Source organism: Bradyrhizobium sp. BR 1433 (assembly GCF_051547665.1).
Classification (GTDB): domain Bacteria; phylum Pseudomonadota; class Alphaproteobacteria; order Rhizobiales; family Xanthobacteraceae; genus Bradyrhizobium; species Bradyrhizobium australafricanum.
This window is the reverse complement of record NZ_JBPUGG010000001.1, coordinates 7,985,634-8,040,687: the sequence shown is the minus strand read 5'-3', so window position 1 is coordinate 8,040,687 and position 55,054 is coordinate 7,985,634. Positions and strand designations below refer to the sequence as shown.

General features: G+C 64.8%; 55 protein-coding genes and 4 pseudogenes (2 of these 59 only partly in view). 30 read left to right on the top strand and 29 right to left on the bottom strand.

Annotation, left to right across the window (positions count from 1 at the left end; translation table 11 throughout):
- The 5 genes from ACSKB9_RS38615 to ACSKB9_RS38595 form a co-directional block, all read left to right on the top strand.
- Positions 1 to 82 carry the final stretch of a hypothetical protein gene (locus tag ACSKB9_RS38615; protein ID WP_438079584.1) on the top strand. It extends 224 nt beyond the left edge of the window, so 82 of the gene's 306 nt are visible here — the last part of the coding sequence; its start codon lies beyond the left edge, outside the window; its stop codon occupies positions 80 to 82.
- 127 nt (positions 83 to 209) lie between these two features.
- Positions 210 to 380: a hypothetical protein gene (locus tag ACSKB9_RS38610; RefSeq protein ID WP_438079583.1), complete on the top strand. Its 171-nt coding sequence runs from the start codon at positions 210 to 212 to the stop codon at positions 378 to 380.
- A gap of 201 nt (positions 381 to 581) precedes the next feature.
- Entirely contained in the window at positions 582 to 1,871 is a 1,290-nt protein-coding gene (locus ACSKB9_RS38605) for a hypothetical protein (RefSeq protein WP_438079582.1), read from the top strand.
- 7 nt (positions 1,872 to 1,878) lie between these two features.
- The gene (locus ACSKB9_RS38600; protein WP_438079581.1) at positions 1,879 to 2,655 is read left to right on the top strand and encodes a metallophosphoesterase family protein; all 777 of its coding nucleotides are present in this window, start codon (positions 1,879 to 1,881) and stop codon (positions 2,653 to 2,655) included.
- 16 nt (positions 2,656 to 2,671) lie between these two features.
- Positions 2,672 to 3,256 (top strand): hypothetical protein, encoded by a 585-nt coding sequence (locus ACSKB9_RS38595; RefSeq protein ID WP_253587372.1) that lies wholly within the window; start codon positions 2,672 to 2,674, stop codon positions 3,254 to 3,256.
- A gap of 29 nt (positions 3,257 to 3,285) precedes the next feature.
- On the opposite strand, the gene ACSKB9_RS38590 is transcribed toward ACSKB9_RS38595, so the two are convergent.
- A complete protein-coding gene (locus tag ACSKB9_RS38590; RefSeq protein ID WP_438079580.1) occupies positions 3,286 to 4,728 on the bottom strand; it encodes an undecaprenyl-phosphate glucose phosphotransferase in 1,443 nt (480 codons plus the stop codon).
- 95 nt (positions 4,729 to 4,823) lie between these two features.
- On the opposite strand from ACSKB9_RS38590, the gene ACSKB9_RS38585 reads away from it, so the two are divergent.
- Positions 4,824 to 5,129 carry a hypothetical protein gene (locus tag ACSKB9_RS38585; RefSeq protein ID WP_438079579.1) on the top strand — a complete coding sequence of 102 codons (306 nt, stop codon included), beginning with the start codon at positions 4,824 to 4,826 and terminating at the stop codon, positions 5,127 to 5,129.
- A 13-nt stretch (positions 5,130 to 5,142) separates the two neighbouring features.
- Here the strand turns inward: ACSKB9_RS38585 and ACSKB9_RS38580 are convergent, their stop codons facing one another.
- On the bottom strand, positions 5,143 to 5,517 hold the full coding sequence (locus tag ACSKB9_RS38580; RefSeq protein WP_018270679.1) for a helix-turn-helix domain-containing protein: 375 nt from the start codon (positions 5,515 to 5,517) through the stop codon (positions 5,143 to 5,145).
- 667 nt (positions 5,518 to 6,184) lie between these two features.
- Between ACSKB9_RS38580 and ACSKB9_RS38575 the strand changes: the two genes are divergently transcribed.
- Positions 6,185 to 6,373, top strand: a complete 189-nt coding sequence (locus ACSKB9_RS38575) for a hypothetical protein (RefSeq protein ID WP_438079578.1) — start codon at positions 6,185 to 6,187, stop codon at positions 6,371 to 6,373.
- A 186-nt stretch (positions 6,374 to 6,559) separates the two neighbouring features.
- On the opposite strand, the gene ACSKB9_RS38570 is transcribed toward ACSKB9_RS38575, so the two are convergent.
- From ACSKB9_RS38570 to ACSKB9_RS38535, 8 genes are all read right to left on the bottom strand, one after another.
- Positions 6,560 to 6,769: a hypothetical protein gene (locus tag ACSKB9_RS38570; RefSeq protein ID WP_016841790.1), complete on the bottom strand. Its 210-nt coding sequence runs from the start codon at positions 6,767 to 6,769 to the stop codon at positions 6,560 to 6,562.
- A gap of 766 nt (positions 6,770 to 7,535) precedes the next feature.
- A complete protein-coding gene (locus tag ACSKB9_RS38565; protein ID WP_225641843.1) occupies positions 7,536 to 7,793 on the bottom strand; it encodes a hypothetical protein in 258 nt (85 codons plus the stop codon).
- Between the two features lie 181 nt (positions 7,794 to 7,974).
- A complete protein-coding gene (locus tag ACSKB9_RS38560; RefSeq protein ID WP_141342556.1) occupies positions 7,975 to 9,003 on the bottom strand; it encodes an NAD-dependent epimerase in 1,029 nt (342 codons plus the stop codon).
- A 94-nt stretch (positions 9,004 to 9,097) separates the two neighbouring features.
- Entirely contained in the window at positions 9,098 to 9,514 is a 417-nt protein-coding gene (locus ACSKB9_RS38555; protein ID WP_438079577.1) for a hypothetical protein, read from the bottom strand.
- 55 nt (positions 9,515 to 9,569) lie between these two features.
- Positions 9,570 to 9,848, bottom strand: a complete 279-nt coding sequence (locus tag ACSKB9_RS38550; RefSeq protein WP_057020207.1) for a hypothetical protein — start codon at positions 9,846 to 9,848, stop codon at positions 9,570 to 9,572.
- 169 nt (positions 9,849 to 10,017) lie between these two features.
- Complete coding sequence (locus tag ACSKB9_RS38545; RefSeq protein WP_141342555.1) at positions 10,018 to 10,332, bottom strand: hypothetical protein; 315 nt, start codon at positions 10,330 to 10,332, stop codon at positions 10,018 to 10,020.
- Positions 10,333 to 10,376: 44 nt separating this feature from the next.
- Positions 10,377 to 10,535: a hypothetical protein gene (locus ACSKB9_RS38540; protein WP_168856472.1), complete on the bottom strand. Its 159-nt coding sequence runs from the start codon at positions 10,533 to 10,535 to the stop codon at positions 10,377 to 10,379.
- A 414-nt stretch (positions 10,536 to 10,949) separates the two neighbouring features.
- Complete coding sequence (locus tag ACSKB9_RS38535) at positions 10,950 to 11,102, bottom strand: hypothetical protein (RefSeq protein ID WP_016841798.1); 153 nt, start codon at positions 11,100 to 11,102, stop codon at positions 10,950 to 10,952.
- Positions 11,103 to 11,366: 264 nt separating this feature from the next.
- On the opposite strand from ACSKB9_RS38535, the gene ACSKB9_RS38530 reads away from it, so the two are divergent.
- Positions 11,367 to 12,344 carry a Ku protein gene (locus tag ACSKB9_RS38530; RefSeq protein WP_310880753.1) on the top strand — a complete coding sequence of 326 codons (978 nt, stop codon included), beginning with the start codon at positions 11,367 to 11,369 and terminating at the stop codon, positions 12,342 to 12,344.
- A gap of 54 nt (positions 12,345 to 12,398) precedes the next feature.
- Positions 12,399 to 12,626, top strand: coding sequence for a hypothetical protein (locus tag ACSKB9_RS38525; protein ID WP_016841800.1), 228 nt, complete (start codon positions 12,399 to 12,401; stop codon positions 12,624 to 12,626).
- 30 nt (positions 12,627 to 12,656) lie between these two features.
- Here ACSKB9_RS38525 and ACSKB9_RS38520 read toward each other — a convergent pair whose 3' ends face one another.
- Positions 12,657 to 12,821, bottom strand: coding sequence for a Flp family type IVb pilin (locus tag ACSKB9_RS38520; RefSeq protein WP_016841801.1), 165 nt, complete (start codon positions 12,819 to 12,821; stop codon positions 12,657 to 12,659).
- 424 nt (positions 12,822 to 13,245) lie between these two features.
- On the opposite strand from ACSKB9_RS38520, the pseudogene ACSKB9_RS38515 reads away from it, so the two are divergent.
- Positions 13,246 to 14,881 (top strand): annotated as a pseudogene (locus tag ACSKB9_RS38515) (thiamine pyrophosphate-requiring protein).
- Between the two features lie 83 nt (positions 14,882 to 14,964).
- Positions 14,965 to 16,179: an NAD(P)/FAD-dependent oxidoreductase gene (locus tag ACSKB9_RS38510; RefSeq protein ID WP_438079576.1), complete on the top strand. Its 1,215-nt coding sequence runs from the start codon at positions 14,965 to 14,967 to the stop codon at positions 16,177 to 16,179.
- Between the two features lie 150 nt (positions 16,180 to 16,329).
- On the opposite strand, the gene ACSKB9_RS38505 is transcribed toward ACSKB9_RS38510, so the two are convergent.
- From ACSKB9_RS38505 to ACSKB9_RS38475, 7 genes and pseudogenes are all read right to left on the bottom strand, one after another.
- Positions 16,330 to 17,574, bottom strand: coding sequence for an ABC transporter substrate-binding protein (locus tag ACSKB9_RS38505; RefSeq protein WP_438079575.1), 1,245 nt, complete (start codon positions 17,572 to 17,574; stop codon positions 16,330 to 16,332).
- 41 nt (positions 17,575 to 17,615) lie between these two features.
- Positions 17,616 to 19,094, bottom strand: a complete 1,479-nt coding sequence (locus ACSKB9_RS38500; protein WP_092079536.1) for an ATP-binding cassette domain-containing protein — start codon at positions 19,092 to 19,094, stop codon at positions 17,616 to 17,618.
- Positions 19,095 to 20,021: a branched-chain amino acid ABC transporter permease gene (locus ACSKB9_RS38495; protein ID WP_076833577.1), complete on the bottom strand. Its 927-nt coding sequence runs from the start codon at positions 20,019 to 20,021 to the stop codon at positions 19,095 to 19,097.
- A 1-nt stretch (position 20,022) separates the two neighbouring features.
- On the bottom strand, positions 20,023 to 20,898 hold the full coding sequence (locus ACSKB9_RS38490) for a branched-chain amino acid ABC transporter permease (RefSeq protein WP_438079574.1): 876 nt from the start codon (positions 20,896 to 20,898) through the stop codon (positions 20,023 to 20,025).
- 94 nt (positions 20,899 to 20,992) lie between these two features.
- Positions 20,993 to 22,216, bottom strand: coding sequence for an ABC transporter substrate-binding protein (locus tag ACSKB9_RS38485; RefSeq protein WP_076833190.1), 1,224 nt, complete (start codon positions 22,214 to 22,216; stop codon positions 20,993 to 20,995).
- Between the two features lie 478 nt (positions 22,217 to 22,694).
- Positions 22,695 to 24,289 (bottom strand): annotated as a pseudogene (locus tag ACSKB9_RS38480) (MDR family MFS transporter).
- 159 nt (positions 24,290 to 24,448) lie between these two features.
- Positions 24,449 to 24,985, bottom strand: a complete 537-nt coding sequence (locus ACSKB9_RS38475) for a YcgN family cysteine cluster protein (protein ID WP_438079573.1) — start codon at positions 24,983 to 24,985, stop codon at positions 24,449 to 24,451.
- Positions 24,986 to 25,273: 288 nt separating this feature from the next.
- Between ACSKB9_RS38475 and ACSKB9_RS38470 the strand changes: the two are divergent.
- From ACSKB9_RS38470 to ACSKB9_RS38460, 3 genes and pseudogenes are all read left to right on the top strand, one after another.
- Positions 25,274 to 27,560, top strand: a pseudogene (locus tag ACSKB9_RS38470) (transglycosylase domain-containing protein).
- Between the two features lies 1 nt (position 27,561).
- The gene (locus tag ACSKB9_RS38465) at positions 27,562 to 28,140 is read left to right on the top strand and encodes a DUF1214 domain-containing protein (protein WP_016841830.1); all 579 of its coding nucleotides are present in this window, start codon (positions 27,562 to 27,564) and stop codon (positions 28,138 to 28,140) included.
- Entirely contained in the window at positions 28,137 to 28,757 is a 621-nt protein-coding gene (locus tag ACSKB9_RS38460; RefSeq protein ID WP_438079572.1) for a DUF1254 domain-containing protein, read from the top strand. The genes ACSKB9_RS38465 and ACSKB9_RS38460 overlap by 4 nt, the downstream gene beginning before the upstream one ends.
- Here ACSKB9_RS38460 and ACSKB9_RS38455 read toward each other — a convergent pair.
- Positions 28,754 to 29,596, bottom strand: a complete 843-nt coding sequence (locus ACSKB9_RS38455; protein ID WP_438079571.1) for an MBL fold metallo-hydrolase — start codon at positions 29,594 to 29,596, stop codon at positions 28,754 to 28,756. The two genes, ACSKB9_RS38460 and ACSKB9_RS38455, sit on opposite strands and share 4 nt — an antisense overlap.
- Before the next feature lie 91 nt (positions 29,597 to 29,687).
- Here ACSKB9_RS38455 and ACSKB9_RS38450 point away from each other — a divergent pair, with 91 nt between their 5' ends.
- Positions 29,688 to 30,548: a LysR family transcriptional regulator gene (locus ACSKB9_RS38450; RefSeq protein WP_438079570.1), complete on the top strand. Its 861-nt coding sequence runs from the start codon at positions 29,688 to 29,690 to the stop codon at positions 30,546 to 30,548.
- Here ACSKB9_RS38450 and ACSKB9_RS38445 read toward each other — a convergent pair.
- Together ACSKB9_RS38445 and ACSKB9_RS38440 are read right to left on the bottom strand one after the other, a co-directional pair.
- On the bottom strand, positions 30,545 to 31,312 hold the full coding sequence (locus ACSKB9_RS38445) for a hypothetical protein (protein WP_038379546.1): 768 nt from the start codon (positions 31,310 to 31,312) through the stop codon (positions 30,545 to 30,547). The two genes, ACSKB9_RS38450 and ACSKB9_RS38445, sit on opposite strands and share 4 nt — an antisense overlap.
- Before the next feature lie 16 nt (positions 31,313 to 31,328).
- Positions 31,329 to 31,523, bottom strand: a complete 195-nt coding sequence (locus tag ACSKB9_RS38440) for a hypothetical protein (protein WP_438079569.1) — start codon at positions 31,521 to 31,523, stop codon at positions 31,329 to 31,331.
- 295 nt (positions 31,524 to 31,818) lie between these two features.
- Between ACSKB9_RS38440 and ACSKB9_RS38435 the strand changes: the two genes are divergently transcribed.
- Positions 31,819 to 32,751: a DUF2336 domain-containing protein gene (locus ACSKB9_RS38435; protein WP_438079568.1), complete on the top strand. Its 933-nt coding sequence runs from the start codon at positions 31,819 to 31,821 to the stop codon at positions 32,749 to 32,751.
- Here the strand turns inward: ACSKB9_RS38435 and ACSKB9_RS38430 are convergent.
- Positions 32,748 to 33,092, bottom strand: coding sequence for a DUF1491 family protein (locus tag ACSKB9_RS38430; RefSeq protein WP_016841837.1), 345 nt, complete (start codon positions 33,090 to 33,092; stop codon positions 32,748 to 32,750). The two genes, ACSKB9_RS38435 and ACSKB9_RS38430, sit on opposite strands and share 4 nt — an antisense overlap.
- Positions 33,093 to 33,333: 241 nt before the next feature.
- On the opposite strand from ACSKB9_RS38430, the gene ACSKB9_RS38425 reads away from it, so the two are divergent.
- Entirely contained in the window at positions 33,334 to 34,455 is a 1,122-nt protein-coding gene (locus tag ACSKB9_RS38425) for a hypothetical protein (protein ID WP_438079567.1), read from the top strand.
- A gap of 337 nt (positions 34,456 to 34,792) precedes the next feature.
- On the opposite strand, the gene ACSKB9_RS38420 is transcribed toward ACSKB9_RS38425, so the two are convergent.
- Genes ACSKB9_RS38420 through ACSKB9_RS38410 form a run of 3 tightly spaced genes read right to left on the bottom strand, consistent with a single transcriptional unit; the run spans position 34,793 to position 37,643 of the window.
- Positions 34,793 to 35,065, bottom strand: a complete 273-nt coding sequence (locus tag ACSKB9_RS38420; RefSeq protein WP_438079566.1) for a DUF6894 family protein — start codon at positions 35,063 to 35,065, stop codon at positions 34,793 to 34,795.
- A 33-nt stretch (positions 35,066 to 35,098) separates the two neighbouring features.
- Positions 35,099 to 35,839: a peptidoglycan-binding domain-containing protein gene (locus ACSKB9_RS38415; RefSeq protein ID WP_438079565.1), complete on the bottom strand. Its 741-nt coding sequence runs from the start codon at positions 35,837 to 35,839 to the stop codon at positions 35,099 to 35,101.
- Positions 35,832 to 37,643: a PAS domain-containing sensor histidine kinase gene (locus tag ACSKB9_RS38410; protein WP_225163246.1), complete on the bottom strand. Its 1,812-nt coding sequence runs from the start codon at positions 37,641 to 37,643 to the stop codon at positions 35,832 to 35,834. The genes ACSKB9_RS38415 and ACSKB9_RS38410 overlap by 8 nt, the downstream gene beginning before the upstream one ends.
- A 433-nt stretch (positions 37,644 to 38,076) precedes the next feature.
- Here ACSKB9_RS38410 and ACSKB9_RS38405 point away from each other — a divergent pair, with 433 nt between their 5' ends.
- Together ACSKB9_RS38405 and ACSKB9_RS38400 are read left to right on the top strand one after the other, a co-directional pair.
- Entirely contained in the window at positions 38,077 to 38,457 is a 381-nt protein-coding gene (locus ACSKB9_RS38405) for a DUF5330 domain-containing protein (RefSeq protein WP_438079564.1), read from the top strand.
- A 143-nt stretch (positions 38,458 to 38,600) separates the two neighbouring features.
- Complete coding sequence (locus tag ACSKB9_RS38400; RefSeq protein WP_141343262.1) at positions 38,601 to 39,032, top strand: SufE family protein; 432 nt, start codon at positions 38,601 to 38,603, stop codon at positions 39,030 to 39,032.
- A gap of 4 nt (positions 39,033 to 39,036) precedes the next feature.
- Here ACSKB9_RS38400 and ACSKB9_RS38395 read toward each other — a convergent pair whose 3' ends face one another.
- On the bottom strand, positions 39,037 to 39,450 hold the full coding sequence (locus ACSKB9_RS38395) for a MucR family transcriptional regulator (RefSeq protein WP_018270656.1): 414 nt from the start codon (positions 39,448 to 39,450) through the stop codon (positions 39,037 to 39,039).
- Between the two features lie 177 nt (positions 39,451 to 39,627).
- On the bottom strand, positions 39,628 to 40,521 hold the full coding sequence (locus ACSKB9_RS38390) for a DUF308 domain-containing protein (RefSeq protein WP_438079563.1): 894 nt from the start codon (positions 40,519 to 40,521) through the stop codon (positions 39,628 to 39,630).
- 339 nt (positions 40,522 to 40,860) lie between these two features.
- Here ACSKB9_RS38390 and ACSKB9_RS38385 point away from each other — a divergent pair, with 339 nt between their 5' ends.
- Both ACSKB9_RS38385 and ACSKB9_RS38380 read left to right on the top strand, forming a co-directional pair.
- Positions 40,861 to 42,510, top strand: a complete 1,650-nt coding sequence (locus ACSKB9_RS38385) for a glycosyltransferase family 39 protein (protein WP_028331641.1) — start codon at positions 40,861 to 40,863, stop codon at positions 42,508 to 42,510.
- Positions 42,511 to 42,656: 146 nt separating this feature from the next.
- Positions 42,657 to 43,436, top strand: a complete 780-nt coding sequence (locus ACSKB9_RS38380) for a class II aldolase/adducin family protein (protein WP_438079562.1) — start codon at positions 42,657 to 42,659, stop codon at positions 43,434 to 43,436.
- A 244-nt stretch (positions 43,437 to 43,680) separates the two neighbouring features.
- Here the strand turns inward: ACSKB9_RS38380 and ACSKB9_RS38375 are convergent, their stop codons facing one another.
- Both ACSKB9_RS38375 and ACSKB9_RS38370 read right to left on the bottom strand, forming a co-directional pair.
- Complete coding sequence (locus ACSKB9_RS38375) at positions 43,681 to 45,081, bottom strand: M20/M25/M40 family metallo-hydrolase (RefSeq protein ID WP_438079561.1); 1,401 nt, start codon at positions 45,079 to 45,081, stop codon at positions 43,681 to 43,683.
- Positions 45,082 to 45,176: 95 nt separating this feature from the next.
- Positions 45,177 to 46,799 carry a helicase HerA-like domain-containing protein gene (locus ACSKB9_RS38370; protein ID WP_438079560.1) on the bottom strand — a complete coding sequence of 541 codons (1,623 nt, stop codon included), beginning with the start codon at positions 46,797 to 46,799 and terminating at the stop codon, positions 45,177 to 45,179.
- Positions 46,800 to 47,151: 352 nt separating this feature from the next.
- On the opposite strand from ACSKB9_RS38370, the gene ACSKB9_RS38365 reads away from it, so the two are divergent.
- The 9 genes and pseudogenes from ACSKB9_RS38365 to ACSKB9_RS38325 all read left to right on the top strand — a co-directional run.
- Positions 47,152 to 47,517: a hypothetical protein gene (locus ACSKB9_RS38365; protein WP_016841849.1), complete on the top strand. Its 366-nt coding sequence runs from the start codon at positions 47,152 to 47,154 to the stop codon at positions 47,515 to 47,517.
- 55 nt (positions 47,518 to 47,572) lie between these two features.
- Positions 47,573 to 47,980 (top strand): DUF4332 domain-containing protein, encoded by a 408-nt coding sequence (locus ACSKB9_RS38360; protein WP_438079559.1) that lies wholly within the window; start codon positions 47,573 to 47,575, stop codon positions 47,978 to 47,980.
- A 90-nt stretch (positions 47,981 to 48,070) separates the two neighbouring features.
- Complete coding sequence (folP, locus tag ACSKB9_RS38355) at positions 48,071 to 48,925, top strand: dihydropteroate synthase (RefSeq protein ID WP_438080574.1); 855 nt, start codon at positions 48,071 to 48,073, stop codon at positions 48,923 to 48,925.
- Positions 48,922 to 49,302 carry a dihydroneopterin aldolase gene (gene folB / locus ACSKB9_RS38350; RefSeq protein ID WP_016842351.1) on the top strand — a complete coding sequence of 127 codons (381 nt, stop codon included), beginning with the start codon at positions 48,922 to 48,924 and terminating at the stop codon, positions 49,300 to 49,302. The genes folP and folB overlap by 4 nt, the downstream gene beginning before the upstream one ends.
- A 6-nt stretch (positions 49,303 to 49,308) precedes the next feature.
- Complete coding sequence (gene folK / locus ACSKB9_RS38345) at positions 49,309 to 49,800, top strand: 2-amino-4-hydroxy-6-hydroxymethyldihydropteridine diphosphokinase (protein WP_438079558.1); 492 nt, start codon at positions 49,309 to 49,311, stop codon at positions 49,798 to 49,800.
- 105 nt (positions 49,801 to 49,905) lie between these two features.
- Positions 49,906 to 51,780 (top strand): methylmalonyl-CoA mutase family protein, encoded by a 1,875-nt coding sequence (locus tag ACSKB9_RS38340; RefSeq protein WP_438079557.1) that lies wholly within the window; start codon positions 49,906 to 49,908, stop codon positions 51,778 to 51,780.
- Complete coding sequence (locus ACSKB9_RS38335) at positions 51,777 to 52,247, top strand: GFA family protein (protein ID WP_057015646.1); 471 nt, start codon at positions 51,777 to 51,779, stop codon at positions 52,245 to 52,247. The genes ACSKB9_RS38340 and ACSKB9_RS38335 overlap by 4 nt, the downstream gene beginning before the upstream one ends.
- Positions 52,248 to 52,302: 55 nt before the next feature.
- A pseudogene (gene scpA / locus ACSKB9_RS38330) lies at positions 52,303 to 54,460 on the top strand (methylmalonyl-CoA mutase).
- Positions 54,461 to 54,512: 52 nt separating this feature from the next.
- A protein-coding gene (locus ACSKB9_RS38325; RefSeq protein ID WP_438079556.1) for an RsiV family protein crosses the window boundary here: on the top strand, positions 54,513 to 55,054 show its 5' portion. 241 nt of this gene lie beyond the right edge of the window; the window shows 542 of its 783 coding nt (coding positions 1-542); it begins with the start codon at positions 54,513 to 54,515; the stop codon falls past the right edge of the window.

The following is a 55,054-nucleotide window of genomic DNA, read 5'->3' as shown; positions in this document are numbered from 1 at the left end:
GCCGCTCTACGGCGCCTATGGACCGTATGGCGGCCGCGATTATTGGGCTGCCTATAGTTACGGCGATCTCCGCCCGTTCTGAATGTTAATCGACTAACAAAGCCACAGGCCATTCGGGCGTCGGCCGGCACCGCGCCGGCGGCTCTGCGACGTGCGGGTTAACCCCGGCTTAGGCCCGGCCCGATATCTTGGGGGCGCAGGGTTTGGTTATGTTATTTGTTTTCCTTGGCAATTTGATCGGCGGCGCCGTTCTCGGCCGGCGCCAGCACTGTCTGGTGCTGGCGCCGGTGGCGCTCGCGGAATTCGCGGTGCTGGCCGCCATCGGAGTCGCGCGCCTGTCGTGGTCGGGAACCGCGCTGCTCATGATCGCGCGATCGTAGCGCTGCAAGTCGGATATCTGGCAGGCGCCTTCGCGCCGCTGTTCTGGTCTCGCACCTCGGCGCCACGTCTCGCCCTGCGCCGTTCGCATTAGCAGCCCATAACACTGCCCCCTTTGGCGCGCCCGATTTCCGTTGACCTCGCGGCAAGCCCGGGGCATCCCGCTGCCTTGCGTCTCATCCTCTGCAGGACCTCCCCCTCTCGTGTGGAACGTCACGGCCTTTATCTGCATCTTGATCGGGGCGTCGATTCCGCTCGGTCTCATCGACGCATCGCTCGCGACGGGTCTCGTCGGCGCGGCGACGTCGCTCGGACTAATCGCAAGCCTGCTGGCGATCCGTCCAGGTGAGCTGTCGTTCCTGAAGTCGGTCGCCGGTCCCGCTGTTGCGGCGGCGCTTCTGCCGATGCTCTGGATTATCCTGCAGATGCTTCCCCTCGCAGCCCTGGCGCATCCGGTGTGGAAGTTCGCCGGCGAAACACTGGGAGCACAGCTCAGCGGCAGCATCACGATCGACACCGGCGCAAGCCTTGGCGCGCTGCTGATCTGGCTGTCACTCATGTCAGTCATGATCACCGCCGCCGCGATCGCGATCGACGCCCGCCGCGCCGATATGGTGGCCCGCACCATTGCAGCAACGGCGGCCGTCGCGGCCCTGATCCTGCTGCTATCAAGCGATCCGGTCAAAGTCTGGCCTGGCGCTGCGCGCGATGAGACGGCAAACGGATTCCTGGTCGTCGTTCTCGTTGGCGTTCCGCTCAACCTTGCGCGCGCGCTCGACGTCGGTGGACACGCCGATGGCCGCACCGCAGCCCAATTGACACGGCTGCGCTGGATGCTCGCCGCCGGCGCGCTGTTCTGCGCCGTCAGCGCCTGCTGGGTTGGGCGGCGCGGCGCCGCGATCGCGATCGCGATCGCCGCGGGCATCGCCCTGGTCCTGATGACCTTCGCCGCGCGGAAACTTCATCTGCACCGCTGGAGCAGCGCTGCCGCCGCGGCAGCGATCGCGCTGATCGCCCTGGCGACGGCGATCGGCAATCGTCATCCCGACGTGCCGCTTGCGGTCGCCTTTGTTCATGCACCGTCCGAGTTCGTGCAATCGACCCACAATCTGCTCGCCGACCTGCCCGCGCTCGGCAGCGGCGCCGGCACCACGGCAACGCTGGCGTCGACTTATATGGACTGGCAGGGCGCCACCACGCGGCCCGTGGTTGCGACCAGCGCGGCGGCCTCGATCGCCCAGTTCGGCTCCGCCATGTTCTGGACTTTAGTCGCGGCTATCATCGTCGGCATCGCAGCGTTCACGGCCGGTGCGCGCAATCGCGGCCGAGACTGGTCCTACCCTGCATCGGCCGCAGCCGTCCTGCTGACGCTGCTGCTGGCTAGCTTCACCTTGCCGGAATTGCCGGCGCTGCCCGGAGTGATCGTGTTGGGAGCCGTGATCGGAACAGGACTGGCACAGCGGATCAGCCGTTCACGGTTGCAGGCGGGCTAGACGCTAGATGCGCAGCTTCCTCAAGCGTCTTGTCGGCCAGACCGGCGATCTCGAACATGAGGGCGACGAGACCTGCATCTACGCAGTCGGCGATATCCACGGTCACGCCGACCTGCTGCACGAGATCTGCGCCCGCATCGATGCCGACATCGGTCGGTTCCGGCCGGCGCGACCGATCCAGGTGTTCCTCGGCGACTATATCGATCGCGGACCGGATTCGCGCGATGTCATCGCCATGCTCGATCAACGCCGCCGCACCCGCAGCATGGTCTGCCTGCTCGGCAATCACGAGGCCTGCCTGCTGGAATTTCTCGTCAATCCCGACATGCTCGCGCAATGGCGGCAGTTTGGCGGCTTGCAAACGCTGATGTCCTACGGCCTGACGCCCTCGCCCAATCCCGACGCTTCCGAACGCAGGGCGCTCGCCCGGCAATTGATCCGCCAGATGCCGCCGGCCCATCTCGCCTTCCTGCGCTCGCTGCCGCTCTGTTATGTGCACAAACGCTATTTCTTCGTCCATGCCGGCGTCAGGCCCGGCGTCGCGCTCAACCAGCAGCGCAAGGAGGATCTGCTCTGGATCCGCGACGACTTCCTGATCTCGGAAGATGATTTCGGCAAGGTCGTGGTCCACGGCCATACGCCGGTGCATGAGGCCGAGCTGCTGCGCAACCGCATCAATGTCGACACCGGTGCCTATGCGACCGGCCGCCTGACCTGCGTCAAGCTCGAGGGAGCACGGCGAACCTTGCTGATGACCGGCAACCGGGCCGCGCGCCATGGCTAATGCGATGGCTAACACGATGGCTGACGCGATCGGCCGGAATGCGAGGCGCCTCTCGCCGGCCTTCGTGCCGGCGGCCGCTGCGATCGGCGCGGCGACGCTGGCCTTGTCGGCCTGGTGGCTCGCCGCCGATGCATTGCGCGGCAGACCGGCGATCGCCGCAGAGGTCGGCATGGTCCGAGGCGAGCTGTGGCTGCGCGACGGCTGGAGCCAATTGCAGACGTCACCGGAGGCGGCCGAAGCCGCGTTCACGCGCGCGCTTCGCCTCTCGCCGATGGACGCCGGCGCCTGGTTCGGCCTCGCCTCGGCAACCGGACGGTTCGACTGGCTGAACCCGACCGCGTCGAAGGCGCTCAAGATGTCCTACTATACCGGCTTCAACCGCAGCGACTTGATCGCGCCGCGCCTGATCCTTTTGGCGCAGGTCGACACCACGCGCGATGTCGAATTGGTCGACCTGCTGCAGCGGCAGATCCGCCTGATCCTCACCCGGGCGCCGGAGCTGAAGGGCGCGATCGGGCAGGCCTATCGCGTGGCTGGCGATGCCAACCGGCGCATCATCGAGGCGGAATTCAAGGACGCCAACCAGAGCATTCCGCAGTAAGGCGCGCCTGGCGCCCAGATGCCCAGCCGTCAGATACCCTTGTGATGCAACACCGCGCCGACCGTGCGCAGCAGGATGCGCAGGTCGAGCACGAAGCTCCAGCTCTTGATGTAGATGAGGTCATGCGCCACGCGCAGCTGCATGTCCTCGATCGCCGGCGTCGCGCCGCGCAGCCCTTGCACCTGCGCGAGACCGGTGATGCCGGGCTTGACGTGCTGGCGCTCTGCATAGCTCGCGATCAGCTTCGAATATTTGTCGTCATGCGCCAGCGCGTGCGGCCGCGGCCCGACCAGCGACATGTCGCCGCGCAATACGTTCACCAGCTGCGGCAGTTCGTCGATGCTGCGGCGGCGCAGGGTCGCGCCGATCCCGGTCAGCCGCGGATCGTTCGGGCGAGCCTGCGTGATGACATCGCCATCCTCGAGCACGTGCATCGAGCGGAATTTGAGGATGGTGAATTGCTTGCCGTCGAAGCCGTTACGGCGCTGCCGGAACAGGATCGGTCCCCTGGAGTCGAGCTTGATCGCAATTGCCGTTCCGATCAGCAGCGGCGCGAACAGCACCAGGAGGCCGCTGGATGCCACGATGTCGAACAGCCGCTTGCCGGCGCGCTCGAGCGAAGTAAGCGGCGAGCGCTGCATTTCCAGCGTCGGGATCGGGCCGGTCGCCACCATCCGCAGCGCCAGGAACCGCTCCGCGGTCCGGTCCGGCAGCAGCCGCACCGGCAGCGGCGATACCCGCAGCTGATCGCACACGAACTGGATGCGCGGCTCCTGCTGCCAGGGCATGGCCAGGATGATCTCGTCGACGCCGCACTCGCGGGCTGCAAGAATGGCCGACGCGACGGCGGCCCGGTCGCCGGCGTCGTCGGACGATCCGGAGAGCTGGACCCGTCGCACCTCGCTGAGGCCGAAATCGCGCAGCAGGCTCGCTTGCCGCACCCGGGACAATTCGTCCGCCATCCCGACCACGACCGCGCGGCGCGTGGCCAGCATGCCGCGGTCGATCGCGCGTTGCAGCGGTGCCTGCAGCAGCATCCGTCCGCCGACCAGCCCGAGGCCGCCGATCAGGCCAAATGACAGCACCGACCCGCGCGAGACGCCGGAACCCACCTTCAAAAGGAAGATGATCAGGGTCATCAGCAGAACGACCAGCAGCCATCCGCCGAGCAGGCTGCTCCAGCGCCGGTCGAGACCGGCCAGCACCTGCGCATTGTAGAGGCCCTGCGACTTCGCCACGAACATGTGAAGGATGGCGGCGAGGACCCCGATCCCTAGAAAACCCTCGAAGCTGTTGCTATAAACCGTGTGGTAGTAAAAGAGGTGATAGGCCGCGCCGCCGACGATGCTGGACAGCACGACGATTATCATCTCGAACGCGACGGCAAACGCCTCGAGGGAGGCGAAAGCTAACGAGAAGGCGCCGAAGTTAACCGGTACCTTCGCCAATCGAGCGTCCGAAAGGTCGGTCATCGGGAATTAACATTCGTGTTAACAATTCATATGTGTATTATCAGGCGAGTTGTGAGCTCGCAAGACCTGCTGCGGATATCGGATAGAGAGCGCGCATGAGTTCATCGGCTGGCGAAACCGAGGCCGCGCTGGTGGCCCTCCTCCATCTCATCCGCCTGATGGGCGCCGAGCTCGTCGCGGGCCAGCACCGCGACGACGTCGAGGTACTGGTCAAGGCGATCGAGACAAAGCTGCGGGCGGCCCGCTTCCCGGCCGACATGCCGAATCAGGACATCATCGCAGGTCTGGACCTTGCGCAGGCCAGACTGCGTCCGATCTTCGAAGAGCTGCGCGCAAGATCGGAGAAGGCACATCTGAGCGACCAGCTGCTGCTGGCTCCCAGGCCTTCACGCATCCACTAACGGATAACTTACGTCAGCTTTGGGCTTCACCACGGCGGGGCAAGCCGCTCCCGCCGCCGGACCTGAGCGCAAGCTTTTCCTCGATCTTCATTTTCTCGAGCAGCAAGTCGGTCACGATCCGGCGCAGCCGTTCATTTTCCAGCCGTAATTCATCAATACGGTTATGGACAGGGGGGATCCCATCTCTATCATCGGTGCGAGCGGCGAATTCGGTAACGGTACCATTCGCCTGGTGGCCACGTGCGGCCTCCTGCTTGCGCCAGCGATGAAATGTCATCACGCTAACGCCCAGCACCTTGCACGCTTGGGCTTGGGACTGCCCCCGCGCCATGAGTTCCTCGGCCTGTTTGACCTTGGAACTGATCTCCTCAGTAGAATGACGCCTCATTGGTCATCTCATTGCCCCCTAGATTAGCAATCATCGCATGGCCTATAAGCTATGTAAATGCAACAGGAAATTCAAATTGAGGGTTTCCCGGGGGCCTTTCGGGAGCCTCGAACTTGCCGGTCGGCAGCAACACATAGTGCGAAGAAACGCCGAAGCTGCAAGGTATTGAGCCGAATATACGGGGAATATTCCTCCGCTGAAAGGGCCCGATAAAAAAAGTTATACGACTTTCTGTGTATGAGAGTTTGATCGGGATAACTGGCGCACTGTTTGCATTCTCAAACGGGAAGCAAATGAGAATATTCAATCGGTCTCTCGACAGATTGTGAGTGCGCCATGCCTCGCCGCGATAATCGCCCCACCGGTCAAGCGCAACTTTCACAAATTTCTAACAAATTAATCCCGCCACTTTCGCGTCCGACCGCTTGCGGGCGCTCACGCCCAGCAGTAGTTACTAGGACGTTAGGTGTCATGAGGGTTTCAACATATTTGAGGATTATTTTCACGAAACCTAACGCTCATATCTCGATCCACGAATTATCAATTAAGTGCTTTCCCACCCGAGGCCATCAGGCGGAACCACGTCCGCCCGATAATCCGCGAACCATTCTGTGCTGACGCTTGTCAGAGCCAGCCTCTGATCAACATTTTCGCGAGGATCGACACCATGGCGCGTCTCAAGGTCTTCGAGGGGAACCAACCCGCGTCAAGCGAGGCGGCCGACATCCTGGAACGCCTCGTCGCGGAGAATCGCGAGCTCCGGCATACCGCGGTCGAACTGGTCTTGCAGAATTGGATCCTGCGCGAGCGTCTGTCCGATGTCGGGGCACGCAAGTCCGTGCCGCTGGAGCACTGACCGCCCCAACCCTCACGACCGCGATTGTCCGCAGCAACGTCCGCCAGCTCGCCTAGACGAGCATCGGGCCAGCGCATCATTCAATTTAGAATTGAAATGTCCGCAACTGCAGGCGCGCCAGCATGCTCGCCGGATTGGCAAGGATGTGGCCGCATATTCTGCCGATGAGAAAGAGGCTGACGGACTTCAGCTGTGAACCCGGCGCAGCGCGACGCGCGGGGTGTTCTGCTCTCGAGACATGCCGAACGAACGCGACGAGCCCGGGCGTTCCTGGATTTCACGTAACTCAGCGATATCAAGCATCAGCGCAACGACTTCGTTGCGCAGCGATTGATTGGTCGCGAGCAACGCCTCTTCGATCGGCTGATGCAAATGTTGAACTTTGTGCTGCTTCATGGCGCGCCCTCGCTCTGCGGTTAAGGGTATGAGCGATGTGATTGAAGTTTCGATGACAGGGTTATTCCGCGCACATGGAAGGCGGTTAATGGGGCAGGTTTGCGACCAACATGGCTCCGAGTTAAATTTTCTCAATCAGGTTCCACAACCTGATCGCGAAGCGCTCGATCGGCGGCCTTTGATGTGTCGTACAGATGAGTTGGCAGCGGCAGCTATGAGGCGCGCGGCTGGACAACGCGGCTCAATGTCGGTCGGAAGCTCTACCAAGCGCATGATATTGCTTGGTGATCATTGATGGCTGCCGTGTCGTTCAACCGAACGTGCATTGTCCGGCTATCACAATGTCGCCGTGTTACAGCGATCGCGCTTCAAGGGACGCGCTCAGGCGCACACAAGATATTCCACCAAAGCTGCTCCGTAGACGCAAAATCTGCTGCTGCCACGTCCATCAAGGATCGCAGAGTGTTTCGACCGGTTGCGAATATTGAAGCGGCTGACGGTGTCCTGAAGCGCTCGAGCAATCCAGCGAAATGAATTCAACGCTGAACATCGGACCAAACGCGATTTCGCCTCCGCCGGCACCAACCGCGCTAACGCTATTCTAATTAAAATGAGCGGGACCGAAGCGTCCGGCTTGAACAGTGGGAGTGAACGCCTTTCGCGCGCCTGTCGCTGCATTCGCACGCTTGCACAGTCGCCACGAACAGCAGCGACAGCGAAGATTCGCCATAAGCATCGCTAATTCGCCCCGCGTCGCGATCGCGCGCTATTTCGATTTAGGAGGCGTATCGTCGTCCATCTTGCCACCATTGGCGACGCACTTGTTGAAATAGTCCCGCTGGGCTTTGGCGCCTCCCCGCGCGCTCCCGGAAGCGGGATTGCCGGGCTGTAGCGGCGGAAATGCCTTCGCGACCAGGGCATCGCAGGCGCGCGCCACCTGCACGTCGATCGCATGCGCGGGAACCATTGCGCTGGAGATCATGATCACGGCTGAGGCGATCGCAAAACCCGAGATAACTCGCATTGCCACACTCCGTTCCAAACTGAATCAGTTTTTTTCTCGAGCCCGGACTCGCAAGGAGCGCACTAAAGCATGATCCGGAAAAGTGCGAAGCGGTTTTCCGTCGCAACAAAACGCGGATCGCGTTTGCGCGAAGATCAAGCTCTGACTGCGAGCTGAAACACGACGACGATTCTCGCGGCGCCTAGGTCCGATCGACGTCGTGATAGGCCCGATACCAGGCGACAAACCTGGCAATGCCATCCTCGATCCGCGTCTGCGGGCGGAAGCCGATTTCACGCTCCAGGTCGGAGACGTCGGCCGACGTCTCCAGTACATCTCCCGGTTGCATCGGCATCAACTGCTTTTCGGCCTGCCGCCCCAAGCCCTGCTCGAGCAGCGCCACCACATGCATCAGTTCTTCCGGCCTGCTGTTGCCGATATTGTAGACCCGCCACGGCGCCCGGCTCGAGCCCGGATCGGGATGCGCTCCCGACCAGTTGACGTCGCCTTCCGGCGCGCGGCCGATCAACCGCACCATCGCCTCAACCACGTCGTCGACATAGGTGAAGTCGCGCCGCATGTTGCCGTTGTTGAACAGCTGGATCGGCTTGCCCTTGGTGATCGCGTCGGCGAACGCATAGAGCGCCATGTCCGGCCGATACCACGTCCCATACACGGTGAAAAACCGCAGCCCGGTTGCCGGCACGCGATACAGATGGCTATAGGAATGGGCGATCAGCTCGTTGGCCTTCTTGGTTGCGGCGTACAGGCTGACGGGATGGTCGACATTGTCGTGGACCGAAAACGGCAATTTGGTGTTGGCGCCATAGACCGACGATGAGGACGCAAACAACAGGTGCTTGCACGCGGTGTGTCGGCAGCCCTCGAGGACGTTGAGGAAGCCCTCCAGATTGGAATCCGCATAGGCGTGCGGGTTCTGCAGGGAATAGCGCACGCCGGCCTGCGCGGCGAGATGCACCACGACCTCGAAGCGATAACGCTCGAACAGGGCCTTCATGCCGGCTCGGTCGGCGAGGTCGAGCTCCACGAAGGTGAAGCCACGGTGCTGCTTGAGCAGATCGAGGCGCGCGCGCTTGAGCGCCGGGTCGTAATAGTCGTTCAGATTGTCGAGGCCGATGACCGGCTGCCCTGCCCGCAGCAGATGCTCCGCCAGATGGAAGCCGATGAAGCCGGCGCAGCCCGTGACGAGTAGATTGCCTGCGATCACCACGTCTTGCCCGTGCCTTTCGCCTTGCGCCGGACCATTCGAATAAGCCGTTACACGCGGCCGCCGCAGCTGTCTTCGCGTTGCGCGCCGCCAGGCGTCAGTTGCTGGCGCCCGGAGGCTTGTAGTCCGGAAAGCGGCTCAGGACGGCAGCTTTCATGAACTTGAAGTGCGCAATCTCGGTCGCCAATTCCTTCAGCCGGCGCTGGCCGTTGGAGATCTCGGCGTCAAACAGGTCTTGATGATAGTTGTCAAGCGCCTCGCGTTCCAGATATTCGTCGGTGCCGTTGCCGAGAGTCACCGCGGCGCGGGCCAGAACATCATCGACGCGGCGGCCAAGACCGGATTGCTCGCTTTCGGCCGCCTGCAACGCGGCCTCTATCGCGGCCATGATCGATCCGATCCGGGCGCGATCGGTCTCGGCATCGCGCTCGGCCGAGCGTGCCTTGAACCCTTCCTCGCCGCGCCGCGATTTGATCAGGTCCTGCGCGCGAGACCGCAAAAACAGCTGAAACATCTGTCAGTATCCGGTTCGGGCCCATTGAGGCAGCACAGGTCAAAATCGCCCGGTCTTAGTTAAAAAAGGGTGAATTGCCCTCGTGCCCGGCCCTCAGGTCGGCTTTCCACTTGATCCAGGCCTTGTCGTGCTTGTCATAGAGCTCGAGCCACCGTCCCTCACCGGCTGACGGCACCAGGCCCGTCCCGTTATCGTGCCCGTCCGCCAGTCCCGGCAGCGAGGAGTCCAGGTCCTCGAACTCCGACGTCTCCTCAAGCGTCAGCCCGACCAGCACACGCTTGCCACTGACATCGACGACATACCGCCTTGGCGAATGCCCCCTGAGATCACTCATGACGTGAAAGTTCCCTTGCGATCCGCGGGGCTGGCGACGAGATCAGGGGCACGCTGGCATGCAACCAACCCGCCTGCCGCAACGGACGCCGACATGATGACCGATTGCATGTTGCCAGCCAACCCCAACTCACCGCACACCGTCGCGCTACCTCGATCGAACTACTCCGCTAGAACGCGCGACGCATGTGGCCGAACGCACTGACCGGCTGTTCCCGCCTCGACGATTTCGCGGCTGATGGCGCCACATACGGCGCATAGATCCGATATTGCGCGCGGCGCTTGTGCGACCGCCACGAGCGCGCGGCGAAACCGGAGAAGAAGCCTGCGACGAACACCGCCGCGAGAATCAGAGCAGGAGAAACCATCACAACCGTCCACGTTCGCCCCGATGTTATTAACATTCGAAGTTGTGACGACATCATGATTGGACGCGCCGAAAGATTGTTCAGCCGCTGGAATTTTTGTGCAATCGAACGACGCATCAATGATCAGGCGTCGACAATAATTGTTCTCGCGAGAGAACGTCTCAGGAGAACCACCAGAGCATGAATTTCAGGAACATCGAGCTGAGAAGATAAATCCACCCCGCCATCGCCAGCACCGTCAGTCCGACGAAGACACCTGAAACGCTTTTCTCCTTGAAGCGCGCCAGCAACGAGTTTTTTTCTTCTTGCGAGTAGAACATCTCAGGCTCAAGGCGTAACTGATTCAAATCAGCTAGCAGTCAATTTCGATGATCTCGTGACGCGTCGCAGCAGCCATTCGCATCGCGCATCACAGATCACCGCTGCAAAACGCCGCCAGGCCGCACGCCATCGCGCAGTGGAAATTCCGTTCGACACGATCAGGAATTTTACGTCGGCGATCGCGGCGGCCCGCGCGCCGGAATTTCCCTTCGGATCCTCGCCCGATCGGCGTCACATACGTCGATCAAGACGGTCGTGCAGCTTGACCATGCGACGTGGCCGGCATGCAGGATAGCCGCGCGCCGGAGGCCGGCGCGACCGAACGGATTCTTCCCGGGAGCAATCTGCCCGCTTCGCCCTGCCTCTCAGTTTAACAATCAAGTCCTCGCACGCGGTCAACCAATATAATCGCCTCACACGCGGAAAAAGGCGAACCAGACAATGCCGAGGATCAGGACGGCCAGCCCTGTCGAGGCCGTGAGCAGCGCGAGAACCGAAGGTCCAGGCTCGGCCTGCCGTGCCTCGGTCGGGGTTTCGACGATTTGACCGTGTCGTTCCGTTGCCATGGCAACCTCTTTGCTTAAGTGCCTGTAATTCCGGCGTTTGCCGCGCCCCTTCGACAGCCAACGCGTGATCGGGAGCGATGTTCCGAGAGCGTTGACGGCTGGGCCGACGGCAGTCCCGCCCGCCGCGTCAAACGGGCGCAGCGCGAGGACACGGTTAACGCCGTTGCGAGATTCACCGGGCCGTGTTGTTTCAAACTGGGGTTCCCGGTGTTATCCTTGACCGTTCCGTCGGTTGCGTAATCGGAGTTTCCCTGGAGTTTCCCCATGGCCCCTCGCGCCAATTGGAAGGGCTTTTTGCGCCTTTCGCTCGTGACTTGCCCGGTTGCCCTGTACCCGGCGACATCGGATACCGAAAAGGTCTCCTTCAACCAGATCAACCGCAAGACCGGCCACCGGATCAAATACGCCAAGGTCGACGCCGAGACCGGCGAGGAAGTCTCCACCGAAGACATCATGAAGGGCTACAAGGTCGACACCGACACCTATATCGAGGTCACCAAGGAAGAGCTCGACGACATCGCGCTGGATTCGACCCGCACCATCGAGATCGACGAATTCGTGCCGCGCAGCGAGATCGACAGCCGCTATCTGATCCGTCCCTACTACCTCGTTCCCGACGGCAAGGTCGGCCACGACGCCTTTGCGGTGATCCGCGAGACCATCCGCAGCCTGAACAAGGTCGCGATCGGCCGCGTGGTGTTGACCAATCGCGAGCACATCATCGCGCTCGAGCCGCTCGACAACGGGCTGATGGGCACGCTGTTGCGCTACCCGTATGAGGTGCGCAGCGAGAAGGAGTATTTCGACGACATCCAGGATGTGAAGATCACCAAGGACATGCTCGATCTCGCCAAGCACATCGTCGAGCAGAAGTCCGCCGACTTTGATCCGGAGGAGTTCGAGGACCGCTACGAGCAGGCGCTGATCGACCTGATCAACCAGAAGCGCAACGGCATCAAGGTCGCCAAGCCCGCGGCGAAGACCAGCGGCAACGTCATCAACCTGATGGACGCGCTGAAGAAGAGCCTCGCCAACGAGAAGCAGGCCGCGCCCGCCAAGACTGAAGCAAAGGCCGCGAAGGGCAAGAAGCCGAAGAAGCGCATCGAGGGCCAGCGCGAAATGCTGCTGCCGATCTCGGGCAGCGGCAAGCGCGAGCCCAAGGAGGCCGCCAAGCCCGAGCCGAAGAAGGCCGAGAAGACAACGCGCGCCCAGGGCACCGCGGCGCGCAAGAAGGCAGGCTAGCGCAGCGACCGCAAGATGAGCCCGGTCCACAGCGCCTGAGATGTCCCGGTCGAGATGCCCTGGTCGACGCCGTTTGACGAACCGATCGCGCTGCATCGCGGCGGCACGCTGGTGACGCTGCAGCACGCTGCCGACTACATCATGAAGCTATCGGAAGACACCCAGCAGGAGACGCGCTGGCAGATCGCGGTCGAGCATCTGATCAATGCGGCGGAACAAGGTGCCGGCTGGTTGATGTTCGCGCGCATCGCGATGCTGCGCGCGTTGAATGGGGACGACTGAATCCGGAAAATGGCGAACTGCCGGCAGCGCTTACTTGAATGCCGAACTGACGGCATTGAATTGGCCGCTTACACTGGTGCCGATGCCCCTGACGCCCGCGACGATCACGATGCTGATGCCACCGGCGATGATGGCGTATTCAATGGCCGTCGCCCCGACCTCATCACGCAGAAACCTTGCCATCAACGCGCGCATGAAAAGCTCCTGTCCGACGCTCGCGGCTTTTTCTCCCGCGCCGTAGTAATATGCTTGCGAAACTAGGCCACATTGGTTGACGGCCCATTGAGGGAAAGGATGAACGATCGCTTAAAGGTTGCAGGGAATTTCCCTGCTAGTTCTGCCTGCATCAGGTTGCCGCCGGGCGAGGCACCGGGCCGCGGCCGGAGCGCTTTCCAGCGAAGTGGACACCGGCTCGCGCAAAGAAAACGCGTCAAAACAAGTATCTAGAGCTCCGTTCTGATCCTGTCTGACCGGAAACAGCTCCAGTCGTAAACGCATATCAGAACTACCTGATCCGGCCCCGGCCGCGCTTTACCGGTGCCGCGGAATCCTGTTCCTTTATCGGACAGGCGACAACGAGGCCGGAACGAACCGGCCGCATGCAAAGGGAGTGACCGTCATGAAGCTCGGCACCGCGATCGCGGAAATCATGAAGCGCGAGGGCATCGAGATCCTCACGGGCTACCCGGTCAACCATTTGATCGAATACGCCGCCAATGCCGACATCCGCCCCGTGATGGTGCGCCAGGAGCGCATCGGCGTGCACATGGCGGACGCGATCTCCCGCGTCACCTCTGGCGACAAGATCGGCGCCTTCTGCATGCAGCACGGCCCCGGTGCGGAGAACGCGATGGGCGGCGTCGCGCAGTGCTACGGCGAATCCGTGCCCGTCCTGGTGCTGCCGATGGGCTATGCGCGCCGGCTGGCGAATATCGACCCGAACTTCAATTCCAGCCAGGCGATGAAGGCGTTTTCAAAATCGTCGGAGCCGATCAACATCGCAGCCGAGGTCTGCAACATCTTTCGGCGGGCATTTACAAAATTGAAGAACGGCCGCGGCGGGCCGGTCATCGTCGAAATCCCCGCCGACATGTGGAACGAGGAGGTGCCGGAGCCCTTGAACTACACCCCGGTGCTGCGCACCCGCTACGGCGCCGACCCCGTCCATGTGAAGGAAGCGGCCGCCCTGCTCGTTGGCGCCAAGCGTCCGGTGATCTATGCCGGCCAGGGCGTGCACTATGCAAAGGCCTGGCCGCATCTGAAGCGCCTCGCCGAACGGCTCGCGATCCCGGTCACCACCAGCCTCGGCGGCAAGTCGTCCTTCCCCGAGACGCACCCGCTCTCGCTCGGCTCCGGCGGCCTCGCGGTGCCGCGCGCGGTGCCGAAATTTCTTTCCGAAGCCGACGTGATCTTCGGCATCGGCTGCTCCTTCACCGAGACGTCATTCGGCATCGCGATGCCGAAGGGCAAGACCATCATCCATTCGACGCTCGATCCGAACCACATCAACAAGGATGTCGAGGCCAAGGTCGGCCTCGTCGGCGACGCCGGCCTGGTGCTCGAACGCGCTGCTGGAGGAGATCGGCAAGACCGTGACCTCGGACCGCAACGCAAGCGCGGTCGCCGAGGAGATCGCCGCCTCCCACAAGGAGTGGCTCGCCAAGTGGATGCCGAAGCTGACGCACAACGACGCGCCGCTCAATCCCTACCGCGTGCTGTGGGACCTGCAGCACACCGTCGACATCCACAACACCGTCATCACCCACGACGCCGGCAGCCCGCGCGACCAGCTCTCGCCGTTCTGGAAGTCCGTCGAGCCGCTGTCCTATATCGGCTGGGGCAAGACCACGCAGCTCGGCTACGGCCTTGGTCTCGCGATGGGCGCCAAGCTCGCCAAGCCGGACAAGCTCTGCATCAATGTCTGGGGCGACGCCGCGATCGGCTTTACGGGGATGGACTTCGAGACCGCGGTGCGCGAGCGGATTCCGATCATGTCGATCCTGCTCAACAATTTCTCGATGGCGATCGAATTGAAGGTGATGCCGATCTCGACCGAGAAATACCGCTCGACCGACATCTCCGGCGACTACGCCGCGATGGCCCGCGCCTTCGGCGGCTACGGCGAACGGGTGACCAAGCCCGAGGACATCGTCCCCGCGATCAAGCGCGGCATCCAGAAGACCAAGGAAGGCGTGCCGGTGCTGCTGGAATTCATCACCAGCAAGGAGACCGAGGTGTCGCGGCCGGGGACGTGACGGCACCTCACACGCCGCTCTGCCACTTGATTTGACCGCGCCAGCGCAGGCAAGCTCCCTCCGGTGCAACTTCGGAGGGAGAGATGGCGCGCATCCTGGTGCTGGGGGCCGGCTTTGCCGGGCTATGGGCCGCGCTCGGCGCAGCCCGCAAGCGCGACGAGATCGGTGCACGGGCAGCGGACACCGAGATCCTGGTCGTCGATCGCAACGCCTATCACAACATCCGGGTGCGCAATTACGAGGTCGATCTCGGCGATGTCGCGCTGCCGCTCAAGGACCTGCTCGATCCGGTTGGCGTCGGCCACATGGTGGCCGAGGTCGCGGCGATCGATCCGGCGACGCGCGCGGTCACGATCAAGACCAGCGCGGGCGCGGAGGTTCTGAGCTACGACCGGCTGGTGCTAACCACCGGCAGTGAGCTGGTCCGCCCCGCCATTTCGGGCCTTGCCGCCCACGGCTTCGATGTCGACACGTATGAGGCAGCGATGCGGCTCGACGCGCATCTGGCGGCGCTCGGCAACGAGCCGCCCTCAGAAGCACGCGCGAGCGTCGCCGTCGTCGGCGCAGGGTTCACCGGGATCGAGGTCGCGGCCGAGATGCCGGCCAAGCTGGCGCAGGCCGGCATCACCGGCGATCATCTGGTCATCCTGATCGATCCCAATCCCGTCGTCGGCGCGACCTTCGGCGCGCATGGCCGCCCGGTCATCAACGAGGCGCTGGCCGCGCTCGGCGTCGAGACGCGGCTGAATGTCCGGGTCAGTGCCGTCGGCGCCGACAGCATCACGCTCAACTCCGGCGAAATCATTCCGACCAAGACCGTGGTGTGGTGCGCCGGCATGCGCGCCAGCCCCCTCGCCGCCTCGCTGCCGGCCGGGCGCGACGCGCTCGGCCGGATCGAAGTCGACCATACCATGCGCGTCGAAGGCCTTGCGGACGTCTTCGCCGCCGGCGACGTCGCCGCCTGCCTGATCGACGGCGAGCACCCGACCGTGATGTCGTGCCAGTTCGCGCGGCCGATGGGCCGCTTCGCCGGCCACAATGTGGTCGCGGACCTGCTTGGCGAGAAGCTGCTGCAGCTCAATATCGACTGGTATGTGACGGTGCTCGATCTCGGCGCCTGGGGGGCGCTCTACACCACCGGCTGGGACCGCGAGGTGCACACCACAGGCGCTGCCGCCAAGCTCACCAAGCAGACCATCAACCAGCAGCGCATCTATCCGCCACGCAACGGCGACCGCGCCGCGCTGCTCGCGGCGGCCGCGCCGACGATCCAGACGGCGCCGCCGACGCGCAAGTAGTTTGGGGCTCACATTCGCCGATCGTCATTGCGAGCGAAGCGAAGCAATCCACCCCTCCACGCCGGGATAGACGGATTACTGCGTCGCTTCAGCGCAAAATTGCTTCGCAATTTTGTCGCGAGCTCCTCGCAATGACAACGAGTACGTCTGCTACTGCGACAGCTTCACAAAGTTCGGAAACTTCATCTGGCCCTCGGCGATCGCCTTCGGCCAGACCGTGATCTGCTTGCCGCCCTGCCACTGGAACACGAGGCCGGTCACCGCGCCCGGACCGGACTTGATGCCGTGGGTGAACTCGTCGTTCTTGCCGTAGAACTGGATCTTGCCGATCGTGCCCTCGAAGTCGGTCTTCTCGAGCTCGGTCACCATCTTGTCCGGATCGGTCGAGCCGGCGCGCTGGATCGCCTCGGCGATGATGTAGACCTCGTCATAGGCGGTGTAGCCGGTATAGGCCGGCGGCGTGCCGAACTTGGCCTTGAACGCCGCCGCGAACGGCTTGGTCTTCGGCGTGACGGCAACATCAGGCGTCGCCACCGCGAGCGAGGGCACGCCCTCGGCGGCGCCGTTGGTGTCGCCCCAGAAGGTCGGGCTCAGCGCCTGCGCGCTGATGCCGAACATCGGGATCGGTACCTGCTGGTTCTTCCACTGCACGGTCGGCTGCACGCCGACATGGGAGATGCCGGTGACGATCACGTCGGGCTTGGCGGCTTCCATCTTGTTGAAGATCGGCGTGAAGTCGGTGGTGTCGGGCGAGAAGCGAATGTGCTCGACCACCTTCAGGCCCGCTTTCGGCAGGCAGGCCTCGTAGCCGACGTCGAGCGGCTTGGTCCAGGCCGCGTCCTCGCTCATGATCGCGACCGACTTGAACTTGAGCTGGTCGACCAACAGCTCCTTGGCCGCGTCGCAGACCAGCTGCGCCTGCGCGGCCGAGGTCAGGTAGCCGTGGAAGGTGTACTTGTTCTTCTCATAGTCGTTGTGGATCGCTTTGGTGATCTCGTTCGAGGCGGCGCCGGGCGTGATCAGCGGCATCTTCAACCGCGCAGCCCACGGCTCGAGCGCCAGCACGACCTCGCTGATGTAGCTCGCGATCACGGCGGAGACCTTGTCCTCGCTCACCGCGCGCTGGAAGGCGCGCACCGAGTCCGCCGACGAGCTCTTGTTGTCGTAGGTGACGATCTCGATCTTGCGGCCCATCACGCCGCCCTTGGCGTTGATCTCGTCGGCTGCGATCTGCGCGCCACCCGGCGTCGCCGCACCCGCGATCGACTGTACTTCGGCAATGATGCCGATCTTGATCGGGTCCTTGGACTGCGCATAGGCCGGCGCGGCGAGGCAGAGCGCGAACGCCGAGGCCAACAGGCTCACGCGGGTCGCGGTTGAATATGCCGTCATCATGATCTCCCTTGTTTTGCTTTCTTCTTTTCAAACTGCGAACGTCAGAGAAAGTCCTTGCCGGCCTCCGCGGCGAACCGGCCCGGATCGCCCTCCCAGACGATCCGCGCGTGCTCCAGCACATAGACGCGGTCGGCATGCGGAAGCGCAAACGTCACGTTCTGCTCGCCCAGCAGCACCGTGATCTTGGTGGTCTGGCGCAGCTTCTCCAGCGCCTTCGACAGCAGCTCGAGGATAACAGGAGCAAGCCCCAGCGTCGGCTCGTCCAGGATCAGGATCTGCGGCTGCATCATCAGCGCGCGGCCGATTGCCAGCATCTGCTGCTCGCCGCCGGACAGCGTCTGCGCCATCTGGCCCTGGCGTTCCTTCAGGATCGGGAACAGCTCGAACAGCCAGGCGAGTTGCTTGGCCCGCGCCGCGTCGTCGAGATGTTGGCCGCCGAGGTCGAGATTTTCCCGCACCGTCATCTCGCCGAACAATTCGCGCGATTCCGGACATTGCACGAGGCCGGAGCGAGCGATCTTCGCGGGTCCCGTGCCGCGCAGTGGCTGCCCGCCGCGCAGGATCTCGCCGGTATACGGCAGGAAGCCCGAGATGGTGTTGAACAGCGTGGTCTTGCCGGCGCCGTTGAGGCCGACGACGGAGACGAATTCGCCCTCATGGACGTGGATCGAGACGTTCTCCAGCGCCTGCGCCTTGCCGTAATGCACGCTGACATTCTCGACCTGCAGCAGCGGCACCTTGTCCTTGAACGAGGTCTCGGGCCGCGCATGGGTCTGGATCGCGCCGCCGAGATAGACCCGCCGCACGGTCTCGTTCTTCATCACGTCCTCGGCGCGGCCGGTCGTGATCTCCTCGCCGAGATACATCGCGAGCACGCGGTCGACCAGCGCCGCGACGCTCTTGACGTTGTGGTCGACCAGCATCACCGCGCGTCCCTCGTCGCGGAAGCTGCGGATCAATGCGGAGAAGGTGCCGACCTCGGCGCTGGTCAGACCGGCGAAGGGCTCGTCGACCAGCACGACCTTGGGATCGCGCGCGATCGCCTTGGCCAATTCCAGCCGACGCAGGTCGGCGAACGGCAGCGTCGGCGGGCGGCGGTCCATCACCGCCCCGAGGCCAACACGCTCGGCGATCCATTTGGCGCGCTCGGTCAGCGCCTTGTCGGGAAACAGCATGAACAGGCTGTCGGGCAACAGCGCGACCATGATGTTCTCCAGCACGGTCTGCCGGTTCAGCGGCCGCGAGTGCTGGAACACCATGCCAAAGCCCTTGCGCGCGATCTTGTGCGCAGGCAGCCCGGCGACGTTCTCGCCTTCGAACAACACCTCGCCGGCGGTCGGGCGCTCGATGCCCATCACGCTCTTCATCGCGGTCGACTTGCCCGAGCCGTTCGGCCCGATCAGGCCGAGGATCTCGCCGGGATGCAGATCGAACGAGAGGTTCTTCACGGCGGTCAAGCCGCCGAATCGCTTGGTCAATCCGCGGACGGTGAGCGTTGCTGTGGTCACAGTCTGATCCATTTAAGAGCGCGCCTCGCGTGACAGGGCCGCTCCGAGGAAACCGCCGGGGAAGAACAGGACGACGAGCAGCGCCACCGCCGAGACGATGAAGGTCGCAAGCTCGCCGGTCGGGCGCAGGAATTCGCCGGCGACGATCAGGAAGATCGCGCCCAGCGCGGCCCCCAGCACCGTGCGCCGGCCGCCGAGCACGGCGGACACGATCACGTTTACGCCGACCGCGACGTCGACCACGGTGCCGACCGAGGCGGTGCCGAAGTAAAACACGAGCAGTGCGCCCGACAGTCCCGAGAAGAAGGCGCTGACGATGAAGGCCGCCAGCTTGTGCTTGACGATGTTGAAGCCGAGCGCGCCGGCCTGCACCGGGTCCTGCCCGCTCGCCTGCAGCACGAGACCGACCGGCGATTGCGACAGGCCATAGAGGATGGCCGCGCTCACGGTCATGAAGCCGAGCGCGATCCAGTAATTGGCGCCGGCATTGATGGTGATGACGTCAGGAATGGTGAGCCCGATCTCGCCGCCGGTGAGATCTGCGAACACCACGACGAAGTTCTGCAGCATCAAGACCGCCACCAGCGTGGTCAGGCCGAAATACGGCCCCCTCACCCGCAGCGCCGGCAGCGCCAGCACGAAGCCCGCGACGACCGAGGCCAGCGCGCCGAGCAGGATACAGACATAGACCGACCAGCCGAACTGGTTGTTGAGGATCCCTGCGGTGTAGGCGCCGGTGCCGATCAGGAAGGTCGGGCCGAAATTCACCTCGCCGGCGAAGCCGAACAAGAGGTCCCAGGCCATCGCGAACACGCCGAAATAGAACGCGACGGTCAGCAGCCCGAGGATGTAGCCCGAGACGTAGAACGGCAGCGTCGCGGCGACCACCACGCAGAACAGCGAAATGAAGAACAGGCGCGAGGAAAAGAAGCTGGCCATCTCAGCGCCTCCCGAGCAGGCCCTGAGGCCGGATATACATCACGAACACCAGAAGCAGCAGCGCCGGAATGGTGCGATAGGCCGGCGAGATCATGTAGGCCGTGATGGTCTCGAGATAGCCGACGACGAAGGCTGCGATCAGCGAGCCCAACACGCTGCCGAGGCCGCCGAGCACGACGATCGAGAACGCGCTCGCGGTCAGCGGCCCGACGCTGTAGGAGCTGACGCCGAGGAACATGCCGAGCAGCACGCCGGCGATGCCGGCGAGAATGCCGTAGATGCCCCACACCACGATATAGATCTGGGTGAGCTCGAGCCCGAGCAGCGTGACGCCGCGCGGGTTCATCGAGGCCGCCAGCACCGCCTTGCCGGTCCTGGTGCGGTTCACCAGCAGCCACAGCAGGCCGATCACGAGGCAGCAGACCAGCGCGGTGAAGATATTGTTGCGCGGCGTGCGGTTGCCGAAGATGTCGACGACGCCCTCGACGATCGGCAGCACCGTCTTGGCGTTGTTGGTGAAGAAATAGGCGATCAGCTCCTGGATCATGATGCCCCACAGCAGGGTGCCGGTGAGGACGAAGATTTCCTTCTCCTCGTTGGGGATCCGCCTCGAATTCTGGATCGGCTTGACGACCGCGAAATAGGTCGCGAACGACACGATCAGCGCGACGCCGACACCGAACAGCGCGCCGGTGTAGATGTCGAGGTGCAGCACGCTGGCCGCGGCCCAGGCCGCGACCGCCGCGGCCACCATGATGGCACCGTGGGAGAGGTTGAGGACGCCGGAGACACCGAAGATCAGGGTGAAACCGGTGGCGCCGAGCGCATAGAGCGCGCTGATGGCAAAGCCATCGATCAGGATTTGTAGGGCAAGCATCTCAGATTGGCCGCGGCAGCAGGGCTGCCTGTTGTGGAGGACACGGAACCGAACAGGGATGCTCCCGGGTGGGGCCCGGGAGCATGATCATCAGTCAGTTCGTGGTGACCTTGATGAAGCTCGGGAACTTGAGGTCGCTCTTGGCGACCTCCTTCGGCCAGACCGCGACCTGCTTGCCGCCCTGCCACTGCAGCATCAGTCCGGTGATCAGGCCCTTGCCGTACTTGATCGAATGGGTGAACGGATCGTCCTTGCCGTAGAACTGGACGCGTCCGATGGTGCCTTCCCAGTCGGTCTTCTCCAGCGCATCGACCATCTTGTCGGCCTCGACCGAGCCGGCGCGCTTCACCGCATCGGCGATGTAGTAGACCTCGTCATAGGCGGTGTAGCCCGCGTAGGACGGATAGTTGCCGTAGCGCTTCTTGAAGCCTTCCGCGAACGGCACCGACTTCGGCGTCACCGCGACGTTCGGGCCGGACACGCCCTGATACAGCACGCCTTCCGCCGCATCGTTGGTGTCCTTGCCGAAGGTCTCGTTGGTCGCCTGCGAGGAAATGCCGAACATCGGGATCGGCACCTGCTGGTTCTTCCACTGCACCGTCGGCTGCACGCCGACATGCGAGATGCCGGTGATGATCACGTCGGGCTTGGAGCCTTCGACCTTGTTGAAGATCGGCGTGAAGTCGGTGGTGTCGGGCGAGAAACGGATATGGTCGACGACCTTGAGCCCGATCTTCGGCAGGCACTCCTCGTAGCCGACATCGAGCGGCTTGGTCCACGCGGCATCCTCGCTCATGATGACCGCGGTCTTCATGTGCTTCTGATCGACCAGCAGCTCCTTGGCGGCGTCGCAGACCGACAGCGCCAGCGCGGCCGAGGTCAGGTAGCCGTGGAAGGTGTACTTGTTCTTCTCGTAATCGGCGTGGACGCTCTTGCTGATCTCGTTGGAGGCGGCGCCGGGCGTGACGAACGGCGTCTTCAGGCGCGAAGCCCAGGGCTCCAGCGCCAGCACCACTTCGCTGATGTAGCTCGAAATGACGACGTTGACCTTGTCTTCGTTGACCGCGCGCTGGAACGCGCGCACCGAATCCGCCGAGGACGAGTGGTTGTCGTAGCTGACGATCTCGATCTTGCGGCCGTCGATGCCGCCCTTGGCATTGATCTCGTCGGCGGCCAGCTGCGCCGCCTGCGGGATCGATGCACCGGCAATCGCCTGCGCTTCGGCGATCACGCCGATCTTGAGGGTGTCGGCAGCCAGCGCTCCGCTCGGCGCCGCAGCCAACAGGCCCAACACGGCCGCTCCTGCAAGTTTCTGCATCGCGTGCACGGGGAGTCGCAATGTTCTTGTCACCCTGTTTCTCTCCTCTTTTCTTCGGCTGCTTCGAGCTCTTGGGGCGCGACTATAGCCGCGACAAAATGCGCAGCAAGTGAAACTGCGCGCAGATCGCCATGCAAGGACGGCGACTAAAGTAGTGGGTCGGCGCTCACCAAATGAACAAACATGAGGCAGCGGGGGAATAAAGTGGTGGTGCACCGATCGCTCAGATCGTCATTCCTCGCTGCGCAAATTACGCGGGGCGAGCGAAGCGGAGAGAGCGGAACGAAAAGCACGGCTCGGGCAATTCATGTCGCGAGAACGCGGATTGTTGCCCGCTGGCCGTGCGACAAGCTCAGTGCCGTCCCTGCGAAAGCGGGGACCCACAACCACGGATGCTCATTGTTACGCGATTTGGAACGACGAGTCCGATTCACAACATCCGCCGCGGCGACGACAGCGGTGTATGAGGCGACCGCCCCTACTCCGCCATCTCCGCCGGCGGGTGGGCGGCGGGACCAGCGAGCGGGCGCTCTTCCATCGTGATCATGCAGATCGAGGCGGTGGTCAGCAGCACGGCGGCGGCGCCGAACACGTAGCGGAACGCATGGATCATGTCGGCCATCGGGATCGCGCTGACGGTGCCGGCGGAGGCGGCATGATGCTCGCCGGCGAGCGAGATGTCGGTCCCCAGCGTCATCAGCAGGATGGTAGTGAAGGCGGCGACCGTGAAGGAGGCCATCATCGCGCGGAAGAAGTTCATCGCGCCGGTCACGGTACCGACCTGCGGCCGCGCCACCGCGTTCTGCAACGACACCACGCTGATCGGGAATGTGGTGCCGAGGCCGAGCGCGAACACGCTCATCAACAGCAATAATCCCCACAGCGGCAGCGTCGTCACCGCCATGCCGACGGCACAGATCGCGGCCGCCGAGGTGCCGACGATGGCGACGCGCTTGTAGTGCTTGGCCTTCGCCATGGTCCGGCCGGCGATCGCCGCACCGAAGGTCGAGATCGCCGCGAGCGGGATCAGCGCGAGGCCGGCCTCGCTGGCGGTGAGATGATAGACCACCTCGTAATAGAGCGGCAGATGCACGGTGAGGCCGACCATGGCGCCGAGCGCACAGCCGCCCGCCCCATCGCGAACGGCACCACCGAGCCGCCGAGCAGCGACAGCGGCAGGAACGGCTCGTCGGCGCGGCGCGCGTGCCAGACGAAGGCGCCGGCGAGCGCGATCGAGGCGCCCACCATCGCGGTGATGGTCGGCGACAGCCAGGACAGACGGGTGCCGCCCCAGGTCAGCACCAGCATCAACACGACGGCCGAGGCCATCAGCAGGATGCCGCCGAGCCAGTCGACCTTGCGCTTGCGGTGGAACACCGGGATCTTGCCCATCTTCGGCAGCAGCAGCGCCAGCGCCGCCGCCGCGAGCGGCAGATTGATCCAGAAGATCATCGACCAGTGCAGATGCTCGGCGAACACGCCGCCGACCACCGGGCCGAGAATGCCGCCGGCCATCCAGACGCTGGAGAAATAGGCCTGATAGCGGCCGCGCTCGCGCGGGCTCACCACGTCGGAGATCACGGTCTGGACCACCGGCATGATGCCGCCGCCGCCGAGCCCCTGCAGGCCGCGGGCAACGATCAGCATCGTCATGCTGGGCGCGATCGCGCACAGCACCGAGCCGACCACGAACAGGCTGAGCGAGGTGATGATCATGACGCGGCGGCCATAGATGTCGCTCAGCGTGCCGAACACCGGCGCCACCGCCGTCGAGGCCAAGAGATAGGCCGTGATCACCCAGGACAGATTGGTGACGTCGTGAAACTGGCGCCCGATCGTCGGCAGCGCGGTCGCGACGATGGTCTGGTCGAGCGCGGCCAGGAACATCGTCAGCATCAGGCTGATGACGATGGTGCGGACCTCGTCCGGATTGAGTGGTGCCGGCGGCGCCAGCGGCGGCGCTTCGCTGAGTTCGATCACCTCGCTCGGAAGGCGGGACAGCTCTTCGGCAATGTCGTCGGGCAATGTCTCTTGGTCGGCAGGAATCCGGCTCTGCCGTTCATACTTGTTCATTTGAGGCGTAATGCTGCTGCGCGGGCGCGTCCCGCGATGGAATCATTCTCTGCTTCGCAATTTATGCAGCAATTGAATGCTGAGGCAGGCACCCCAGCGCATGGGTGCATCCCGCCGCGACGGTCTCGCGGTGACGTGATCGCGGACGCGGCGACGACGTCACGCTTTGGTCGTCTTGCCCAGCGTTTTCGGCCGCTTCTTCAATTGTGCCCGTTTCGGCAGCAGAGCCGGCCATCGCACGATATGATCCTCGAGATCGGCGTCGTTGACATCGAGCTCGGTGCCCTCCACCCGCCCGCGCACCGAGACGCCGGCTTCATGGACGGTGTTGGGATCGCCCGAGATCAGGGGATGCCACCAATAGAGGTCCCGCCCCTCGGCCACCAGCCGGTAGCCGCAGCTCGGCGGCAGCCAGTTCAGCGTCCGGACGTTTTCGGGCGTCAGGCGGACGCAATCCGGAACCTGGTCGGAACGGTTCGGGTAGTCCTTGCAGGTGCAGAGGCCGGAATCGAGCAGCTTGCAGGAGATATGGGTGAAATAGATCTTGCCGGTGTCCTCGTCCTCGAGCTTCTCCAGGCAGCATCGTGCGCAGCCGTCACACAGGCTCTCCCATTCGGCGTTGGACATCTCTTCCAACGTCTTGGTTTTCCAGAAGAATCCCTCCTGGTCCGACGGGCGCTTGGGCGGTGCGGTCATGATGTCCCTGAAATGGCGGTACAACTCTTCTTGGGATGCCGGCAACGCTTGCGCAAGGGGGTGGCATTGCGGGGTCGAAAAAGCCGGTGGGCAGCGTTAGGGCTCCCATTAAATTCACAAGCCGCGCCATTGGTTTATGGCAGCCGCTCGGATAGAACAACGAACGAGTCCCCATCGACGCAAAAGCGCCTTGGGATTGCCGCAACATCGAAGCAAGACGCTGCCCTGTGCCCGGTTCGGGCGCCCGCAGCGCTGTCGAACTGATCAAGGGTCCGGTCCTTTCAGATCATGCCGTCGCATTGGAAACAGACGGTCCGGAACTTCTTCCTGGACCTCGATGCGCGTATCGACTCGACGCTGTTCTCGTCGGGCAAGGGCCTGCGCGAGCTCTACGAGCGCTATTCCACCTTCATGGACCGCTTCTATGTCGGCCGCTGGAAGCGCTGGGTGTTCATCGAGCCGCTGTCGGAGGCCGCAACCCTTGGGCTCGGCGGCATGATCCTGATGCTGACGCTCGCGATCCCCGCCTTCCGCGAGACCGCCGACGAGGACTGGCTGAAGAAGTCCGACCTCGCGGTGACGTTCCTCGACCGCTACGGCAACCCGATCGGCAGCCGCGGCATCAAGCACAATGACTCGATCCCGCTGGAAGATTTTCCGGACAATCTGATCAAGGCGACGCTCGCGACCGAGGACCGCCGCTTCTACGACCATTTCGGCATCGACGTGCCGGGCCTTGCCCGCGCGCTGGTCACCAACGCGCAGGCCGGCGGCGTCCGCCAGGGCGGTTCGTCGATCACCCAGCAGCTCGCCAAGAACCTGTTCCTGAACAACGAGCGCACCATCGAGCGCAAGGTGAAGGAAGCCTTCCTCGCGATCTGGCTGGAGACGCGGCTCACCAAGAACGAGATCCTGAAGCTCTATCTCGACCGCGCCTATATGGGCGGCGGCACCTTCGGCGTCGACGGCGCGGCGCATTTCTATTTCAACAAGTCGGTGCGCGACGTGAAATCTCGCGGAGGCCGCGATGCTCGCCGGCCTGTTCAAGGCGCCGACCAAATACGCCCCGCACATCAACCTGCCCGCGGCCCGCGCCCGCGCCAATGTCGTGCTCGACAACCTCGTCGATGCCGGCTTCATGACCGAGGGCCAGGTGTTCGGTGCCCGCCGCAATCCCGCGGTCGCGGTCGACCGGCGCGACGAGAACTCGCCGAACTACTATCTCGACTATGCCTTCGACGAGATGCGCAAGCTGGTCGACACCTTCCCGAAATCCTACACCGAGCGCGTCTTCGTGGTCCGCACCGCGATCGACATGAACGTGCAGAAGGCGGCCGAGGAAGCGATCGAGAACCAGCTGCGACAGTTCGGGCGCGACTATCACGCGACGCAGGCCGCGACCGTGGTGTCCGATCTCGACGGCGGCATCCGCGCCATGGTCGGCGGACGCGACTACGGTGCGAGCCAGTTCAACCGCGCCACGGACGCCTATCGCCAGCCGGGCTCATCGTTCAAACCCTATGTGTACACCACGGCGCTGCTGAACGGCTTCACGCCGAACTCGAAGATCGTGGACGGCCCGGTCTGCATCGGCAACTGGTGCCCGCAGAACTATGGCCATTCCTATTCGGGTCAGGTCACGCTGACGCAGGCGATCACCCGCTCGATCAACGTGGTGCCGGTCAAGCTCTCGATCATGATGGGCGGCAAGGAAGGGCCGAAGGCGGGCCGCGCCAAGATCGTCGAGGTCGCGCGCCGCTTCGGCCTCAAGGCGCCGCTGCCCGATACGCCGTCGCTGCCGATCGGCTCCGACGAAGTCACGGTGCTGGAGCACGCGGTTGCCTATGCGACCTTCCCGAACCGCGGCAAGGCAGTGACGCCGCATTCCGTGCTCGAGGTGCGCACCGGCGCCGGCGACCTGGTCTGGCGCTGGGATCGCGACGGTCCGAAGCCGCGGCAAGCCATTCCGCCGAACATCGCCGCCGATATGGCGGGCATGATGAGCCACGTGGTCAGCGAAGGCACCGCGCGCCGCGCCGCGCTCGACGGCATTCCGACCGCCGGCAAGACCGGCACCACCAACGCCTATCGCGACGCCTGGTTCGTCGGCTACACCGGCAACTTCACCTGCGCGGTCTGGTACGGCAATGACGACTATTCGCCGACCAACCGCATGACCGGCGGTTCGCTGCCGGCGCAGACCTGGCACGACATCATGGTCGCGGCGCATCAGGGCGTGGAGGTCAAGGAGCTCGTCGGCGTCGGCATGGGCCAGAAGCTGCCGCCGCAGCCGGCGCAGACCAATGCCCAGGCCAACGCGGCGCCGCGCGTATTGGAAACCAAGCCGGGTCCGCCGCCGGTTTTGACCAAGCGCGGCGCGGATATCCTGGTGCGGGTCGAGAAGATGCTCGACGACGCGGCCAGGACGGCTGAGAAGACCACCGGCAAGACCACGCTGAACGAGTCCTCGAAGACCGGCAAGGCCGAGTCCTCGAGCGCGCTGGCGTTCCCCGAAAACTACGTTGCCGCGGCCGGGCCGGACGGCGCGACACCGGCACCGCCACGCAAGAACTGACGTGCGGCTCCTCCTCACCACCTTGTTGGCACTCGTCATCGCCACCGCCGTCGGCCTCGGCCTGACCTACGCGACGGCGACCCGCGGCACCGATCTCGGCACGCTGAAGATCGGTGCCTGGACCGCGCGGCCGAAGAGCGGCACCTCCGATGTCGATCCCTACTCGCGCGCCACCATCGCGCGCAGCGGCGAGTTGCCGATCGGCACCGGCGACGGCATCGCGTTCTCGGCGACCACAGACGACAAGAACAAGCCGCTCGACGGCCGCTGCGACATCGTGGTCAGCGGCGTGACGCCGGCGGCGCGGTTCTGGACGCTGACGCTGTTCGACCGCAAGGGGCACCTGGTCGCCAACACGCTGCAACGCTACGGCTTCACCAGCCAGGAGATCATGCGCGCCTCCGACGGCACGTTCGAGATCCACATCGCCTCGCGCTCGCGCGCCGGCAACTGGCTGCCGACCGGCGGCATCGAGCGCTACGCGCTGATGCTGCGCCTTTACGACACGCCGGTCGGGGTCGCGACCCGTACCCAGCGCGACGCGCCGATGCCCTCGATCGCAACGACGGGCTGCCCATGATCCGCCTGCTGCTCACCATCCTCGCAGGCGTGCTGCTCGGCGGCGTGGTGCATCTCGTCAGCGTGCTGGCGCTGCCGCGCATCGCCTCGCAGGACGCCTATTCGCGGCTGACGCCGATGACCAAGCTCAACGAGGTGACGCAGCTGCCGCTGGCCGACCCGAGCCACTCGCCGATGCCGCTGATGGATCCGGCCTTCGCGGTGGCGATCTGCCGCTACGATCTCTCGACCGGGCCGCTCAAGCTCACCGTGCCGGTCAGCCAGGCCTATACGTCGGTGTCGTTCTATACCCGCAACGAGGTCGCCTATTACGCGATCAACGATCGCTCCGCCGGCAAGAAGGTGATCGAGCTCGACCTGATGACGGAGGCGCAGCACAACGAGCTGCCGGAGGACGAGGAAATCACCGCTGCCGACCGGCTGATCATCGACTCGCCGACCTCAACCGGCCTGATCCTCCTGAAGGCGCTGGCGCCGGAGCCCGGCCTGATGCCGCAGGCGCAGGCCTCGCTCGCCGCCTCCTCCTGCAAGGTGCAGACCGAGCCGGTCGCAGCCAAGCAGGAGGCGCCGCCGCCGCTGCCTGTGCCGGCCCCGCCGCCTGCGGCACGCAAGCGCTAGCTCGCGGCGAGCGCGTGCCGGCCGCAGCGGCAGGTCTCGTAGTCGACGGGATCGTGGCTGTTGACGATCGTCACATTGGCGCCATGCGCCGCCTTCAATTGCCGCAGCCGCTCCTGGTTCTGGATGCGCATCGCGCGATCCATGTCCGCCCGGCGCTGGAACATGCCGAGCACCAGCGGGATCCGCGGCCTGGCATCGAGCTGCGCGTGGTGGAAATAGGCGTCGCCGGCGTGCAGCAGCCAGCTGTCCTTGTCGCGCACCGCGATCCCGCAATGGCCGAGCGTGTGGCCCGGCAACGGGATCATCAGAATGTCCGGCTCGCGGTCGCCGAGCGCGCGCACGCTCTTGAAGCCGAACCAGTCCTCGCCGCCGGCACCATAGAACGTCCAGTCCGGCCCGTGCTGCCACTGCGCCGTGATGTAGCGCCCCTGCGGCGGCGTGACCTGATGCGTCACCGCCATGTCGTACTCCTTGCGATGGACGTGCACCCTGGCCTTCGGAAAGTCCGGCACGCCGCCGGCGTGATCGCGATCGAGATGCGTCAGCAGCACATGGCGCACATCGCCCGGCGAGAAGCCGAGCGCCTTGACCTGCCGCACCGCCGTCTCGGCCGGATCGAGCCGCGGCGTCGTCTGCCGCACCCATTTGCGTCCGAGCCGCGGCGGGTCGCCGATGTCGTCGAGCCCGATGCCGGTGTCGACCAGCACGAGGCCATCATTGCTCTCGACCAGCAGGCAGTGACAGACCATCCGCGCCCGCTGGAAGATGCTGCCGCTGCCGTTCACGAGCCGCTTTCCGATCGGGCACATCGTGCCGGTGTTGAGATGGTGGATGCGCATGACAGGTCCTCCGCTGTAACGGGCGCAGACTTGCCACTCGCGTTTCCATAGGTAAAATATTGTCTTTCTATCTCTGTGATAGGATATGCCTATGGATATCCGCGAACTCCGCTACTTCGCCGCGGTCTACCGCGAGCGCAATCTGACCGCCGCGGCAAAGCGCTGCTTCATCTCGCAGCCGTCGATCTCAGCGGCGATCACCAATCTCGAGGCCGAGCTAGGCACCACGCTGTTCATCCGGCACAAGAAGGGCATGGCCCCGACCGCCTCTGCCGCGCAGTTTCACGGCATCGCCCGCAGGATCATCGACGAGGCGGACGCGGCGCGAAACCTCTTCCGCAAGCCCGCGACGCGGCAGGCGCTGACGCTCGGCCTGTTGCGGACGCTCGATCAGGCCCGGACCATCGCGCTGCTGAAGCCGCTGACCGGCAATACCGATCTTGCGCTCCGGCTGGTCGGCGCCAGCGAGAAGGCCGACGCGCGGATCGTCGCCAAGACCATGGTCGGCGCCGGCGAGCACTTCATCCCGCTGTGGAGCGAGCGCTATGTCGCGGCACTGCCGCCCTCGCATCCCCTGACGCTGAAGGAGACGCTGCGGACCACCGACTTCGCCGGCGTTCCGATGATCGATCGCTGCCATTGCGAACAGCAGGAATTCTTCAAGCGTGCCTCACCGCCGCGCAAGCCGGTGGCGATCGCGGAATCCGAGGAGTGGGCGATGGCGCTGGTGGCGGCCGGGGTCGGCGTCGCCATCGTCCCCGAGGGCGTGGCGCGCGGCAATCCTGATGTCACGATGCGCGCGATCGATATCGACGTGACTCGCCAGGTCGGCCTCGCCTATCCCTCGGCCCACCCGCCCTCCGATGCGCTGAAGGAATTCATTGCGAGCCTGCCGCGGCAAGCCAACAGTCGCCGGCTCAAATCGACAGCGAAGAAGGCGAAGCGCGCCTAGCCCTTCGTCACCACGGCCTGGCCCGTGACCGGCGCGGAGATGAGCGGCGCATTGGCGGTGAGCCGGGCGAGCTCGTTGATCTGGCGCTCGGCGTCGGCAGCCATGCCGTCGGGCGCCTGGATCACCAGCCGCTCCAGCGCCCAGCGATAGGACGAGATCCGCCGCTCGAGGGCCTGCTGGACCCATTGCACGATCAGCGTGTTCTCTTCCATCCGCGCCACCGCGTCAGCCCGCTCACGCGGCGATACATCGGCGATCATGTGGAGGCTGGCATTACGCTTGCGATCGAGCTCGATCACCTGGATCGCGGTGGCGAAGAACGGCTCGAAGCGGGTGATGTCGTCGCGCACCTCGTCGATCAGCAGCGAATAGCGCGAGGCGAACGAGCGATGCGGCTCATCGATCAGATTGCGGCCATAGGCGGTGCGATCGAACACGACCCTCTGCCGCCACGGCGAAGGCAGCGGCTGGTAGTCGCCGAACACGCTCTTCCACGCCGGACGCGACAGCGGCGGCTCGATGAACTGATAGGCGAGGTCGCGCAGCTGACGTTCGTGTTCGGTGAGCTGGAATTGCGAAGCGTTCTTGCCGATGCTGCCGGTCGCCTCGGCACCGATCCAGCGATGCATATCGTCGTTGCGGAAATCGGCGCGGGTGCGGCCGAAATCGCCGCCGCTGCAGCCGGCGAGCGCCGAGCCTGCCAGCAGCAGGATCAGCGCCGGGAGTGACCGCCGCGCGACGGTCCGCTGCACAAGCTCCGGCATTGCCCGATGTCCGCGATCAGGAGCGGCGTCGGCGACGGCGGCCCTGCGCAGCGCCCTGCTCCGGTCCGCGACCACCGCCGGTCTCCTCCGTCGTTCGCTCGATCCGGACGACGGGAAGGATCAGTACGGTCCCCATGCCTTCGCCGGCAGCACCGGCCATGCTCGGCCGCCGTGCAGCCGCATCCGCCGGAAACTCAACGATGGTGCCCATGTTCCGTTCTCTCTGGCCCCGCACGGACATGATTTGCCCCGCGCATGCCGAGTTAAGAACGCGCATGGTTAATGACATCTTAAGCCGCCGGTACGGACGGTTACGGATATGGCGCTGTGCCTTAATAGACACGCGCAAATTCGATCGTTCACCTTCACGGCTTGTTTTCCTTAACTGCCTCTTAAAACAGCCTGCATAGGCTCGCTGCCACAAGGTTTTCAAACCGAAGTTCACTGGCAAGTCGCGTACGCCCGAGATGAGCGCAGCTCCGCTATTTCCTGGTTTTGATGGGCTGATGACGCTCTCCCGTCGCGAGGGCGTCGACATCCGCCCGACGCTGCTGCGCGTCCTGACCGACCTCTATGTGCAGGCGAGCGCCCACTCCGCCGATGAAGAGCGCCAGTTCGTCGAGCTGACGACGCGCCTGATCGACGAGGTCGACGACGCGACCCGCGCCGCGGTCCGCGCGCGGCTTGCGATCTATCCGGCGACTCCCGCCCGGATCGTGGACAAGCTCGAGCTGCGCCGCGTCGGTCCCGACCAGCCGATGCCGGCGGCCGCGGCAATTCCCGCGCCCGCACCGTCAGCGCTGCCGGCCAAGATCCCGACCGAAGCCGAGCTGCGGGTGGCCACGAGCCTCGCCATGCGGCCGAACGATGCCGCCGAAATCTCCGACATGTTCTTTGCCGCCAGCACGAAGGAGCGCGCGCAGATCCTGCACAATCTGCAGGAGACGCCGCTGAAGGCCGCGGCGCGGATTCCGGCTGCGCGCGCCGCGCGCGCGATCCATATTCTGGAGATGGCAGCGTTTGCCGAGGACCTCGATAACTTCACGCTCGAACTCGGCGAAGCGTTGATCCTGCCGTCGCGGATCGCCGCGGACGTCGTCAACGATCCCGGCGGCGAGCCACTCGCCTGCGCGATGCGAGCGCTCGACGTGTCGAGCGCCGCGTTTCAGCGGATCCTGATGTTCCTCAATCCGGAAGCCGGCTCCTCGGTCAACTACGTCTATCGGCTGTCGCGGCTCTACGATCGCCTGAGCGAGCGCTCGGCGTTGGTGATGCTGGCGGCGTGGCGCGGCTCGACCATGGCGGTGGCCCGCGCCAGGTATCGCTCGTCGCTCTATGACGATGAGCGCCATCGCGTGCGCGCGACATCCTCGCAGACGCGCCCCGCGTTGCAACCCGGCAGCGCGCCCGCTGTCCGAAATCAGAAGTCTGGAAGTTAGCCCTTCGCCAGATCGAGGAAGTGCCGCCCGGCACGGTCCTCGGTCTCGACGATCCAGGCGTCGGGATCGAAGCGGAGCTCCTTGGTCAAGCGCTCCTCGACAGATGGCTCGGATACCGGCTGTGGTGCCGTCGGCACGAACAGCCGCTCGACCGGACGGCTGTCATCATAGACCGTCTGCGGCGCCGGCGCATACAACATCGCGTTGCCGTCCATCAGCGCCACCTTGACGAACACGGCGCCGGCTTCCTCGGCGCCCTTCTTGCGGACTGCGCCGAACACGCCCTCGGTCTGGCAGCGGCGCAGATACGCCGCGACCCATATGCTGGTTTTCAATCGCATGCGCCGAGCTATAGGCCAGCGGCGCGGCCACGTCCAATTGTCACAGATGTCGTCACGCAGCGGCGGGTGTCCGCAGCGGCGGGTTGACCGAACCAATCGTCACCCATATCCTTGCATCTGCGGTGCAAGCCGCGCCCGGGTCCACGGGAAGGGTTGAACCCACTTGCACCCATTGAGCGGCCAACCAAGCCTTTGTGCAGCCGGTTTTGTGGACCATCGGCGATGATGCACGGAGGTTTCCATGGACCGATCGCCCGGGCGATTGAATCTCGATCATCTGAAGAAGCAGGCCAAGGAGCTCATTCGCCTTTATCGGCGGCAGGCGCCAGAGGCCTACGCGCGTTTCCGGCATGCGCTTCCGGCTGCGGCCGGGCGCAGCGACGCTCAAATCGCCGCGCTTGATCTGCGGCTGCACGATGCGCAGTCCTGCGTGGCGCGCGATCTCGGCTTCGCCTCCTGGCCGGACCTGCGGCGCTATGTCGACGCACAATTGCCGCTTGGTAAAAGCAAGGCCGATCGCGTGCGGCGATGGCTGCAGCTGGTCTATGCCGCGGACGTCGCCGGGACCACCGACCGCGCCAATCCGCGCGTTGCGGCGCGGATGCTCACCGAGGATCCCGGCCTTGTCGCCGACGATCCCTATCTCGCCTGCGCCGTCGGCGACGCGGAAATCGTTCGGCGTACCGCAATGAGTGATCCCACATGGGTCAACCGTCCCGGCGGTCCGTTCAAACTGCCGCCGCTGGTCGCTGTGACGCATTCCGGCCTGTTGCAGATTCCGGAATTTCAGACGCGGCTGCATCGCTGCGCACGCCTGCTGCTGCAGGCCGGCGCCGATCCCGACCAGCACATCAGCAGCCGCTGGCCGCCGGGATCGCTGGAGGCGCCCGATGACAGCAATCCGCTGTCAGCACTCTATGGCGCCGCCGGCCGCAATCACGATCTCGAACTGACCAGACTGTTGCTCGAAGCGGGCGCCAATCCGAACGACAATGAATCGCTCTACCACTCGCTCGAAGGCTCGGTGACGACAGGCCTGCTGCTCGAGCATGGTGCGCGGATCACCGGCACCAACGCGATGTACAAGGTGCTCGATGACGAGAACGTGGCGGCGCTCGAACTTGCTGCGGCGGCACGGCGGCAATCCAAACGAACCCGCCGGCAACGCGCCGCTGACCGAATGCGGCTCGCCGCTGCTGTGGGCGATCCGCCGGCGGCGGTCGCGGACCTGCGTCGCGACACTGCTCGACGCCGGCGCGGATCCGCGCATCACGACACCAGGCGGGCTCAGCGCCTACAGGTACGCGCTGCAATTCGGACTGACCGAGGTCGCCGAGTTGCTGCGCGAACGCACCGGCGATGAGACGCTTGCCGATGATGAGCGGTTCGTCGCGGCGTGCAGCAGCGGTGACGAGAACGAGGCGCGGCGAATCCAGGCCGGTCGGCCCGATCTTCCAGGTTCACTTTCACCGCAGCAATTGCGGTTGCTCCCGGAGCTCGCCGCGGCTGGCGGCGACGATGCGGTGCGGCTGATGGTCGAGCTCGGCTGGCCGATCACGGTGCGCGGCGGCGACTGGGATGCGTCGGCACTCAATCACGCGGTGTTCCGCGGCAATGCCGGCTTGACGCGATTCCTGCTCGAGCACGGCGCGGAGTGGACCGAGCAGCACGGCTTCGGCGACAACGCGTCCGGCTCCTTGTCATGGGCCTCCTGCAACGAGCCGGTCAGCGGCGGCGACTGGGTGGGCTGCGCGCAGGCCCTGCTCGATCACGGCATGCCGCGCGCTATTCCGGATCGCGACGATCCGGAATGGGTGCTGGTGGCCGGACGCAGGAAGCTGTTCTCCGACGAGGTCAGGGACGTTCTGCTTGGCGACGCGCCTTAACTCGTCATGGCCGGGCTTGTCCCGGCCATCCACGTCTTGGCTGCAACAAGTCTCAAAGACGTCAATGCCCGGGACAAGCCCGGGCATGACGAATACATATTCAATGCCTTCGCAGAGAGACTACTCGATCGAATGGCCGATCATCGCGCCGAGCTCGCGCACCAAGCGATCGGACATCTGTCCGGTCACCGGCAGCTTGCGGGCGCGCTCGAACTTCGCGATCGCGTGCTGGGTGTCGGCGCCGATCGTGCCGGTCGGCTTGAGCTGGCCGTAGCCATACTCGGTCAGTGTACGCTGGACCGCGGCGATGCGTTTTCCGGCCGGGCTCAGATGCTGTGTCGGAATCGACGCCGGCGGACGAATGACGCTGGACGGCGCGGCGGCCGGGGACGGTGCTGCGGCCGGCGGCGCAGTGGTCGATTTCAGCACCAGATTGGCCATCGGATCGACCGGCTTGGCCTCGACCTTGGGTTCTGCCGGCCTGGCTTCGACGGACCTGGTCTCGGCCGGCTTGGTCTCCACCGGCTTCACGTCGACGGGCTCGGCCGATCGGGCAGCCGCCTCCGCCGGACGCGGGCGCGGTATCGGGCTGGTGGCCGCGGCAACCGGGGCCGGCGGCGGCAGCGTCACAACCGAACCGCCGAACATCGGCGACGGATGACGGCCCGCCTGCAGGAACAGCGCATTGATCAGGATCGCAACGATGGCAGACGTCGCCAGCACGCCGGCGACCAGATCCTTCGGACTGTGCAGCAGCAGGCGCAGGACGAGGCCACGTTCCTCCTCGGCCGCGATGGCCACTGCCTTGGCGCCGCGGCGACGGCGCGGCGTTTCATCGTCATCCAAAGTCTGTCTAGGCACTCTTCTTCACCTGATGGGTTTGCTCTTGTAGTCCGGAACGCAGCGCGGGCTTCAGGGTCGAGACATTGCTGGACGGCTCGACGGCGGCGGGCGGGGTGAACGCCAGCGGCAGCGCGACCGATACAATGGTGCCCTCGCCCACCTTGCTCTCCACATTGATTTCGCCGTGGTGCAGGCCGACCAGCCCCTTCACGATGGAAAGACCAAGACCGGTGCCCTCGTGGCGGCGCTGATAAGTCTTGCCGGCCTGGAAGAACGGATCGCCGATCCGCTTGAGATCATCGGCGGCGATGCCGACGCCAGTGTCCGAGACACGCAGCACCAACCGCGATCCCTCGACGCCGGCCGACACGGTGACCTTGCCGCCGCGCTCGGTGAACTTGATGGCGTTCGAGACCAGATTGAGCACGATCTGCTTGAACGCGCGCGGATCGCCGTTCACGATCGGCAGATCGTCGGGCACCCGGGTGACGAGATCGACGCCGCTCTCGCGCGCCTTCAACGCCACAAGATTGCAGCAATTGAGCAGCGCCGGCCGCGGCGCAAACGGCTCCGGCGAAATCTCAAAATTGCCGGACTCCATCTTCGACATGTCGAGGATGCCGTTGACGACCGACAGCAGATGCTGGCCGGAATCGTTGATCAGCTGCGCGTATTCCTTGCGGCGGGCCACGTCGAGGCCGAGCACGTCTTCCTGCGCGATCATCTCGGAGAAGCCGATGATGGCGTTGAGCGGGGTGCGCAGTTCGTGGCTCATGGTGGCCAGGAAGCGCGTCTTCGACGCATCGGCCTGCTCGGCCACATTGCGCGCCTGTTCGAGCGCCTGCTCCTGCACCTTGCGATCGGTCACGTCGCGGATCACGGCGACGACCTCGGCATCGGCGGCGGCCTGATCGAGCGGGCGGCAGCGCATCTCGGCCCAGATGAATTCGGCGGCGACTTCGCCCCGCGCACCGTCACGGCGCACGCGGAACTCGACGCTGCGGGAGTCACCGCGCGCGGCGTCCGACAGCGCCGTGAGATAGGCCGGGCGATCGGCGACATGAACGCGATCGAACAGGCCATGGCCCAGCAGCCGCGATGCCGGCACGCCGAGCATGTTCTCGGCCGCGGGCGAGATGAAGCGCACCGCACCGTTGCGGCTGTGCCGCGACAGCACGTCGCTCATGTTATGCGCGAGCAGGCGGTAGCGCTCCTCCTCGACATAGAGCAGCGCCACGCTGGTGCGCGCCAGCGACTCCGCGCCGAAGGCGAGCCCGGCCGCGTAAAAGATCGCCGATACGAGGCCGAAGCCGACCAGCGTGCTGTTCGAGGCAACCGCGGGATCGATGACCGGCAGCACATGATAATGGCCGAGCACACTCAGCAGCGCCGCGCAGATCATCGCCAGCGCGAACGCAAACGCCACCACGCGCCGCGAGGCCGACAGCGCCGCCTCGATCGGAATGACGACGAGCCACACGGCGGCGAACGAGGCGATGCCGCCGGTCGTCGCCGCGATCATCATCACGAGACCGGCGAGCGCCAGCGACGACAGCACATGCGCGCCTTCATAGCGGCCGGTGCGCGACAGGAACCACGACAGCAGGATCGGCGCTATCAGCCAGGCGAATGCCGCGACCTCGATCGCCGTCGGCGCACCGCGCATCGCAAGAAAGGCAGGGAACGAGGCAAGCGCCGCCAGGCTGCCGAGCAGCCGCGGCGCCATGAAGGCACGATGGCGCGCACGCGTCAGCGCATCATATTGCGCCGACGGATGCAGCAGCGCATCCAGGCAATCGCGGATCAGACTCAAACTACTCACAGCACTCGCGCTTCGGCTCAATCGTCAACACAGACGCGCCGGAACGCCTCCTTCGTGATTGCAGGTCAACGTGTCAGAGTGAACTTAAGCGAACGCTAAGGCTGGGCGGCCTGCCGCCAAACACCGTGCATTGGAGTGGGTTTGACCCGCTATTCACCGGCCATTTGTCGGGGATGGTGAACGGCTGGTTTCCGGATGCGACATTCTATGGTTTCGAAATGGTGGACGCGGCGAATCCTGCGTATCCGGCGCGCGTCGGCCGCCATCAATCGAAAATTTACGGCGAATCAATTCAGGCGAATTTTCCGCGATTTTTCGGCGGATTTACTTCAATGCGGATACTTCCAATTTATCGGCCGATGCTAACCCTCAAGGCCAATAGCGGCATCGACCGCGCAAGAAGCAAGACAAGACAGACGACCGGGATCGCGCCATGTTCTTCCTGCTGCGTTTGGCATTCTGGCTCGGGCTTGTGCTCGTGCTGCTGCCGAGAGACAAAACACCCGAAGCGGACAAGACGCCGCAGATCAGCGCGTCGGACGCGGTGTCGGCCGCGACCGCGACGATCAACGACATGGGTCAGTTCTGCAAGCGCCAGCCGTCCGCCTGCGAGGTCGGCGGCCAGGCCGCGACCGCGATCGGCCAGCGCGCGACCGACGGCGCGCGCAAGCTCTACCAGATCATCACCGACAAGAAGCCACCCGACCACACCGGCTCGATCGGCCAGGACGATACCGATGCAGCCACCGCGTTCCGCGACACGCTGACCGCGGAGGATCAGTCGATCGAATTCCGCCTGCCGCCGACGCCGTGAGCGGAAACCAAGCGCGGTCGAGCGAGGCAGGCACCGGTTCGCGTGAAGAAAACGCGTCAAAACAACCGGGAACCGGTTCCATTTTCATCGCTTTCGCGGCCCGCCTTCCTATATAAGCCGTCAAGGACAGGACGCGGGCCACGATGACGACGATCGACGAAATCAGGGACAATTTTGCGCTGCTGGACGAGTGGGACGACCGTTACCGCTATGTCATCGAGCTCGGCCGCACGCTTGAACCGTTGTCGGAGGCGGAGCACTCGGCCGAGAACAAGGTGCAGGGCTGCGTCAGCCAGGTTTGGCTATCGAAGCGGATCGAGCGCGATGCCAACGGCGAACCGCGCCTGATCTATATCGGCGACAGCGACGCCCACATCGTGCGCGGCCTGGTCGCGATCGTGCTGACGCTGTTCTCCGGGCAAACGCCCAAGGAAATCCTCGGCACCGACGCGCTCGCGCTGTTCGACGAATTCGGCTTTCGCGACCATCTGACGCCGCAGCGCTCCAACGGCCTGCGCTCGATGGTCGACCGCATCCGCAACGATGCGCGCGAGGCGCTGGCGTCCGCCGCGTAGATCTTTACTTCCGCTTCCGCGCCTGCTGACCGAGGCCCATTTTCTTGGCGAGTTGCGAGCGCGCCACCGCATAGTTCGGCGCCACCATCGGATAGTCGGCCGGCAGGCCCCATTTGTCGCGATACTGTTCCGGGGTCATGTTGTACTGGGTGCGCAGATGGCGCTTCAGCGACTTGAAGCGCTTGCCGTCCTCGAGGCACACCAGATATTCGGGCGTGATCGACTTCTTCATCGACACCGCAGGCTTGGCCGGCTCGCTCGGCGTGTCGCTGCGTCCGCTCGACACCCGCAGCAAGGCGGAGTGGACCTGGCTAATCAGGTTCGGAATGTCCGAGGCCGGCGTCGGATTGTTGCTGAGATAGGCCGAAACGATGTTGGCGGTCAGCTCGACCGGCGTTTTGCCTGACGTATCGGACATGGCTCAATCTTCCCCGTGCTATCGGCAGCCCGGCGCCCACCGGACAGTATCCATGCGCAGCAATACATTAATAGAATCGCGTACTACTTTGCGAATATGCACGAATTGCAGCAAATCTGACAACAACGGCCGCGTTTCCGGCTACGGGCCGGCCGCGCGCAAGTATTGGCCCGGATCTTAAGGCCGCTGCTCCAGATGCGACCTGAGCTCGTCGATCGAGGCAAATCGCATCATGCCCTCCGGCATCTGCGCCTCGATCGATCCGTCCGAATAGAGCGAATAGGCCATGCCGTCGACGACGCCGGATTTGAGCACGGTCACCGGCGGCTGCTCCTGGGGCGGCGGCGGATGGCCTGACGATGGCGAGGCGGCGGCGGCCGACTGGGCCTCGCCGAAAGTCGATGGCGTCCGGGGGCCGCGCCGCGGGGCGACGTCGACCGACCGCGGCCGGTCGGCCTTCGGCCAGGCATCGTCGAAGGTTGCCGGCGCGGGTTCGGCCGAACCGCCCGGATTCGGGCGCAGTTCCGGCGACAACAGATCTGGCGTGAGCGGCTCGGCGGCACGCCCCTGGTTCCGCTCGCGCTCCTTGCGCGAGGAGGAGAACAGCAGATTGCGCCGCTTGGGCGGCGCAGCACCATCCGCGGGCGCGGCGGCCGGTGCAGGCGGCTGCACCTCGCCTGATGCGCCGCGCGAGGCGATCTCGTCGTGCCAGGGCGGCGGCGCCGCGGGAGCGGATGGCGGGAACGCTGGAGCCAGCGGCGGAGGCGCCGAGACCTTCGGCTCAGGCGGCGGGAACACCGGGTCGTCGGGAGTGCCGCGCGGGGAAGTTGCAGACGGCGACCCGGACCGCAGACCCACGGCAACGACGGCATCAAGCCGGTCGCCCATGGCCTGGAGTTCGCGAAGGATGGCGGCAAGGGCCACAACAATCACGCCGGTACATGCGCCGGTCACGCCTGTTGCGATCAACGTGCCGCCGACGCTGAATTCCTTGTTTGGAATTCCGAGGCCGATCGCCGCCAGGCCCGCCACGACCAGGCCCGCGCCGACGACCAACAGACCAACCTTCATCGAACTAACCCCCGGGAGACCCGACCGAAAATCGGCGCGGGCCACCAACGCCACGATACCGTCATATTGCCCACACCGCCAACCGCCAATTGTAGACAGAGTTCCCTAAAATCCCGCTTAACCAAGCCGCGATGCGCTACTTCACCGCGGCCGCAGTAACTGTCGGGCAGCCAGCTCCCGTAGATTTACTGGCTACGAATTGCTGCCAATTTATTGCAACGCATCTGGGAAATTACGCCACAATTACCAATTACTCGGAAACGGAACTGCGCTATGGATGCCGGGGAATGAGGCCCTAAAGCGCCAATCTGGGCCACAGGCACGCCGGTATCACTAGCTATGTCATCGATTACGACGTCTGCCCTCGAGGCGCCTGCGCGGCGCTCGGTGGAGAAGACCTGCGACGATCTCGCTGTCCTCGTCCTCGGCGTGGTCGCCGTGGTCGCCGGTTTGACGTTCCGCGATTACGGTCTGGGCTGGGACGATTACACCCACGCTGAATATGCCGACCTCCTGCTGCGCATGTACGAGTCCGGGTTCAAGGACACCGGCGCGCTGTCGTTTGCCAATCTGTATATGTACGGCGGCGGCTTCGATATGGCCGCGGCCCTGCTGCACAAGATCATTCCGCTCGAACTGTTCGAGACGCGCCGCCTGCTCGGCGCGATCGTCGGCGTTATCGGCCTTGCGGTGACCTGGCGCCTGGCGCGCCGCGTCGGCGGCCCGCTGGCGGGACTGGCGGCGCTGCTGCTGCTGGCGCTGTGCCCGACCTTCTACGGCCACATGTTCATGAATCCGAAGGATGCGCCGTTCGCCGTGGCGATGGTGGTCCTGATCATGGGCCTGGTCCGCCTGATCGAGGAATATCCGGCGCCCTCGCCGCGCACCATCCTGATCGTCGGCCTGGGCGCCGGCCTGTCGATCGGCTGCCGCGTGCTTGGCGGGCTCGCATTGATCTACGCCGTGGTCGGCTTCGTCCCGCTCCTGATCGAGGAATTCCGCAAGCAGGGCCCGCGCGAGGCGACCCACCGCTTTGCCCATGTCGTCTATGTGCTGCTGCCGGGACTTGTGCTGGGCTATCTCGTGATGGGCCTGATCTGGCCGTGGTCGATCATGGAGCCCGGACATCCGCTCGAAGCGGTGACCTATTTCTCGCACTTCTTCGAGAAACCGTGGAAGGAGATGTTCGATGGCGCGCTGGTGTCGGTGCCGGACATGCCGTGGTCCTATCTGCCCACCTTGTTCGCGCTGCAGCTTCCCGAAGTGCTGCTGGTGCTGCTGGCAGCCGCCGTCGTCATCACCTTGATGTCGCTGTCGCGCTACGACGTCACCGCAAAGCGCAAGTCGATCATGCTGATGCTGACGCTGGCGGCGACGCTGCCGCTGGTGATCGCGATGGTGAAGCGGCCGGCGCTCTATAACGGCATCCGTCACTTCATCTTCGTGATTCCGCCGATGACGGTGCTGGCCGGCGTCGCATTCGCGCGCGGCATGGACTGGCTCGGCGAGAACCGCCGGGCCTGGCAGCCCGCGGCGCTCGCCATGTTCGCGTTCGGCCTCTTGCTGCCGCTCAGCGAAATGATCCGCCTGCATCCGTATCAGTACACGCACTTCAACCACATCGCCGGCACGGTGCGTACCGCGGACAACTTCTTCATGCTGGACTATTGGGGCCTGGCGCTGAAGCAGGCATCCGACGGGCTGCGCGAGCAGCTGGCGGAGCGGCAGGAAGTGCCGCCGCAGAACCGCAAGTGGAAGGTCGCGGTGTGCGGACCGCAGCGCCCCGCGCAGGTCGCGCTCGGCCCCGATTTCACCATCGGATGGGACAGCAATGCCGCCGACTTCGCGATGACGCTCGGCGAATTCTACTGCAAGGGCCTGGCCGCGCCGGTCATGGTCGAGATCAAGCGCGACGACGTCGTGTTCGCCCGCGTCTACGACATCCGCGGCCGCAGCATCTCGAGCCTGCTGGCGATCCCGGCGCCGTAACGCATCACGCTGCCCACTGACGATCGCTGTTCGGATCGTGGGCCGCATGCCGACATGACTGTCACGCCGTTACCCTGCCTTGCTGCGGTCCGGCGGCGGCGCTACGCTTGGACCAAGCAATAACGCCGTCAATGGAGCAATCGGCCATGTCGCCAGCGGAAGCGCGCCTGAAGGAAGTGCCGTCGGATATGAGTGCGGCGGAATGGGAGCAGCGGATCAATCTCGCCGCCTGCTACCGGCTGGTCGCGCTCTATGGCTGGGACGATCTGGTCGATACCCACATCTCCGCCCGCGTGCCGGGGCCCGAGCATCACTTCCTGATCAACCCCTACGGGCTGATGTTCGACGAGATCACCGCGTCGAGCCTCGTCAAGGTCGACCTCGACGGCAACCAGCTCTCGAAGAGCGACTACAGCATCAACCCGGCCGGCTTCACCATCCATTCGGCGATCCACGAGGTGCGCGAGGACGCCGGCTGCGTGCTCCACCTGCACACCGTCGACGGCACCGCGGTGTCGAGCGGCCCGAACGGGCTGCTGCCGCTGAACCAGACCGCGCAGCTCGTCACCCACGACCTCGCCTATCACGACTATGAAGGCATCGCGCTCGATCATGACGAGCGCCCGCGCCTGCAGCGCGATCTCGGCAGCAAGAACCACATGCTGCTGCGCAATCACGGCACCCTCACGGTCGGCCGCTCGGTCGCATCCGCGTTCGAGCGGATGTACCATCTGGAGCGCGCCTGCTCGATGCAGGTGGCGACCCGCGCGCTCGGACCGATCGCCTATCCGGTCGACCAGCATGCGATCGACAAGAACACCGAGCTGCTCTCCAACCCAGACCGCGCCGAGCTGCGCTCGACCCAGCTGGTCTGGCCGCCGCTGCTGCGCAAGCTCGACCGGGTCAATCCCGGCTACCGTGATTGAAATTTCACAATCTTCGGGTAGGCTATCGGCCAACACCCTCTGCACTATCGGCATCAAAACGCCGCCCAATTCCGGGCGGCGTTTTTACGTTCGGTTTCTCTTCCGTAGCCCGGATGGAGCGCAGCGCAATCCGGGGCGGCGCGTCCGCGGATTGACCGTCCCGGATTTCGCGGAGCCTGTCATCGGGCGCGCGTTCGCGCGACCCGTTGGCTGCATCCGGGCTTCATGGACTTGCGCATGCGCGCTATTTGGCGTCGCCGAACGCCGCCAGGATCCGCGCCCAGGAGCGGATGCCCTTGTGGTAGCTCTTGAGGTCGTACTTCTCGTTCGGCGAATGGATGTTGTCGTCGTCGAGCCCGAAGCCGATCAGCACGCTGTCGAGGCCGAGCGTGTGCTTGAAATCGGCAACGATCGGGATCGAGGCGCCGGAGCCGATCAGCAGCGCCTCCTTGCCCCATTCGTCGGTCAGCGCACGGCGCGCGGCTGCCAGCGGCTTCATGTTCCAGTCGAGCGCGATCGCCGGCGCGCTGGAATGGTCGGTGAACTCGGCCTTGCAGTCGGCCGGCAGGCGCGCCTTCACATAGTCGCGGAACGCCTTTCGGATCTTCTCGGGATCCTGTCCCTCGACCAGGCGGAACGAGACCTTCGCTGACGCCTCGGCCGCGATCACCGTCTTGGAGCCCTCGCCGGTATAGCCGCCGACGATGCCGTTGATGTCGCAGGTCGGGCGCGAGGAGACCTGCTCGATCAGGAGCCGGTCCTTTTCGCCGGCGGGCACCGAGAGGCCGATCGGCTTGAGGAAGCTCTCCGGCGTCAGATTGAGCTGCTTCCACTGGGCCAGAATATCCGGCGGCAAATCCTTCACGCCGTCATAGAAACCCGGGACGGTGATGTGGCCATTCTCGTCATGCAGGCTGCCGAGGATCCGCGTCAGCACGCGGATCGGGTTCTGCGCGCCGCCGCCGAACACGCCGGAATGCAGGTCGCGATTGGCGGCCTTGATCTTGACCTCGTCATAGACCAGGCCGCGCAAGGAGGTGGTGATCGCCGGCGTATTCGGGTCCCACATGCCGGTGTCGCAGACCAGCGCGAAGTCGGCCTTGAGGTCGTCCTTGTTCGCCTCGAGGAACGGCACGAAATTCTTCGAACCGATCTCCTCTTCACCCTCGATGACGATCGTGATGTCGACCGGCAGCGATCCCGTCACCGTCTTCCAGGCACGGCACGCCTCGACGAAGGTCATCAACTGTCCCTTGTCGTCCTCGGCGCCGCGCGCGACGATAATCTTGCGCCCGTCGGCATGGTCGGTCACGACAGGCTCGAACGGCGGACGATGCCAGAGATTCAGGGGATCGACCGGCTGCACGTCGTAGTGGCCGTAGAACAGCACGTGCGGGCGTCCGTCGGCCGAGCCGTTCAGCTTGCCGACCACGGCCGGATGGCCGGCAGTCGGCCGCACTTCGGTCTTGAAGCCGACTGTCGCGATATCCTTGGCGAGATGATCGGCAGCCGCCTTGCAGTCATCAGCGAAGGCCGGATCGGCCGAGATCGATTTGATCCGCAGCAGCGTGAACAGCCGCTCGAGACTGTTGTCGAAATCGGCGTCGATACGGTCGAGGACGGGCTGCAGCTTGGCGTTGGACATCGCGGATATCCTTTTTGTTGGACGTTGCGCCAGGTTGTAGCGCGCCCGCCGCGGGAGGCAAAGCCGGTCTCCCGCTTCGGCCGACCGGCGCGATGCTATCGGCGCAGCAACCCACCGAGCGCGCCGCGCACCAGCGCCCGGCCGATCGAGCCGCCAACCGAACCGCCGAGCGATTTGCCGAGATCGGCGGCCACGCCGCCGATCACCTTGTCGGTCACCGAGCGCGTGACGCTGCGCGCGATCACCTGCCCGGTCGACATGCGGCCGCGCTTGACGTTGGTGCCGAAGATCGTGGACGCGATCGAACCGATCTGGCCGAGGATGCCGCCACCCTCGCCGCCAGCGCTGCCGTCCGCTGGCGCTGCCGTCCCGGCGAGCCGCTTCTGGATGATCTCGTAAGCGGATTCGGCATCGACCGCGGTGTCGTATTTGCCCTTGACCGGGCTCGCATCCATGATCGCCTTGCGCTCCTCCGGCGTGATCGGCCCGATCCGCGCCGACGGCGGGCGCACCATGACGCGCTCGACCATCGACGGCGTGCCGCCGCCCTCGAGGAACGACACCAGCGCCTCGCCCTTGCCGAGCTCCATGATCACCCGCGCGGTGTCGAGCTTCGGATTGGGCCGGAAGGTCTGTGCGGCCGCGGCAACCGCCTTCTGGTCGCGCGGCGTGAAGGCGCGCAGCGCGTGCTGCACGCGGTTGCCGAGCTGCGCCAGCACCTTGTCCGGCACGTCGATCGGATTCTGCGTGACGAAGTAGACGCCGACGCCCTTGGAGCGGATCAGCCGCACCACCTGCTCGATCTTGTCCATCAGCGCCTTCGGCGCGTCGGTGAACAAGAGATGCGCCTCGTCGAAGAAGAACACCAGCTTCGGCTTCGGCAGGTCGCCGGCCTCCGGCAATTCCTCGAACAATTCCGAAAGCATCCAGAGCAGGAAGGTGGCGTAAAGCCGCGGGCTCTGCATCAGCTTGTCGGCGACCAGGATATTGACCATGCCGCGGCCGTCGCGGTCGGTCCGCATGAAATCCTTCAGCGTCAGCGCCGGCTCGCCGAAGAACTTTGCACCGCCCTGGTTCTCGAGCACCAGGAGCTGACGCTGGATCGTTCCGACGGTCGCCTTGGACACATTGCCGTAGCTCTGTGCCGCTTTGCGGATCGGCGCCAGCGGATCCTCCTCGTCGTCGGCAGGCTTCTTGCTGCCGTCCGGGGCGATCGCATCCAGCAGCGCTCGCAGGTCCTTCATGTCGATCAGCGTGAGGCCGTTCTCGTCGGCGACACGGAAGGCAACATTGAGCACGCCTTCCTGCACGTCGTTCAGATCGAGCATCCGCGAGAGCAACAATGGTCCCATCTCGGTGACGGTGGCGCGCACCGGATGGCCCTGCTCGCCGAACACGTCCCAGAATACGGTCGAGAACTGATCCGGCTGGAAGGTCAGGCCCATCTCCTTGGCGCGCTTCAGGATAAAGTCCTTGGCCTCGCCGACTTCGGAGATACCGGAAAGATCGCCCTTGATGTCGGCTGCGAAAACCGGAACGCCGGCGCGCGCAAATCCTTCAGCCATGACCTGTAGCGTGACGGTCTTGCCGGTTCCGGTCGCACCGGTCACAAGGCCGTGGCGGTTGGCCAGCGCAAGCGTCAGCCAGGCTGTTTCCTCGCCCTTGCCGATAAAGATCTTCTCATCGGTATCGGCCAACTTGATGCCGGACGTCGCCATCGCTTCGCCTCTTAACGCGATTTTAAATCGGCTCGATCCATTCGAACCGATGACATCATATTGCATCTTGCAGGTCGATTGAAACCATCGGCGCGCACTGATGTATATTGTCGCTGCACCAGTTCCTCATACTTTATTCCCGGCCAAGATTCCCGGCCAAGTGACGAAAGGCATTGCGCATTGCGACAAGATGGTGTGAATCCGCCGCTCACTCTTGCAGAGGTGCAACACTCCCGACGCGATCGAAAAAGAAAACGAACTGAAATGCGCGGATCGCTTGTATTTCGTGACACAGGCGCTCAAGATAAATCTTCAAGAATGATCCGGCAAAAACCGGTTGAGGCGGGGCAATATGGACGAATTGGTTGGGCAGCTGGCCGCGAAGGCCGGCATCGACGGTGCTGTCGCTGAAAAAACCATCGGCATCGTTCTGGGTTTCCTCCGTAACGAGGGACCTTCCGACAAAGTTCAGGCTCTGATCGACCAAATCCCCGGCGCCGAAGCGGCAATCGCCGCCTCCAACAACAGCGGTGGTCTATCGCGGTTGATGGGTGGCGGTCTGATGGCTGTCGGCACCCGGCTGATGGCGCTCGGATTGAGCATGAGTGAGATTCAGAACGTCGCGCGTGAACTTTTCAGGTTCGGCCGCGACAAAATCGGAGCGGATCAAATGGGCGAGATCATCTCGGGGACGCCGGGCCTCAGCCAGTTTGCCTGAAGCATTTCCCAAACGCCATTGCACGTGCGCTCCCTTCTACCTGCATACGAGTATCATGACATACCCCCTCTCCGAGATCGAAGGCCTGTCCGCCTATTGCGCCACCAAACTGAAATCGCAGGGTATCCGCACGACTGACGCACTGCCTGAAGCCGCCCGCACCGTCAAGGGACGCAAGGCGCTCGCCGCCAAGACCGGGATCAGCGAACAACAATTGCTCGAATGGGCCAACATCTCCGACTACATGCGGATTCCCGGCATGGGCAAGGCGAAGGTCGGCTTGGTCCGCGCCGCCGGCGTCACCACGGTGCGCGAGCTCGCGCATCGCAACCCGTCGCGGCTCGCGCAGAGCATGAAGGACGCCAACGTGCGGCGTAAGCTCGTCCGCGTGATGCCGTCGGAGAAGTCGGTCGAGCTGCTGATCGAAGAGGCACGCAAGCTGCCTCCCAAAATCAGCTATTAGCCTGTCTTAACGGCATTCGGCCGCCGGCCGCGTCACCCGTCATCGCCACACCTTGACTTGCCGCTGCGGTCAGCGCAAAGCCACCGCATGATGGCGAGCAAGCCCATAGCATCGACGGTGACCGGCCCGGCCGTATCGGCGGTGCTGCCGGCGCTGTTGTCGCGGCCCTATCCGGCCGTGATGGGCATCCTGAACGTGACGCCGGACTCGTTCTCCGACGGCGGCCGGTTCGCCGCACCCGAAGAGGCGCTGGCGCAGGCCCGCAGGCTGGTCACCGAGGGCGCCGATATCATCGACATCGGCGCGGAATCCACCCGTCCCTACGGCTCGCAGCCGGTCACCGCCGAGGCCGAGATGGCGCGGCTGAAGCCCGTGCTTGCCGACGTGATCGCCCTTGGCGTGCCGGTCTCGATCGACAGCATGAAATCGGAAGTCGTGGCCTGGGCGCTCGATCAGGGCGCTGTCATCGCCAATGACGTCTGGGGCCTGCAGCGCGATGCCGGCATGGCGCCGCTCGTCGCCGCACGCGGCGTGCCCGTGATCATCATGCACAATCGCGAGCGGGCCGATCCGGCCATCGACATCATGCAGGACATCGCCGCCTTCTTCGAGCGCTCGCTCGCGATCGCCGCAAGTGCCGGCATTTCGCCCGACCGGATCGTGCTCGATCCCGGCATCGGCTTCGGCAAGACCCCGGAGCAGAGCATGATCGCGCTGGCGCGGCTCTCCGAGCTCGACGCGTTCCATCTGCCGCTGCTGGTCGGCGCCTCGCGCAAGCGCTTCATCAGCACTGTCGTGCCGTCGGAGCCGCACGAGCGGATCGGCGGCTCGATCGCGGCGCATCTGATCGCCGCGCAAAATGGCGCCCGTATCATCCGCGCGCATGACGTCGGCGAAACCGTTCAGGCGCTGCGCGTGGCCGCAGCAATCGAGGGACAGCAATGACCGATACGATCTTCATCACCGGGATCGTCATCCACGCCCGTCATGGCGTGATGGAACATGAGACCGAGGTCGGGCAGCGCTTCGTCATCGATCTCGAGCTCTATACAGACCTCTCGGAATCCTCGCGCACCGACCGCCTCTCCGACACGGTCTCCTATTCCAACGTGGTGGCGACCGCGACATCGGCATTCAAGAACACCAACTACAAGCTGCTGGAGCGCGCCGCCGGCGCGGTGGCCGAGGACATCCTGGCGAGCTTCCCGCGCATCCGGGCGGTCAAGGTCACCGTGCACAAGCCGCACGCGCCGATCGCCGCGATCTTCGACGATGTCGGCGTGGTGCTGACCCGCTCGCGCCATCAACCGCCTCAGGGTTGAACGCAGATGGCTGACGTCCTGATCGCCCTCGGCGGCAATGTCGGCGACGTCCGCACCACGTTTCGCAAGGCGATCGCCAATATCTGCGGCATGACCCAGGCCGCGCTTATCGCACGCTCGTCGGATTATTCGACGCCGCCCTGGGGCGAGCAGCAGCAGGACAGCTTTGTCAATGCCTGCATCGAGATCGAGACCAGTCTCGATCCGCACGCGCTGCTGTTCACGCTGCACAAGATCGAAGCCAAATTCGGCCGCGACCGCGCCAACGAGCAGCGCTGGGGGCCGCGCACCCTCGACCTCGACCTGATCGCCTATGACGACGTCACACTGAACAAGCCGGAACTGACGCTGCCGCACCCGCGTTTGTTCGAACGCGCCTTCGTCTTGGTGCCGCTCGCCGAGATCGTTCCCGACCGCGTCATCGCCGGGCGCCGCGTCGCCGATGCGCTGGCGAAGGTCTCTACAGACGGTATTTTCCGTCTAGCGGACCTCGATTAAAGCGAGACCACCGCAAACAACCGTTTGGCTTGGCCGCCCGCCCGTGGCAATTTCCGGCCAAATCAAGGGGCCCCGCGCGGGGCCGGTGAAGGACGATTTGGGCGGATGACGACCTCGACTGACGATTTGGCTCTGGCTTCGGATTTTCGACCTGCGACCTATGACGACTGGCGCAAGCTGGTCGACGGCGTGCTGAAGGGCGCCCCGTTCGAGAAGCTGGTCGGCAAGACCTATGACGGCCTGAAGATCGATCCGATCTACCGCCGCGCCACCAATTCAAGCCCGCTTGCCGGCCGCGCCGCCGCTGCACCCTGGCAGATCCTGCAGCGGGTCGATCATCCCGATGCCGCACAGGCCAATGCACAAGCGCTGCAGGATCTCGAGAACGGCGCGACCGGCCTCGAATTCGAGTTCGCCGGCGGTCCCGGTGCGCGCGGCTTCGGTCTTGCCGATGCCAGCAAGAAGACGCTGGCGCGCGCCTGCGGCGGCGTCCATCTCGATGCCGGCATCATGATCGCGCTCAATCCGGTGATCGGCCGCGAGAACGCCGGCGAGACCTTTGCCGACATGGTCGAGACCCGCAAGCTCGATCCGGCCAAGCTCGACCTGCATTTCAATTACCAGGCGCTCAGCACCATGGCCGTGCGCGGTGCTGCGGCCATCGCCTGGCCCAACTACGAAAAGTCGTTCGGCCAGGTCGTCAATGGCCTGATCAAGCGCGGCTTCAAGGGGCCGTTCGTGCTGGCCGACGGCCGGCCGGTCCATGATGCCGGCGGCTCCGAGGTGCAGGAACTTGCGTTCACGCTCGCGCTGGGCCTCGCCTATATGCGCATGCTGGAAGGCGCCGGCATCGATCTGGATGCGGCGCGCGCGGGCATCTCGTTCCGCCTCAGCGCCGATGCCGACCAGTTCCTGACCATGGCGAAATTCCGCGCGCTGCGGCTGCTCTGGGCACGGGTCGAGCAGGCCTGCGGGCTTGCGCCGAAGCCGATCTTCGTCAACGCGCAAACCGCCTGGCGGATGCTGACCCGGCGCGATCCCAATGTGAACATGCTGCGCGCGACGATCGCGACCTTTGCGGCCGGGCTCGGCGGCGCCAATGCGATCACGGTGCTGCCGCATACGCTGGCGCTCGGCCTGCCCGACGACTTCGCCCGGCGCGTGGCGCGCAACACGCAACTCGTGCTGCTCGATGAGTCCAACCTCGCCAAGGTCTCCGATCCCGCGGCCGGCGCCGGCGGCATCGAGACGCTGACCTCGCAGCTCTGCGAGGCGGCGTGGACGCTGTTCCAGGAGATCGAGAAGGCCGGCGGCATCTTCGCCGCACTCGAGCAGGGACTGCTGCAAAACAAGGTCACCGCGACGCGATTGCTGCGCGAGACCAATGTGGCGAAGCGCCGCGACGTGCTGACCGGCGCCAGCGAATTTCCGGATCTGCGCGAGGCCGCCCCCGCAGTGCTGGATGTGAAACCATCAGCGCCGGCGTCCCTCGCCGGCGCCAAGGTGAAGTTCGACGCCCTCGCTCCGATGCGGCTTGCCGAACCGTTCGAGGCGCTGCGCGACAAGTCGGATGCCGCGCTGAAGGCGCATGGCGCCCGGCCGAACATATTCCTGGCCAATCTCGGCACCGCCGCGGACTTCACGGCCCGCGCGACCTTTGCCAAGAGTTTCTTCGAAACCGGCGGGATCGAGGCCGTCGACAGCGAGGGTTTTACCGACGCGGCGGCGCTGGCCGCGGCCTACAAGGCCTCGGGCGCGGCGATGGCGTGCATTTGTTCCTCGGATAAGGTCTATGCCGCCAGCGCCGTTGAGGCCGCCAGGGCCCTTCAAGGCGCCGGTGCAAGGCATATCTATCTGGCAGGGCGGCCCGGCGACCAGGAAGCGGCGCTGCGGGCGGCCGGCATCGGCGAGTTCGTCTTCGCCGGCGGTGATGCGCTGGCGACATTGCGCGAGGCCTATCGGCGGATGGAGCAGACATGAGCGCAGAGGCACCATCGACACCCGTTCTGACCGGCGGCTGCCAGTGCGGCGCCGTCCGATTTGCCGTCTCGGCGGCACCGACCCGGATCAGCATCTGCCACTGCCGGATGTGCCAGAAAGCGTCCGGGGCGCCATTTGCCTCTTTCGCCGACATCGATCGCAACGACTTCAGATGGACCCGCGGCAAGCCCGCCGCCTTCAGGTCCTCCTCGATCGCCGAGCGCGACTTCTGCGCGGCCTGCGGAACACCCCTGAGCTTCCGCCGTATCGACGGCCCGCGGATCGAGATCATGACCGGCGCCTTCGACCGGCCCGACCGGGTGATACCGACGCAGCAATTCGGAACCGAGTCCCGCCACGGCTGGGTGGTCGGCATTGCCAACCTGCCGAGCCAGACCACGATGCAGAATTACGGACCGGACAAGATGGCGACGATCGTCAGCCATCAGCATCCGGATCATGATTGAGTTAGAAGCTACAGCGATTGATCGAACGCAATCGCCAGTTTGAGGAAGCCCAGGAATGACCCGCATTCCCAATTTCGCCGATGTCGCCTTCCAGCCCGTGGCCAGTACGGCCCCGGTTGCGAGCGCCGAGCCGTGGCTGACGCCCGAGGGCATCCCGGTGAAGTCCGTCTACGGCGAGGCCGATCTCGAAGGCATCGACTTCCTCGAGACCTGGCCGGGCATCGCGCCCTATCTGCGCGGCCCCTACCCGACCATGTATGTCAACCAGCCCTGGACCATCCGGCAATATGCCGGCTTCTCCACGGCGGAGGATTCCAACGCATTCTATCGCCGCAACCTCGCGGCCGGACAGAAGGGCCTGTCGGTCGCGTTCGACCTCGCTACCCACCGCGGCTATGACAGCGATCATCCCCGCGTCTCCGGCGACGTCGGCATGGCCGGCGTCGCGATCGATTCCATCTACGACATGCGCACGCTGTTCGCCGGCATCCCGCTCGACCAGATGAGCGTGTCGATGACCATGAACGGCGCGGTGCTGCCGATCCTCGCGCTGTTCGTCGCGGCTGCCGAGGAACAGGGCGTGCCGCCGGAGAAACTGTCGGGCACCATTCAGAACGACATTCTGAAAGAGTTCATGGTGCGCAACACCTACATCTATCCACCTAGCCCCTCGATGCGGATCATCTCCGACATCTTCGCCTACACCTCGCAGCGGATGCCGAAATACAATTCCATTTCCATTTCCGGCTACCACATGCAGGAGGCCGGCGCGACGCAGGACCTCGAACTCGCCTATACGCTGGCCGACGGCGTCGAATATCTACGCGCCGGGCTTGCCGCGGGCCTCGACGTCGACCGCTTTGCGCCGCGGCTGTCGTTCTTCTGGGCGATCGGCATGAACTTCTTCATGGAAGTCGCCAAGATGCGCGCCGCGCGGCTGTTGTGGGCCAAGCTGCTCAAGCAGTTCAATCCCAAGGATCCGCGCTCGCTGTCGCTGCGCACGCATTGTCAGACCTCGGGCTGGTCGCTGACCGCGCAGGACGTGTTCAACAACGTGATGCGCACCACGATCGAGGCGATGGCGGCAACCCAAGGCCACACCCAGTCGCTGCACACCAACGCGCTCGACGAGGCCCTGGCGCTGCCGACCGACTTCTCCGCGCGCATCGCCCGCAACACCCAGCTGTTCCTGCAGCAGGAGAGCGGCACCAACCGCATCATCGATCCCTGGGGCGGCTCCGATCTATGTCGAGCGGCTGACCCGCGATCTCGCGCAGAAGGCCTGGGGGCACATCCAGGAGGTCGAGGCGCTCGGCGGCATGGCCAAGGCGATCGAGGCCGGCGTGCCGAAGCTCAGGATCGAGGAAGCTTCCGCCAAGACGCAGGCGCGGATAGATGCCGGCCGGCAGGCGGTGATCGGCGTCAACAAGTTCAAGCCCGAGAACGAGAAGCCGATCGACGTACTCAAGGTGGAGAACTCCACCGTGCGGCGGCTGCAGATCGACAAGCTGGCGCGGCTCAAGAAGGAGCGCAACCAGAAGGACGTCGATGCGGCGCTCGCCGCCCTCACCCGCTCGGCGGGCGAAGGCAACGGCAATTTGCTGGCGCTGGCGATCGACGCCGCGCGCGCCAAAGCCACCGTCGGCGAGATTTCGGACGCCATGGAAAAGGTGTTCGGCCGCCACCGCGCCGAGATCAAGTCCATCACCGGCGTCTACAAGCGAGAGGCAGCGGCGATGTCCAACAAGGTGGAAAAGGTGCAGGCCCTGATCGATGCGTTCGAGGAGGCCGAAGGCCGCCGCCCCCGCATCCTGGTGGCGAAAATCGGCCAGGACGGCCATGACCGCGGCCAGAAGGTGATCGCATCGGCGTTCGCCGATGTCGGCTTCGACGTCGATATCGGACCGCTGTTCGCAACCGCCGACGAAGCCGCCCGCCAGGCGGTCGAGAACGACGTCCACATTCTCGGCGTCTCCTCGCTTGCCGCGGCACATCTCACCGCGGTGCCCGAATTGAAGGCCGCGCTGAAGAAACACGGCCGCGACGACATCATGATCATCATCGGCGGCGTGGTGCCGCCGCAGGATTACGACGCGCTGTATGCCGCCGGCGCCGAGGCGATCTTCCCGCCGGGCACGGTGATCTCGGATGCCGCCGAGGAACTGATCCACAAGCTCAACGCCCGGCTCGGCCATAGCGCGGCGGCGGAGTAGCGCTGCCGCATCCCTCTCCGATCAGGAGTTTTCCACGCGCGCCGCTCGCTCGATGACGCCTGCCCGCATCATGGGTCTTGCCGGCGTGCTCGCTTGCGTTTGCCTTCCCGCGCGCGCCGCCGATCCCAAGCCCGACGCCGCGACCAAGAACGCGAACATCGAGGTCAACGTCTATCTCGACGACAAGATCAAGGCAGACAGCGCGCTGGCAGCCGACTGCCTCGCGGAAGGCAAGAAGTGGATCGAGAAGAATGCCGCCGCGGCTGCGGCCGACCGCAAGCAGGAGCCTGAGCTTTTCAAAGATCGCGGCGGCTACTCGTTCGAACGCAAATACTCCGAGCGCTCCGTCGTCGACGGCCGCTATGTGAGCGTGCTGCGCGACGACTACATGGACACCCACGGCGCGCATCCGAACTCCGACGTCAACATCATCCTGTGGGACACCGCGGCGAAGAAGCGCATCAGCATCCGTCCCTTCTTCACCGAGACGACGGACAACGGCCCGACTCTGACGGCGATGCGCAAGGCCATCGTCAGCGCGCTCAACGCCGAGAAGAAGCGGCGCGGCGCCGGCGAGACCGCAACCGCCGAGTG

Excerpts from the sequence above, each read along its gene's own strand:
- ACSKB9_RS38585 (WP_438079579.1), top strand. The coding sequence starts at position 4,824 with ATGAGTTCATCGGCTGGCGAAACCGAGGCCGCGCTGGTGGCCCTCCTC.
- ACSKB9_RS38570 (WP_016841790.1), bottom strand. The coding sequence starts at position 6,769 with ATGAAGCAGCACAAAGTTCAACATTTGCATCAGCCGATCGAAGAGGCG.
- ACSKB9_RS38485 (WP_076833190.1), bottom strand. The coding sequence starts at position 22,216 with ATGCAGAAACTTGCAGGAGCGGCCGTGTTGGGCCTGTTGGCTGCGGCG.
- ACSKB9_RS38365 (WP_016841849.1), top strand. The coding sequence starts at position 47,152 with ATGGACGAATTGGTTGGGCAGCTGGCCGCGAAGGCCGGCATCGACGGT.
- ACSKB9_RS38525 (WP_016841800.1), top strand. The coding sequence starts at position 12,399 with ATGCCCTGGTCGACGCCGTTTGACGAACCGATCGCGCTGCATCGCGGC.
- folK (WP_438079558.1), top strand. The coding sequence starts at position 49,309 with ATGGCTGACGTCCTGATCGCCCTCGGCGGCAATGTCGGCGACGTCCGC.
- ACSKB9_RS38505 (WP_438079575.1), bottom strand. The coding sequence starts at position 17,574 with ATGATGACGGCATATTCAACCGCGACCCGCGTGAGCCTGTTGGCCTCG.
- ACSKB9_RS38385 (WP_028331641.1), top strand. The coding sequence starts at position 40,861 with ATGTCATCGATTACGACGTCTGCCCTCGAGGCGCCTGCGCGGCGCTCG.
- ACSKB9_RS38535 (WP_016841798.1), bottom strand. The coding sequence starts at position 11,102 with ATGGCAACGGAACGACACGGTCAAATCGTCGAAACCCCGACCGAGGCA.
- ACSKB9_RS38440 (WP_438079569.1), bottom strand. The coding sequence starts at position 31,523 with ATGGGCACCATCGTTGAGTTTCCGGCGGATGCGGCTGCACGGCGGCCG.
- ACSKB9_RS38550 (WP_057020207.1), bottom strand. The coding sequence starts at position 9,848 with ATGAGTGATCTCAGGGGGCATTCGCCAAGGCGGTATGTCGTCGATGTC.
- ACSKB9_RS38565 (WP_225641843.1), bottom strand. The coding sequence starts at position 7,793 with ATGCGAGTTATCTCGGGTTTTGCGATCGCCTCAGCCGTGATCATGATC.
- ACSKB9_RS38580 (WP_018270679.1), bottom strand. The coding sequence starts at position 5,517 with ATGAGGCGTCATTCTACTGAGGAGATCAGTTCCAAGGTCAAACAGGCC.
- ACSKB9_RS38500 (WP_092079536.1), bottom strand. The coding sequence starts at position 19,094 with ATGGATCAGACTGTGACCACAGCAACGCTCACCGTCCGCGGATTGACC.
- ACSKB9_RS38445 (WP_038379546.1), bottom strand. The coding sequence starts at position 31,312 with ATGCCGGAGCTTGTGCAGCGGACCGTCGCGCGGCGGTCACTCCCGGCG.
- ACSKB9_RS38555 (WP_438079577.1), bottom strand. The coding sequence starts at position 9,514 with ATGTTTCAGCTGTTTTTGCGGTCTCGCGCGCAGGACCTGATCAAATCG.
- ACSKB9_RS38340 (WP_438079557.1), top strand. The coding sequence starts at position 49,906 with ATGACGACCTCGACTGACGATTTGGCTCTGGCTTCGGATTTTCGACCT.
- ACSKB9_RS38495 (WP_076833577.1), bottom strand. The coding sequence starts at position 20,021 with ATGGCCAGCTTCTTTTCCTCGCGCCTGTTCTTCATTTCGCTGTTCTGC.
- ACSKB9_RS38420 (WP_438079566.1), bottom strand. The coding sequence starts at position 35,065 with ATGCCCGGGCTTGTCCCGGGCATTGACGTCTTTGAGACTTGTTGCAGC.
- ACSKB9_RS38475 (WP_438079573.1), bottom strand. The coding sequence starts at position 24,985 with ATGACCGCACCGCCCAAGCGCCCGTCGGACCAGGAGGGATTCTTCTGG.
- ACSKB9_RS38370 (WP_438079560.1), bottom strand. The coding sequence starts at position 46,799 with ATGGCGACGTCCGGCATCAAGTTGGCCGATACCGATGAGAAGATCTTT.
- ACSKB9_RS38530 (WP_310880753.1), top strand. The coding sequence starts at position 11,367 with ATGGCCCCTCGCGCCAATTGGAAGGGCTTTTTGCGCCTTTCGCTCGTG.
- ACSKB9_RS38460 (WP_438079572.1), top strand. The coding sequence starts at position 28,137 with ATGATCCGCCTGCTGCTCACCATCCTCGCAGGCGTGCTGCTCGGCGGC.
- ACSKB9_RS38575 (WP_438079578.1), top strand. The coding sequence starts at position 6,185 with ATGGCGCGTCTCAAGGTCTTCGAGGGGAACCAACCCGCGTCAAGCGAG.
- ACSKB9_RS38405 (WP_438079564.1), top strand. The coding sequence starts at position 38,077 with ATGTTCTTCCTGCTGCGTTTGGCATTCTGGCTCGGGCTTGTGCTCGTG.
- ACSKB9_RS38520 (WP_016841801.1), bottom strand. The coding sequence starts at position 12,821 with ATGCGCGCGTTGATGGCAAGGTTTCTGCGTGATGAGGTCGGGGCGACG.
- ACSKB9_RS38595 (WP_253587372.1), top strand. The coding sequence starts at position 2,672 with ATGGCTGACGCGATCGGCCGGAATGCGAGGCGCCTCTCGCCGGCCTTC.
- folB (WP_016842351.1), top strand. The coding sequence starts at position 48,922 with ATGACCGATACGATCTTCATCACCGGGATCGTCATCCACGCCCGTCAT.
- ACSKB9_RS38395 (WP_018270656.1), bottom strand. The coding sequence starts at position 39,450 with ATGTCCGATACGTCAGGCAAAACGCCGGTCGAGCTGACCGCCAACATC.
- ACSKB9_RS38430 (WP_016841837.1), bottom strand. The coding sequence starts at position 33,092 with ATGCGATTGAAAACCAGCATATGGGTCGCGGCGTATCTGCGCCGCTGC.
- ACSKB9_RS38600 (WP_438079581.1), top strand. The coding sequence starts at position 1,879 with ATGCGCAGCTTCCTCAAGCGTCTTGTCGGCCAGACCGGCGATCTCGAA.
- ACSKB9_RS38455 (WP_438079571.1), bottom strand. The coding sequence starts at position 29,596 with ATGCGCATCCACCATCTCAACACCGGCACGATGTGCCCGATCGGAAAG.
- ACSKB9_RS38590 (WP_438079580.1), bottom strand. The coding sequence starts at position 4,728 with ATGACCGACCTTTCGGACGCTCGATTGGCGAAGGTACCGGTTAACTTC.
- ACSKB9_RS38360 (WP_438079559.1), top strand. The coding sequence starts at position 47,573 with ATGACATACCCCCTCTCCGAGATCGAAGGCCTGTCCGCCTATTGCGCC.
- ACSKB9_RS38435 (WP_438079568.1), top strand. The coding sequence starts at position 31,819 with ATGACGCTCTCCCGTCGCGAGGGCGTCGACATCCGCCCGACGCTGCTG.
- ACSKB9_RS38400 (WP_141343262.1), top strand. The coding sequence starts at position 38,601 with ATGACGACGATCGACGAAATCAGGGACAATTTTGCGCTGCTGGACGAG.
- ACSKB9_RS38450 (WP_438079570.1), top strand. The coding sequence starts at position 29,688 with ATGGATATCCGCGAACTCCGCTACTTCGCCGCGGTCTACCGCGAGCGC.
- ACSKB9_RS38510 (WP_438079576.1), top strand. The coding sequence starts at position 14,965 with ATGGCGCGCATCCTGGTGCTGGGGGCCGGCTTTGCCGGGCTATGGGCC.
- ACSKB9_RS38545 (WP_141342555.1), bottom strand. The coding sequence starts at position 10,332 with ATGCGTCGTTCGATTGCACAAAAATTCCAGCGGCTGAACAATCTTTCG.
- ACSKB9_RS38335 (WP_057015646.1), top strand. The coding sequence starts at position 51,777 with ATGAGCGCAGAGGCACCATCGACACCCGTTCTGACCGGCGGCTGCCAG.
- ACSKB9_RS38425 (WP_438079567.1), top strand. The coding sequence starts at position 33,334 with ATGGACCGATCGCCCGGGCGATTGAATCTCGATCATCTGAAGAAGCAG.
- ACSKB9_RS38610 (WP_438079583.1), top strand. The coding sequence starts at position 210 with ATGTTATTTGTTTTCCTTGGCAATTTGATCGGCGGCGCCGTTCTCGGC.
- ACSKB9_RS38375 (WP_438079561.1), bottom strand. The coding sequence starts at position 45,081 with ATGTCCAACGCCAAGCTGCAGCCCGTCCTCGACCGTATCGACGCCGAT.
- ACSKB9_RS38390 (WP_438079563.1), bottom strand. The coding sequence starts at position 40,521 with ATGAAGGTTGGTCTGTTGGTCGTCGGCGCGGGCCTGGTCGTGGCGGGC.
- ACSKB9_RS38490 (WP_438079574.1), bottom strand. The coding sequence starts at position 20,898 with ATGCTTGCCCTACAAATCCTGATCGATGGCTTTGCCATCAGCGCGCTC.
- folP (WP_438080574.1), top strand. The coding sequence starts at position 48,071 with ATGGCGAGCAAGCCCATAGCATCGACGGTGACCGGCCCGGCCGTATCG.
- ACSKB9_RS38540 (WP_168856472.1), bottom strand. The coding sequence starts at position 10,535 with ATGTTCTACTCGCAAGAAGAAAAAAACTCGTTGCTGGCGCGCTTCAAG.
- ACSKB9_RS38380 (WP_438079562.1), top strand. The coding sequence starts at position 42,657 with ATGTCGCCAGCGGAAGCGCGCCTGAAGGAAGTGCCGTCGGATATGAGT.